Origin of the sequence: Pseudogemmobacter humi (assembly GCF_900609055.1) — a bacterium.
In the GTDB taxonomy this organism is placed as follows: domain Bacteria; phylum Pseudomonadota; class Alphaproteobacteria; order Rhodobacterales; family Rhodobacteraceae; genus Pseudogemmobacter; species Pseudogemmobacter humi.
Map to the genome: position 1 here is coordinate 1 of NZ_UXAW01000071.1, position 56,562 is coordinate 56,562.

The following is a 56,562-nucleotide window of genomic DNA, read 5'->3' on the forward strand; positions in this document are numbered from 1 at the left end:
CCGCCCGCCGTGGTCTACTTCAACAGCATCGAAACCGACCAGCAGGCGCAGGCAGTAGCTTAAACATCCTCGAAAACTGTCCAAGGATCGGGGAGTAGCTCAGCTATGCGACGATGATGGCGCATCTACCTCTCTCGATCCACGAAATTCCCGGTGAAACGGCTACCTCGGTTGCCTCGCGGCTTGCTCACTCCAACGGGGTTCAGTTTCGTGAGTTCCTTCAAGATATGGGCATTTCGGTAAGTGGCCTGCTCGGAGGCCAGGACGAGGATCTGGAAGTTCTGGCTGATATTTCCGGCATTGGTCTCGTTCAGTTGCGTCAGAACACGCCATTGATCGGACGCAATACGTCCTGGTTCAGACAGGAAGCGTTCCCATCCTCGGCAATGGATAGCAGTGTGGTTCGGGGCTGCCCGGAATGCCTGCAGATCGCTCCTGCGATCCAGGGGATCTGGATGCTTCCGTTCATATCCATATGCGCGCAGCACGGCCGGCCACTGGTCGAGCTTTGGTCAGGGCCGCGTTCGCTGGATATCTTCGATGTATCGATGCGAATCCAAGGGGTCGATCTCTCGGAGCTTTGTGCCGAAGAGACGAGGGAACCGACCAGTTTCGAACTATGGGTCGCGGCCAGGCTGGACGAGACCTCCGACCAGGACGTCTGGCTGGACGGGTTTGATCTCGTCTCTGTATCTTCGTTCTGCGCTGAACTCGGCCGGGCTGCAATCGCGACGCGGATTCCCAAATCCCGGAAGTTGCAGCCTGATCGTGCCTGGTGGCCACTCGACGTTGGTTTTTCGCTCTGTGTTCGGGGCGCGGAAGCCTTGTCGCGTTCTCTGTCCGAACTCCAGGGCCTGATGGGGTGCCCTGAGATGGGGCCCCGAAAAATCTTCGGTGGTCTGCATGACCTGTTGGCAAGCGACCCGTGTCCTGAGGGTTTGTGGGCATTCCGGGAGCACCTTCGGTCGCACATTCTTGCGACCTGGCCGCTCGCGCCCGGCGACGAGGTCCTTGGTGAGCCTGTCTTGCGGCGTTACCGGATGTCGCTCAGCTCGGCCGCGGCGCTTCTGGGGGTTCACAGGGAGCAGGTCCTTGAGGAGCTTCAGCGGGACGGGACAACGGTTTCGTTGGATCAGCCTGAGGGCTGGCAGATTTTTGGATTTGCGGATGTGAAAGAAGCGCTTGCTCGGCTCAACAACGGGCTGGAACGGGGCGCCTTCTGTGCGGCGCTGTCGTTGAGTGCGCGCCAGTTCGCTGAACTGGAGCACGATGGGCTGGTTGTGGTCGGTCAGAGTGGCCGCTTTGACCCGCTGGCGGCGCAGGACCTGGTGGACGGTCTGCTGGTCGGCGCCGAGCCTGTCTATGTCGCGATGCATGACTGGTGCAGCCTGAGCGAGGCGGCAAAGCGGCTAAGGCTGAGCTTGCCGCAATTGATCGGCGACATCCAACGTGGCCGGTTCCTGAGGATCGGAAAATATGTTCCGAAGACAGGCTTCGCTTCAGTTCTGGTCAACCTTGGGCATCTTGGCCAGGAGGATGAGGCGATTTCCATGGAGGCCTTCGCGGCGGGTCTGGGACTTCGCACAACGGAACTCGTAACGTTCTATCGTCGGAACGATTTGCCGCATCGCAGGGTCAAGGGGCCAAGAGGCGGTGCCCAGTCACGGCTCTCAACCGGGGACAGGAAAGCCTTTCTGGAGAACTATATCAGTTTTCGCAGTCTCGGGGTCAGGGCTGGCCTCGCTTGGGATGTGCTGACGGCAAGGCTGGAAGACGAAGGGATTGCTCCGGTCAAGGGGAGCGCCCGGATCTATGACCGGGCGGCGGTTGCCTATATTCTGGAATGAATTTGGGCAGGCAGCCCGATTTCACTTGACGGGCTTGCGCATGCTATTGCTTTCGTTTGCGCAGACTTCTCCTTTTTCTGGCAGCAACCCGGGCATCCGGGCTTGCCCCGCCCGCTTTCCTCCGATCCAGACCGCCTTCACCGCGCGGTCGTCGCCCATCATGATCGTCGGGAAAAGCTGCTGCCACAGGGTTTCCGCCCGCGCCGCCGCTTGCGCGATGGCCGGGGTCGAGGCGAGGTCGATCACCGCCAGATCGGCCTCCATCCCCGGGGCGATATTGCCGATCCGGTCTTCGGCCCGCAAAGCGCGGGCCGAGCCCTGGGTCGCCAGCCACCAGAGCTGCGCCGGATGCAGCGCCTGCCCCCGCAGCTGCGCCACCTCATAGGCGGCGGCCATGGTGCGCAGCATGGAAAACGACGAGCCGCCGCCGGTGTCGCTCGCCAGCCCCACCCGCACCTGCCGCGCCAGACCCATGTCGAACAGGCCCGAACCGATGAACGTGTTCGAGGTCGGACAATGCACCACCGCCGCCCCCGCCTCGGCCAGCCGGGCCTTCTCGCGGTCGGTCAGCCAGATCGCATGGCCATAGACCGCCCCCTCGCGCAAAAGGCCCTGGGCCTCGTAAGTGTCGAGATAGTCGCGCGATTGCGGGAACAGATCCTTCACCCAGGCGATTTCGTCGGTCTGTTCCGACAGATGGGTCTGCATCAGGCAATCGGGGTATTCGCGCCACAAGGCCCCGAGCGCGGCAAGCTGTTCGGGCGTCGAAGTCGGCGAGAACCGCGGCGTGATCACATAGGACAGCCGGTCCTGGCCATGCCATTTCTCGAGCAGGCGCTTCGAATCGTCATAGGCTGACCCGGCGGTATCCCGCAGCCCCTCGGGCGCGTTGCGGTCCATGCAGGTCTTGCCGGCGAAGACCCGCATCCCCCGCGCCCGCGCCGCCGAAAAGATCGCATCGACCGAGGCCGGATGGATCGTCGTATAGGAACATACCGTGGTGGTGCCGTTCGCGACCACCAGATCCAGGTAGCGCCCGGCGATCTCATCGGCATAGGCCGGGTCGGAAAACCTCATCTCCTCGGGGAAGGTATAAAGGTTCAGCCAGTCGATCAGCCGCTTCCCCCAGGAGGCGATGATCGCGGTCTGCGGGTAATGCGCATGGGCATCGACGAACCCGGCCGAGATCAGCGCCGAACCGTAGTCGTGAATCCGCGCCTGAGGGTGGCGCGCGCGCAGATCCGCCGCCTCGCCCACCTGGGTGATGCGGCCCGCATCCACCAGCACCGCGCCCCGGGTCAGATGGCGCGCAGCCGCCTCGCCCAGAGCGAAAGGATCGCCCGTGTAACTCAGCACCTGTCCCAGCAGAAGATCCATCGCCCGTCCTCTCGTCTCAGGGATGTTACAATAAACCCTGAAACGCGAAAGGAAATCCGCCGCTGCCCCCTGTTTGTCGCAAACGGCATCCGGTAAGCTCTGGCGAACCCCCGGAACATGGAGCCAGCATGAAGGAAACGGCCGCCGAACGGGACGAGGAAGACATCGCCGCCGAGCGCCTGACGGCGGTGCTGGCAGCGGTGGAGGCGCGCGATGCCGCGGCGCTGGATGTGCTGCTCGACCCTTTGCACGCAGCCGATATCGCTGACCTTCTGGAACAGATCTCCCCCTCCGAGCGCGCGGATCTGCTGGCGCTCTGGCATGGCGGGATCGACGGCGACGTGCTTTCCGAGATCGACGAATCGATCCGCGAACAGGTGATCGAATCGCTGCCGGACGAGGTGGTGGCCGAGGCGGTGCGCGAGCTCGACACCGACGACGTGGTCGACATCCTCGAAGACCTGGACGAGCCGGCGCAGGAAAAGATCCTCGATGCGCTGGAAGACGCCGACCGGGTGGCGGTGGAACAGGCGCTGGCCTATCCCGAATATTCCGCCGGCCGTCTGATGCAGCGCGAGGTGGTGGTGGCGCCCGAACACTGGAAGGTGGGCGAGGCGATCGACTTTCTGCGCGGCGCCGAATGGCTGCCCGACCAGTTCTACCATGTGATCCTGACCGATCCGCGGATGAAGCCGGTGGGCTATGTCACGCTTGGCCGCATCCTCTCGGCCGCGCGCGAGACGCCGCTGAAAGAGATCGTCGAGGACAGTTTCCGCACGGTGAAAGCCACCGACGAAGAGGCCAATGTGGCCTATATCTTCAACCAGTATCACCTGATCTCCTGCCCGGTGGTGGACGAGAACGGGCGCCTGGTCGGCGTCATCACCATCGACGATGCGATGAACGTGCTGGACGAGGAACACGAAGAGGACATGCTGCGCCTCGCCGGGGTGGGCGACGAAAGCTCGATCTCGGACGGGCCGGTGGCCACCGCGCGCCAGCGTCTGCCCTGGCTCGTGGTGAATCTGTTCACCGCCTCGCTCTCGGCGCTGGTGATCGGCCAGTTCGAGGCCACCATCGCCCAGATCGTGGTGCTGGCGGCGCTGATGCCGATCGTCGCCTCGACCGGCGGGATCGCGGGAACCCAGTCACTGGCGGTGGCGGTGCGCGCCCTTGCGACCCGCGACCTGACCCGATCCAACGCCGCGCGGGTGGTGCGGCGCGAGTTGTTCGCGGGCATTCTGAACGGCGTCGGCCTGGCGGCGATCCTCGGCCTCGCCGGAACGCTGATCTTCGGCGATTACCACATCGGTGTGGTGCTGGGCATGGCGATGATCGTGAACCAGATCGTCGCCGCGCTTGGCGGCGTGGTGGTGCCGCTCACGCTGGAGCGGTTCGGGCTGGACCCCGCGCTTGCGTCGGGGACCTTCGTGACGACACTGACCGATGTGATGGGCTTCTTCGCATTCCTGGGGCTGGCGACGGTGATCCTGCTATGAAAGACGTGAAATCGGCGGCACGGGCGGCGGCCTTCGCCGCGCGCGAGGCGGCCCATGCGAAGGGCCAGGGCCAGGCGGCGGAACTGCTGGCGGATTTCCTGGCGCCGCATCGCGGCAAGGTGCTGTCGGGCTATATGCCGATGCGCAGCGAGATCGACCCGCTGCCCGCCATGGCCGCGCATCAGGGGCCGGTAGGCGTGCCGGTGATCCCGGGCCGCGATCAGCCGCTTCGCTTCCGCGAATGGTCGCCGGGCTGCGCGCTGGTCGAGGGCACGTTCAAGGCGCTGGTCCCGGCCGAGGGCGCCTGGCTGGAGCCCGAGGTGGTGATCGTGCCGCTGCTGGCCTTCGACGGGCGCGGCTACCGGCTGGGCTATGGCGGCGGTTTCTACGACCGCACGCTGGAGCTGCTGCGCGCCCGCCGCCCCACCCTGGCCGTGGGCTTCGCCTTCGCCGCCCAGGAGATGGCGGGGGTCCCGATCGAGCCCACCGATCAGCGGCTGGATGCGGTGGTGACCGAACAGGGCGTGCGGCTGTTCTGACCGGGAGCCGTCCGGCCCCGGCGCGGCAGATCACCCCAGCCCTTGTCAGGAGTGCAGAGCCCCCCGCCCCGAGCGGCCGGGTCCGTCTTTCGCCATCTGCGGCCCTTCGGGCAGCATGCGGCTGGTCAAACGGCATTCAGCGCCCCGGCCGGAGATGCCACAGGAGGGCGGTTCCGGGATGACTTCCATCCGCACTGAACGGCGTGCCGTCGCAGCTGGCAGGCTGCGCGCGTGGGGATCGCTCCCGGAGGGCGGACGGCGCAGGCTGCCTGATCCCCGGCCAGAGATCCGCTGAAGGCGCATCGCACGGGCGGTCGCCGGGGCATGGTCAGCGCAAAGCCGCGCCCTGCCGCCGGCATAGCCTGCGAGGATGCGAACCCTCCCGAAACCACCCGGGGCCCGACCGGCAGATCGGGGCGGGGATGGCCGGTTTCGGGCAACCGCAGAGCCACGCCTCCGCAAAGCGCGGCCCCGGGGGCTGACCGCAAACGCGATTTCGGGGCGGGAGATCCCTCCCCCGCCGCCGGAACGCGGTTGCCTCAGAACAGGAAGTCGTTGGTGTCGAGCTGCGAGAGCAGCATGTTCTGCAAGGTCACGCTGCCATTGTCGGGCAGGAACAGCACGACATCCGCCCCGTCCTGCTGCGCCCCGGAGATGATCTGGCGGACCTGCGCGCGGCTCATGTCATCCAGTTCGATCCGGTCCTGGCCATCCTCGAAATCGAGGATGATGTCATGCCCGTCGCCGCGCTCGAAGCCGAAGATATCGGCGCCGCTGCCGCCCAGCAGGATGTCGTTGCCCCGGCCCCCTTCCAGCTGGTCGCGGCCCTCGCCGCCTTCCAGCCGGTCGTTGCCTGCGCCGCCGTCGAGTTCGTCGTTGCCCGCACCGCCGAGCAGCCGGTCATGGCCGCTGCCGCCATCCAGTTCGTCATTGCCCGCGCCGCCGTCCAGCAGATCGTTGCCGGCGCCGCCGTCGATCTCGTCATGGCCCGCCTCGCCGAACAGACGGTCGTCGCCGCTGCCGCCATCGAGTTCGTCGTTGCCCTCGCCGCCGCGCAGCAGATCGTTGCCCGCGCCGCCCTCCAGTTCATCCGCACCCGCGCCGCCGAAAAGCTGGTCGTCGCCGTTGCCGCCCCAGAGCGAGTCGTTGCCCTCGTCGCCCGACAGGGTGTCGCGCCCGTCGCCGCCGTAAAGCTGGTCGCGGCCCTCGCCGCCCGACAGGCTGTCGTCGCCGAGGAGACCGAAGATCCGGTCATCGCCGCCCAGACCCGCCAGCCAGTCGGCAAGCCCGGTGCCCTCAAGCGTTTCCGCCCTTTGTGTGCCATTCTTGCGGATCATACCCTTACTCCTTTGCTGCACATTCCATACCGAAGGTGATTCCACCCTTTCCGAAGAATGGAATCCTGCCGCTGACAGCAGGCTGACCGGCCCTGTCAGCGAAACGTCAGAAAGACCGGCCGGCGAGCAGATCGACCCGAAAGCCGATCGTCATCCCGAAATCGGTGCCGTCATAAGCCGCGATCGTCGAACGGCGGCGTTCGGCGAAGCCGCCCAGCTCCAGCCTGCCGACGGGCACCGAGAGGTTGAGCCGCGTCACCCGGTCCTCGCGCGGCTGGCCGAAGAAGGCGCCGCCGCCGGTCGTCTCGCGGCTGGCAGAAAGGCCGATGCGGTGCCCGCCGATCTGCCCGGCCCAGCCGATCCCGAACGAGCGGAGCACGAGGTTGCGGCCGGGAATTTCCTCTCCGCCCCCCGCGCGCAGCGTCCAGAGGCCACCCCCCGCCGCAAGCGTGGCGAGCGAGGCCTGCACGACGGCCCGCTGGTCGCCGTCCAGGCTTTCGCGCCCGGGCGCCAGCACCAGCCGGTGCAGGCCCAGACGGCTCGCGAACAGCATCCGGGGGCCGAGCGTCGCGCTCAGGTGGCGGCTGACAGACAGGCTGTCGTCCTCGCGCCCGGCCTGAAGGCACAGATCGAACCAGCTCCAGCGGGCGGCCGGCTGTTCGGCGCAGGCGCGCAGCGACAGGTCCAGCCGGTGGAAACCATAGGTCGGCTCGGCCTCGGCGGTGATGCTGCCCGCCAGCGTCAGCCGCGCGGCGGGCGCATAGGTGAAGGTCTGCCAGCGCGTGTAGCGCAGGCCGAACAGCACGGCATCCTTCGCCCGGGCGTCCTCGCTGACGCTGAATTCCAGCCCGCCAAGCACGAAACTGTCCGCGGGCAGGCCATCGTTGACGTTCGGCACATGGCGCAGCACCGGCACCAGCGACTGGCCCCGCGACAGAGGCTTTATCCCCGGCCCGGCAGGCACGTGCAGGAAGCCCTGTTCGCGCAACAGCGCATGGCCCCCGGGCGAGATCTCTCCCCCGGCCCGGCTGAGCGCGAACAGCGCGAGATCGGGAAACCCTTCCTGCAAGGCGAGGCCCGCGTCCTGCGCCTGCGCCGCCAGCGGCAGCCAGAGCGCAAGCGCGAGCCCCAGAAGACGCCTTTTAGTCGAAGTCACGGACCCCCCGGAAGATCAGGCCGAGCCTGCCCGCATCGCTGGTCGCGGTGCCGGTGCCCGCCAGCGCATCCGCCCCGGCGCCGAGGAAATCGCCGTCGATGGCGCCGCTGACATTGCCGGGGGCGCCCGCCGGGCCGGTCAGGCGGCCGTCGATATCGGCGGTGAACCCGGATCCGGCGATCTGACCGCCGCTCAGCCGCAGCGTGCCGTGCATTTCCTGGCCGGAGCTGGTGTTGAAATCGTCCAGCTCGCCGGTGATCGTGCCGCTGGCGAAATTGGCGCGCAGGTCGAGCTCGCCGATCATCTGCGCCGAGGCCAGCGAGGCGGGCGCAGCGCCAAAGGCCATACCGACGATGCCCTCATATTCGGCCGAGCCGCGCGCGGGCATCGCGCCCGCAGGCGTGGGGGCAAGCCTGTCGGTCTGGACGACCAGCCCGGCACCGCGCGCGGAATCGGCGGCATATTCGGCGGCGGGGCTGTCCGAGCCTCCGCCCGCGCAGGCGGAAAGCGCGGCGGCAGAGGCAATGAGCGTAAGAGATCTGAACAGAAGCATCCTGGTGTCTTTCCTTGTGATGGGGGGCGGCTCAGTCGTCGGCGCGTTCGCTGAGCACCTCGCCGGTCGCGGCCTCGATGATGGCCTCGACCCGCGCGCCCTGGGGCGAGATCGCCTCGACCTCATGGGTGCGGCCGTCGTCCTCGGCGCTGCGCACCACATAGCCGCGGCTTTCAAAATCCAGCACCGTGGCCGACAGGGCGCGGACCGGCTTTTGCTGCGCGAGGGCCGGTGCCGCGAGGCAGATCAGCGCGAGGGTCGCAGCGGGGATACGGATCATGGGGAACACTCCTTCCTGAATCGGGATGCGCCCTTATCGCGCCCCGGCCCTGACGTGGGACTGACGGCATTTGTCAGCGAAATGTCAGCGCCGCCGTGCTACCCACGGAACCATGACCGGCCCTGCCCGCCTTCTTTTCTGTCTTGCGCTGGCGGCGGCCCTGCCCCGGCCCGCCCCGGCCCAGGAGGCCGCGGCGCTTCCTCCGGTCGAGTTCGAGGACGGGCTGGACGCCGGTTTCGCCCGCGCCGCCGTGCTGCGGGGCGAGATCCTGCCGCTCGATCAGGTGCTGGACGTGCTGCGCGCCCATGTCACGGGCGAGCTGATCGAAATACAGCTTGAGATCGAGGAGGGCGTTCTGATCTACGAAATCGACCTGATCTCGCCCGACGGGCGGCTGATCGAGGTCGAGATCGACGCCGCCACCGGCCGGCTGTTGCAGCTTGAGGAAGACGAGGATGACTGACCCGGGCCGGGGGCGCCGATGCGCTGCCTGATCGTCGAGGACGATCCCCGTATCGCGGCCGATCTGGCCGCGGCGCTGACCCGTGCCGGCTTTCTCCCAGAACAGGTGGCGGACGGCGACGAGGCCTGGTTTCGCGGCGGCACCGAGGATTACGACCTGGTGATCCTGGATCTCGGCCTGCCGCGGCTCGACGGGCTGACGGTGCTGAAACGCTGGCGGGCCGAGGGGCGCGACATGCCGGTGCTGATCCTGACCGCGCGCGGAAGCTGGACCGAGCGGGTCGAGGGCATCGACGCCGGGGCCGACGACTACCTGCCCAAACCGTTTCGCATGGAGGAACTGGTCGCCCGCGCCCGCGCGCTGATCCGCCGCGCCTCGGGGCGCATCAATCCGGTGCAGAAGCTCGACCGGCTGGTCCTTGACATGAACCGCCAGACCGCCTCGGTCGACGGGCGACTGCTCAACCTGACGCCGCTGGAATGGCGGGTGCTGATGTGCCTCGCCCATGCCGGGGCGCGGGTGGTGACGCCCCCGGAACTGCTGGAACAGCTTTACGGCGACGACGATGCGCGCGAGGCCAACGCGCTTGAGGCGGTGATCGCCCGGCTGCGCCGCAAGACCGGCCCCGGCATCATCGGCACGAGGCGCGGCTTCGGCTATTATTTGGAAACCGCATCGTGAAAGAGCGCGGCGGCTCGATCCGGCTCCGGCTGCTGCTGGCGGCGCTGGCCACCATCGTGCCGGTGCTGGCGCTCTCGGCGCTTGGGCTGACGCTGCTGTTCGAGCGCCAGGCCATCCGTCTGGCCACCCAGGACCTGGAAACCCGCGCCGGTGCGCTGATCGCAGGGTTCACCAGCCGCGCGGCCCCCGCCCCGCCGGCCGAAACCGCCGGGGGCGATCCCGGCTATCAGAAGGCCTATTCCGGCCAATACTGGCAGATCGGCTTCGGCGGCCGGATCTGGCGCTCGCAATCCTTGTGGGATCAGATCCTCGCCGTTCCCGAAACTCCGCCCGCGGGCGCAGAGGTCAGGATCCTGGAGGCCCCGGGCCCCGACGGGCAGCAGTTGCTGATCCTCGACCGGGTGATCCTTGTCGGGCCGGGCGACGCGCCGGTCAGGATCACCGTCGCCACCAGCCTTGCCCGGTTCAAAGAGGCGCGCGGGCTGTTTGTGCGCGACGTGCTGCCGTTCATGGTCGCGCTCGGGCTGTTCCTGATCCTCGCCTCGGTGGTGCAGGTGGCGCTCGGGCTGCGCACTTTCGCCCGCATCGGCCGCGACATCGAGGCGCTGGAAAGCGGGCGGCGCAGCCGGCTGGGGCACGACATGCCGCGCGAGCTGCGCCCGCTGGCCACCGCGGTCGACCGGCTGATGGACGAGCGCGACCGCCGCATCGCCCGCGCCCGCAACCGTGCCGCCGATCTGGCGCATACGCTGAAGACGCCGATACAGGCGCTGCTCGGGGTGACAGCGGGGCTGCGCGCGCGCGGCGAGGTCGGAGCCGCCGATGCGGTCGAAGAGATCGCAGGCGCGATCACCGGCCAGCTTGACCGCGAGCTTGGCCGCGCGCGGATCGGCGCCGAGGGCACCGCCGCGCTGGCCCGGGTGGTGGCGAGGATCGTCTCGGTCCTGCGCCGCACCGCCCGCGGCGAAGAGATCGCGATCACCGTCGATGTGCCCGAGGACCTGCTGGCGCGGATCGACCCGCAGGATCTGACCGAGGCCGTCGGCAGCGTGGCCGAGAACGCCATGCGCCACGCGCGGACCCGGGTCTGGTTCCGCGCCGTGGCCGAGGGCGCCCGCCTGCGGCTTGAAATCCGCGACGACGGCCCCGGCGTGCCCGCGGACATGATCGAGGCGCTGCTGCTTCGCGGGGTGCGGCTGGACAGCGGCGGCACCGGCCTCGGCCTCGCGCTGGCGCAGGACATCATGGATGCGGCGGGCGGAGAACTGCGGCTGACCAACCTGAACCCCGGCTTCGCCGCAACGCTTGAACTGCCGCGCGGGTAAGAGCCTGAGCGTCCCACCGGGTCAAAAGAGGCGGACCAGCACAGGCCACAGACGCCCTCCCCCGTTCAGCGCGAGGAACCGGCGCAGCAGGGGCCCGCATGATCGCGTCCCCGCCCCGGTCACAGCGGCATCTCACCCCGGACGGGAGAGCGGGGACGCACGAGGCCCCCCGGGAAAGCTGCCGCCCGAAGCCGGGCGGAAACCGATGCCACCGGACGCATCGGGAATGCGGCCCACCTGGGACGGCAGACCCCGACGCTCAGTTGTCCATCTTCAGCGCGTTGATGAAGGCGGTCTGCGGGATTTCCACCTTGCCGAACTGGCGCATCTTCTTCTTGCCTTCCTTCTGCTTCTCCAGAAGTTTGCGCTTCCTGGTCGCGTCGCCGCCGTAGCATTTCGCGGTCACGTCCTTGCGCATGGCGGAAAGCGTCTCGCGCGCGATCACCCGGGCACCGATGGCGGCCTGGATCGGGATCTTGAACATATGGCGCGGGATCAGCTCTTTCAGCTTTTCGACCATCACCCGGCCGCGCGCCTCGGCACGGTCGCGATGCACCATGATGGAAAGCGCATCCACCGGCTCATCATTGACGAGGATCGACATTTTCACGAGGAAATCCTCGCGGTATTCCGACAGCTGGTAGTCGAAGGACGCATAGCCCTTGGTCACCGATTTCAGCCGGTCGTAGAAGTCGAACACGACTTCCGCCAGCGGCAGATCGTATTCCACCATCGCGCGCGGCCCGGCATAGGTCAGGTTCAGCTGAATGCCGCGCCGGTCCTGGCAGAGTTTCAGGATATCGCCGAGGTATTCGTCCGGCACCATGATCGTCGCCTTGATGCGCGGCTCCTCGATATGGTCGACGTAAGTGAGGTCGGGCATATCGGCGGGGTTGTGCAGATCGCGCACCTCGCCGTCTTTCATATGCAGCTTGAACACGACCGAGGGCGCGGTGGTGATCAGGTCGAGGTCGAACTCGCGCTCCAGCCGCTCGCGGATCACTTCCAGATGCAGAAGGCCGAGGAAGCCGCAGCGGAAGCCAAACCCAAGCGCCGCCGAGGTCTCCATCTCGTAGCTGAACGAGGCGTCATTCAGCGCCAGTTTCTCGATCGCGTCGCGCAGCGCCTCGAAATCATTGGCATCCACCGGGAACAACCCGCAGAACACCACCGGCTGGGCGGGTTTGAACCCCGGCAGCGGCTGCTCGCAGGGTTTGCGCTCATGGGTGACGGTATCGCCGACCCGGGTGTCGCGCACCTGTTTGATCGAGGCGGTGAAGACGCCGATCTCGCCCGGGCCAAGCTCGGCGATGTCGGTCATCTTGGGTTTCAGCACCGCCAGCCGGTCGATCGGATAGACCGCGCCGGTCTGCATCATACGGATGCGCTCGCCCTTTTTGATCACGCCGTCCATCACGCGGATCATCACCACCACGCCGAGGTAGCTGTCATACCATGAATCGACCAGCATCGCCTTCAAGGGCGCGTCACGCTCGCCTTTCGGGGCGGGCAGGCGGGTGACGATGGCCTCCAGCACATCGGGGATGCCCATCCCCGACTTGGCCGAGATCGGGATCGCATCGGATGCGTCCAGCCCGATCACATCCTCGATATTCGCCTTCACCCGCTCGGGGTCGGCGGCGGGCAGGTCGATCTTGTTCAGCACCGGCACGATCTCATGCCCGGCGTCCAGCGCCTGATAGACATTGGCAAGGGTCTGGGCCTCGACGCCCTGACTTGCATCCACCACCAGGAGCGATCCCTCGACCGCGCGCATCGAGCGCGACACCTCATAGGCGAAATCGACATGGCCGGGGGTGTCGATCAGGTTCAGGACATAGGTCTGCCCGTCCTTCGCCGGATATTCGATCCTGACCGAGTTGGCCTTGATCGTGATCCCCCTCTCGCGCTCGATATCCATCGAGTCGAGCAGCTGCGATTTCATATCGCGCTCGGCCACGGTGCCGGTCATCTGGATGAGCCGGTCGGCGAGGGTGGATTTCCCGTGGTCGATATGGGCGACGATCGAGAAGTTGCGGATCAGGTCAAGCTGGGTCATGGGCAGCGGATATAGCCGGAAGCGGGGTTGCCGGGAAGAGGGGGCCGCAGGGTGGCGGAGCGGATTTTCGTGGTTTAGCCTTGGCCGCAGCCAGAGGGCCGGCGACAAGGCGGCAAGATCGGGACGGCTGCGGAGAAAACATGCCGAAATCGCAGGTGAAAATGCTGCTCGCGCTTCTGGGCGCAATCCTGATCGGAGGCGCGATCACGGCGGCGGTGAATCTCTGGCTGGCGGGCCGGCTGGTTCATGGCGCGGTCGATTTCGCGCGGCTGGTCTTCGTCGGCGAAACGGTGGCGGGGCGGGTCGACATGCTGGAAGGTGCCGATCCGGCGGAGGGGGGCTATGCCCTGATCCTCGGCGATCTGGTCACCGGACGGGGGCCGCGCCTCGTGACCGACCCCACCGCAATCCGCGCCATCGCCCCCGACCTCTGGTATATGCAGGAGGGGCGCGAGGGAGGGATCTTCGCCGCCGCCCCCGACCCGGCAAAGCCGCAGATCGAGGTGGGCGCCCTGTTGCGCGACGGGGTGACGCTGCGGCAGTTCTACTGCCCCGAGGAAAGCTGCCGGGGCGGGTTCGCGGGAACCGAAAGCGGCCTCGGCAGGCTTTACGGGATTGATCCGCCGCCCGGAATCGCCGTCGAACATGTCACCGGCCATTACCAGAACCACGACAGCTATCTGGCCGCCCATGCCGCGATTGCCGCCGATCCCGACCGCTGGTTCGCGGTTCCCGGCGCCGAAACCCCGCTGCCGCGCGACGACAGCCCGGCGCAGATCTCTGTCACCCTGCCCGCCGAACTGTTGCCCTACGACTCTGGCGCTGCATCCTACGAGGCCGAACGCGAGGCCGAAGCGGCGCTGCAACGGATCGGGCTCGGCTGGCTCGGGGATGCCGGGGGCGAGGTCCGGGTGCAGAAATCCTGGCCGATGGATCTGCCGGTCGAGGCGCCGCCCCCCACCGAGGGTCAGGCAGAGCTGGACCGGCTGCCGGGCCTGAGCTACCGCGAGCGCCGGATCATCCTCGACGTGGCGCCGGCCGGGCTCGATGCGGTGCTGGAGAGGATCGACCTCTCCGGGTTTGCCGCGCCCGATCTGCTCGGGCTGGACGATGCGCTGTATCACGCCTTCGGAGCGGCGGGCTACGACACCGCCTGCCTGCCGGGCTGCGCCCGGGTGCGCTCCGGGCGAATCAACCACCCCGCCGGGATCGAGATCCGCCCCGCCCCGGCCTGGCGGATCGAAAGCTGGCGGCCGCTGCCCGACGCGTGATCCGCGCCCATCCAGGGGGTGCGGCCCCGCGGCTCCCCTGGCCGTTGTGGCCCCGGCGATTCCCTGCCTGGCCGCGGTGCGGCATTGAAAAAACCGGCGATTTCTGGAAGAATTGTTGCCACAAAAATGACCGCAAGGCGGAGGGTAACCCCGCCCCGGCACAAGAGGCAGATCATGAAGAAATCTTTCGTTTCCGCGGCATTGGCCGCCGCTGTGCTGTTTTCCACCGCTTCGATGACTTTTGCGGGCCCGATAGAATCGGCCTGCATGCGCTCGGGCCGCGAGGCGGCGAGCCGCGCGCTCTGCGGCTGCATCCAGCAGGTGGCCGACATGACGCTGAAGGGCGGCGACCAGCGCCGCGCCGCCAAATTCTTCCGCGACCCCGATCTGGCGCATACGGTCTGGATCTCGCAAAAGCCCGCCGATGACGCTTTCTGGGACCGCTACAAGCAGTTCGGCGCCATGGCCGAGGCCTATTGCGGCGGCTGATCACCGCTTCGGCCGGGCGCAGCGCCCGGCCTGCCTTCTGCGCAACGGCTCTGATCCGCCCGCGCGGAGGCGGAGAACAGCCCTGATCCTTCGCGGCGACGGGGGCCCATGGGGTCTGGAAACCACCCTTTCCTGGACGATGAAAGGCCATCCTGACCGGCGTCCTCCCCTGCCCCGGGGGGTGGACCTTTACCCTGGTTCGGGCGCGGGCAAACAGCGGCGACGGGATATCGTCACGGAGCTTTCCCCGCAAGCGCACGGCGCTTCCTCTTCCAGCCCCCCACACGCATGATCTGGCTAAACCGCGCCGGTTGTGCCAGTTCTGGGGCCGGATTTTCCTTACCCGCGCGAGTATCATGGCCCCCGCATCCGCCCCTTCCGATCCTGGCGCTCCTGGCGGGCTGCGGATCGGCGCGGCCACCGGCCACGGGCTTCCCGAGGCCGCCCTCTCGCTTAATCTGAAAGCGGGTTTCACCTTCCCCGCCCATATCCCGCGCATCTTCATCGCCGATTTCGCGGCCCTCACCCGCTTCGCCCCCGCCTCCGGCGCGGCTTTGGGGCTGACCGGCCGCCGGACGCGCGCCCGGCATGAGAGCCGCCGGCCATATGCGCGCGCCCGTCCCTCGGCAGGCGGATTTCTCCGGCCAGACCGGCTGGCAGTTGCGGCATTCCGGCAGGATCTCTCCCGCCGCTTTGCCATCGGCAGGCGGTCTCACCGCCCTGTCGGGGATGACCTGGCCGGTTTCGCCCTTGCGCACCGGCTATGCCCCCCCCGTTGCGACACGCCCGGAGGCCGGGCATGAGCGCGCCGAAAGGCTGGCAGTTGCGGCTCTGGCTGGGGCTGCGTCCGCTGCTCCAGCCCGTGATGCGCCGGGTCCTCGAACGCCGTCTCGCGCGCGGCAAGGAGGACCCCGCCCGCGTCGGCGAGAAGCGAGGCGAGGCGACGCTGCCCCGCCCGCCCGGCCGTCTGGTCTGGCTGCATGCCGTAGGTCTGGGCGAGGTGCTGGCGCTGCGCCCGCTGATCGCTCAGATGCGGGCCGAGGCGCCGGATCTGCATTTCCTGATCACCTCGACCGCGCGGTCCTCGGCCCGGGTGATCGGCGCCAATCTGCCGCCGGGCTGCGTACATCAGTTTCTGCCGCTCGACGGGCCGGATTTCGTGGCGCGCTTCCTCGACCACTGGCGGCCCGCGCTGTCGGTCTGGTCCGAGCAGGATCTCTGGCCCGGGGTGATCCACGACACCGCCCTGCGCGGCATCCCGCTGGCCTGGGTGAACGCGCGGATGAACGCGGAAAGCCACCGCAAGCGCGCCCGCGCCCGCGGGCTTTATCGCGACACGCTGGCGCGGTTTGCGCTGATCTCGGCCCAGGACGAGGCCACCGCGCGGCATCTGCGCGACCTTGGCGCGCGCGCGGTGCAGGTGGATGGTTCGCTGAAACCCGCCGCCGAGCCTCTGGGCGCCGATCCCGCCGAACTGGCGCGGGCGCGCGCGGCGCTGGCGGGGCGGAAGGTCTGGGTCGCCGCCTCGACCCATGCGGCGGACGAGGCGGTGGTGATCCAGGCGCAGGCCGCGCTCGCGCAAGACGACCCCGCGCGGCTGATGATCCTTGCCCCCCGCCTGCCCGACCGCGCCGATCAGATCGCCGCCGCGCTGACCGCCGCCGGGCTGCGTTTCGCCCGCCGCAGCCGGGGCGAGTTCCCGGGGCCGGACGCCCAGGTCTGGCTGGCGGACAGTTTCGGCGAACTCGGCCTCTGGTATCGGCTGGGCGAGACCGCCTTCATCGGCGGCTCTTTCGGGTCCCTGGGCGGCCACAACCCCTGGGAGGCGGTCTGCCTCGGCCTGCCGGTGCTGCACGGCCCCGACACCCGGAATTTCGCCGCCGATTACGCCGGGTTGCACGAGGCTGGCCTCGCCCGGCTCATCACCCCCGGCGAGGCGGCCAACGCCCTGCGCGCGCCCGCCACCGACATCCGCACCCGCGCCCGGGCCCTGGTCGAGGCCGCCCGCGCCCGGCTGCGCCCGCTTGCCCGCGACCTTCTGGCCCTGACGACATGATCCTGACCCTGTTCCTTCTCGCCTGGCGGCTGCTCTGGATACCGCTCCTGCCGGTGGTGCTGATCTACCTGTGGCGCCGGGGCGCAAAGGATCCGCTCTACCGCGCCTCTCTGGCCGAGCGCTTCGGCTTTTACCGCCGCCCGCTGCCGATGGGCGCGATCTGGTTCCATGCCGTCAGCCTTGGCGAGACGCGCTCGGCCACGGCGCTGATCCGGCTGTGCCTCGATCGCGGCGACAAGGTGGTGCTCACGCATTTCACCCCCGCCGGGCGGCGCGAATCCGCGCGGCTCTTCGCGGCCGAGATCGCCTCGGGCCAGCTGGCCGCGGTCTGGGTGCCCTTCGACATGCGCTGGTGCTGGCGCCGCTTCTTCCGCGCCTGCCGCCCGGTGATCGGCCTGACGCTGGAGGTCGAGATCTGGCCCGCGATGATCTTCGGCGCCCGCGCCGCCGGTGTGCCGCTCTACATGTGCAACGCGCAATACCCGGCCCCTTCGCTGGCGCGCGACAGCCGGGGGCTGCGGCTGCGCCAGCGGGTGATCCGGGGCTTTGCCGGGGCGTTCGTCAAATCCGGCCTCCAGGCGCGGCGCTTTGCGTCGGTCGGGCTGGAAAACATCACCGTCACCGGCGAGTTGCGCTTCGACCAGCCGGTGCCGCCCGGACAGCCCGAGGCCGCGGCGCGGCTGCGCCCGCGGCTTGCGGGGACGCGCGAGGTGATCGCCATTGCAAGCGGCGTCGAGGCCGAGGAGGCGCTCTATCTCGACACCATCCGCGCGCTCTGCCGCCCCGGCGGCCCGCTTTTCGTCTATGTCCCGCGCGCGCCCGAGCGTTTCGATGCCGTCGCCGCCGGGCTGGAGGCCGCGGGGCTGAAGGTCCTCCGCCGCAGCACAGCACTCGGCCCGGGGCCGGAGGGCCTTGCGGACCTCAGGATCGCCCCGGCGGGCGATGAGGACGTGCTGCTCGGCGACAGCCTTGGCGAGATGTTCTTCTACCTCGCGCTGGCCGACCGGGTGGTGGTGGGCGGCGGGTTCAACCCGCGCGGCGCGCATAACGTGATCGAGCCGCTGATGATGGGAAAGCCGGTGCTGACCGGCTCCTGGACCTGGACCATCGAATATCCCTTCACCGAGGCCGAGGCCGCCGGAGTCGCCCGCAGCCTGCCCGACAGCGCCGCGCTGGCCGGAGCCCTGGCGCAGCCGGCCGACGGCACAGGCGACCGGATCGCCGCCTTCCTGAGCGAGCATGCAGGCGGCAGCCGCCGCACCCTCGCCGCCATCGACCGTGTGATCGGGCGCAGCGGCTGAGAAGATATTCCTATATCCGGCGCTCAACAAAACATCGTTCCACAAGGGCGATGCCGGGGCGCACCCTGTTCCACGGCTGCGCCCCTGGGCAGGCGGCTATCCTTGATCGACAAATCTGGTCGTAATTTCCTTGCCCGACCCCGGCGGGATTGCAAAAATCCGCCTGTCGGGCGCCGCAAACGCCGCCTGCCCCCCAAGCCTGTTCAGCCAGGAGGACGAATCCCGTGACACCCCGCCACAAGATCCCGCCGCGCCGGCTTTTGCCCGCCCTGGCGCTGGCGCTGCTGCCTGCCGCTGCTTTCGCCGATGCCCCCGATCTCGCCGATGCCGTGCTGGCCGCGCCCTGCGCAAGCTGCCACGGGCCGGACGGGCGCTCACCCGGCGCGATCCCCTCGCTGAGCGGATTGTCCGAGGCGCGGCTGGTCGAAAAGCTGACCGCCTTTCGCGATGCGCCGCCGCCCGGCACCACGGTGATGACGCGGCATATGAAAGGCTATGACGACGCGCAGATCGCGGCACTCGCCCGCTATTTCTCGGAGGCCGGCCAATGAACAGGATCACTCGCAGAACGGCTCTGACCGGGATCGGCGCCGGCCTCACGCTGGCGCTGCCGGGCCTCGTTAAGGCGCAAGGCGCCGCGGCCCATGTGGTGGTGGTCGGCGGCGGCTTCGGCGGCGCGACGGCCGCGCGCTACCTGCGCCGCTACAACCCCGGACTGCGCATCACCCTGGTGGAACCCGCGACGCAGTTCGTCACCTGCCCGTTCTCGAACCTTTACCTTGGGGGGCTGAGAACCTGGGAGAGCATCACCCACGGCTATGACGCCATCCGATCCGAGGGGATCGGGGTCGTCCATGCCAGCGCCGAAGACATCGACGCCACCGCGCGCAAGGTGACGCTTTCGGACGGGGCGGTGCTGGAGTACGACCGGCTGGTGCTGTCGCCGGGCATCGACATCCGCTGGGGCGCGCTGGAAGGCTATGACGAGGCGGCGGCGGAGCTTGCCCCCCATGCCTGGAAGGCCGGGCCGCAAACCCAGCTTCTGAAGGCGCAGCTTGAGGCGATGGCGGACGGCGGCACTTTCGTCATGTCGATCACCGATGGCGCCTTCCGCTGCCCGCCGGGGCCTTACGAGCGCGCCTCGATGGTCGCCCATTACCTGAAGACCAACAAGCCGAAGTCGAAAATCCTGCTGCTCGACAGCAAGGAGACCTTCTCGAAACAGGGCCTGTTCCGCCAGGGCTGGGAGGCGCTTTACGGCGATATGATCGAATGGATCAGCGCCGACAACGACGGCAAGGTGGCCCGGGTCGACGCCGGCGCGCTGACCGTCGAGAGCGCCTTCGGCGTGACCCACAAGGCCGATGTCCTGAACGTGGTGCCGCCGCAAAAGGCGGGCTGGATCGCCGACCGCGCGGGCGTCACCAATGAGACCGGCTGGGTGCCGGTCAACGGGAACACCTTTGAATCGGCCCAGGTCGGGGGCATCTATGTGGTGGGCGACGCCACCATCGCCGCCCCAATGCCGAAATCGGGCTTCTGCGCCAATGCGCAGGGCAAGGTCGCCGCCGCCGCGATCACCGCGGACCTGGCGGGGCAAGAGCCGCCGCCTGCCAGTTTCGTCAACACCTGCTACAGCCTGATCGGCCCGGATTACGGGATCTCGGTCGCCGGGGTCTATTACTTCGACGGCGAGAAACTGGCCGAGCGCGAGGGCTCGGGCGGGGTCAGCCCGCTGGAAGCCGATGAGGCCTTCCGCCGGGCCGAGGCGACCTATGGCGCGGGCTGGTATGCCTCGATCAGCGCCGATACATGGGGGACGGTGTAACGGCGGGGTAAGAAGATGAGCGCAGTCTTTCTGGGCCTGATCCTCGGCGCGGTGTTCGGCGCCGCGGCACGGGCGGGGCGGTTCTGCCTGCTGCGCGGCATGAAAGGGGTGATGGGCGGGGGCGATCTCTCTGCCCTTCGCGCCTTCGCGCTGGCGCTCGCGGTGGCGATCCCGGGCACCCAGATCCTGAACCTCGCGGGGCTCACGGATCTGTCGGCCTCGCTGCCTTTGCGAGGGCAGTTCCCTGTGCTCGGCCTCGCGCTCGGGGGGGCGATCTTCGGGCTCGGCATGGTGATGGCCAATGCCTGCGGCGCCCGCTCGCTGGTGCTGTTCGCGGGCGGCAATCTGCGCTCGCTGCTGGTGCTTTTGTGCCTTGGGCTCGCGGCCCAGGCCAGCCTCACCGGCGTGCTGCTCCCCTTGCGTCAGGCGCTGCAACTGGGGGTGATCACGCCGCAATGGCTGACGCTGACCGACGCTTTCGCCTCGGTATTGCCGCGCGGGGCGGCGCTGGCGATTGCGGCGGGGGTGCCCGCGCTGGCGCTCTCGGCTTTCGCCTGGCCGCTGATCCGCCGCGCCCCCGTCGAGGCGCTGGCAGCCACGGTTGTCGGGCTTTGCGTGATCGCGGGCTGGTGGATCGTCTTTGCCACCGACGACCCGTTCGACCCGAAACTGCTGAATTCGCTCAGCTTCATCGCCCCCGTTGGCGAGGGGCTCTTGTGGCTGATGCTGGCCACCGGGCGCGAGGCGGGCTTTGCGCTGGCGGTGGTCGGCGGCACCATCGCCGGGGCTTTCGCGGTCGCCCTGATCACCCGCAGCTTCACGCTGGAAACCTTCGGCTCGGGACGACATTCTCTTTTTGCCGCCATTGGCGGAATATTCATGGGGTTCGGCGGCGTTCTTGCAATGGGATGTTCCATCGGGCAAGGTTTGACGGGTGTCTCGACACTCTCGCTGGCCAGTCTGGTCGCATTCCTCGGCATTCTCGCCGGTCTTGCACTCGGGCTGGTCATTTTACGCCAACCGAACACCGGAAGGTAAATCCCATGATCCGTCGCCGCAGCCTTCTTGTCGGAGCCCCGTCTCTGGCCCTGCTCGCCACCGGAGCCCTTGCCGCCCCTTCGGCCCTCACCCCGGAAACCATCCTTCTGCCGCGCGCGGGCAAGGGCCCGCGGATCGTGATCTGCGGCGGAGGCTGGGGCGGGCTTTCCGCCGCGCGCCATCTGCGCGAGGAACTGCCCGAGGCCGATATCGTCGTGCTGGAGCGCAATCCGGTGTTCTGGTCCTGCCCGATGTCGAACAAATGGCTGATCGACGTGGTGGACACTGCCTTCCTGACCCAGGACCTGCTGCATCCGGCGGCGAAATGGGGCTACCATCTGGTGCAATGCGAAGTCACCGCCATCGAGCGCGACAAAAAGCTGGTGCGCACCTCGAAAGGCGCGGTGGATTACGATTTCCTGATCCTCGCCGGGGGTATCCGCAACGCCTATGACGCCTGGTTCGGCGACGATGCGGCGGCGGCGGAATACACCCGGACGCATTTCCCCTCGGCCTATATCCCCAATGCCGAACATCTGGCGCTGAAGAACAAGCTGAAGAATTTCAAGGGCGGCACCGTGGTGATGACCCTGCCGCCGCCGCCGCACCGCTGCCCGCCCTCGCCCTATGAGCGCGCCTGCCTGATGGCCTGGCATTTCAAGGTGAACAACATCCCGGCGAAGATCCTGATCCTCGATCCGAAGCCGAAGATCGCCCCGATCGGCGCGGGCTACAAGGCGGCCTTCGACGAGCTTTACCCCGACATCATCACCCATGTGCCGAATGCGAAGGTGAAGGAATTCGATCCCTGGAACAAACGGATCATGACCGAGGCCGGGGATTTCGACTTCGACGATGCGGTGATCATGCCGCCGCACCAGGCCTCGGAAATGGTGTTCTACGCCGATCTGATCGGCACGACCGAGGACGGCAAATCCACCGGCTGGGCCGATATGAACCCCCGGCTGTTCCACGCGAACGCAGACGAAGACGTGTATATCGTCGGCGATTCCATGGGGGCAATCTCGCCGCATTTCGGGCATTATCCGAAATCGGGCCATGTCGCGAACTACATCGCGAAGATCGTGGCGGCGAATATCGGCCAGAGGGTGCGCGGCCAGGAGGTGGTGGCGGAACTGCCCGACAACCTGTGCTACATGCTGGTGAACGGCGATCCGCGCGAGGCGATCTCGGTCGAGTTCACCTATTCGGTGGGCTCGGACGGGCTGGTGCATCAGAACCAGATCGACATCGACGTGCGCACCCCCGATCTGCTGGAGGAAGATTTTGTCTGGGTCGATGGCATGTTCAATGACTTCCTGCGCTGACCTGACCCGGCGCAGGGTGCTGGTGGCGGGGGCCGCGCTTGGCGCGGGCCTCGTTTTGGGCCGCGCGCAGGCGCAGACCAGCAGCGCATCCGCGCAGCCCGACAGCAGGGAATCCGACCGGATCGCGGCGGATTTCCTCGGGGAGGCCACGGCCTTGCCGGAGGGCCTCGCGCTCGACCTGCCCGCGCTCGGCGACAACCCCGCGGCGGTGCCGGTGCGGGTGCATGTGACCGAGGCGATCACCGATGAGTTGTGGTGCGAGGAGCTGATCGTGCTGGCCGAGCGCAATCCGATGCCGCTGGCCTGCCGCTTCCGTTTCACCGCGGCAAGCGGTTCGGCGGATGTGGCGGTGCGGCTGCGGCTGATCGAGACGATGCACGTCCGGGCGCTGGCGCGGATGAGCGACGGGCGGATCCTTGAGGCCCGCCAGCAGATCACCGTCGCCGCCGGCGGCTGCGGATTGTAAGGCGAGGCGAGAATGGCAAATCCCCCCCGGATCTGGATCAGCAACGAGGCCCCCGCGAAAGACGAGATCGTCCGCGTCCGCGCCCAGGTCGTCCATGTGATGGAAAGCGGGTTGCGGCAGGACGAGGCCGGCAATCCGATCCCGCGCGACACGCTGGAGCGGTTCGAGGCCCGGCTGAACGAGGCGCTGCTGCTCGACTGGCAGCCCGAGACCGCGGTGGCGCAGAACCCCTATATCGAGTTCACCTTCAGGGCCCGCGAAAGCGGGGTGCTGAAGATGGTCTGGTCCGACGCAAGCGGCATCTTCGCCGAGGCCGAAAAGACCATCACCCTTTCCTGACGCCGCCGCAGGGCGCCGGTTTCTTCAAAGAAACCGGCCCGGAATTTTGCAAAATTCCGGCGCGTCTCACGCCTTTTCGACCAGACGCCCCAGCACCCGGCCGCCGAGGATATGCAGGTGATAATGCGGCACCTCCTGCATGCCATGCGCGCCCGCATTGGTGATCGCGCGATAGCCGTCAGAACCCGAAAGCCCCAGATCCGCGATCACCCCCGCCACGGTGCGGTGAAAGTCGACGATCTCGGCCTCGCTCGCCTCGGCGGCGAAATGGTCGAAATTGACATAAGCCCCTTTCGGGATCGCCAGCACATGCACCGGCGCATGGGGCGCGATATCGTGAAACACCAGCGTATGCGCGCTTTCGGCCACGGTCTTGTTGGGGATCTCGCCGCGCAGGATGCGGGCGAAGATGTTCTGCGGGTCGTAGCTCCAGGCCATGTCTTGCTCCGGTCAGGCAGGGGGACGGTCAGTCCACGAAAAGATAGGAGGTGGCGGCGATCTCGTGCGCCTGCGCCTCGGGCACGCCGAGAAAGGCGGCGAGCGGTTTCGCATTTTCTTCCGGCGTGGCGCTCTGGCGGATGCGGCAGAAGCCGGGGAAATTGTTCTCCCGCAGCCGGTCGCTCTCGAATTTCACGTCGTAGCGGATGGTGGGCAGCAGCCGCGCCAGCGTCTCGGGCGGGCTGCCCTCGCCCGCCAGCCCCACCCGTTTCGCATGGCCGATCAGATAATCGTCGGTAAACTCGCAGTCGATCTCCAGGAGACGCACCTGCGCCTTGTCGTTGTAGAAATCCTGCATCAGGTCGATCGAGGCCGGGTCGATGCAGAACACCAGCCGGTCGGTGTTCCAGTAGTCGTAAAGCATCCTGACCAGCGCCCGGCGGTGGCGGGTGCGCTTTTCCAGGGTGGACTGGATGCCGCCGAGGTCCGGGAGCGGCGTCCCCGCCTCGTTGAACAGGTAGTCCACCGCCGGCAGGCCGGTCACGTTGCGCACCCGCTCCACAAGGCGCTTGGCGACGTGCCATTTCTTGCAGGTGACCATCATCAGCGTGCGTTCGCGCCCGAGGCTGGTCTCGGTTTCCCAGAACCTGGGCGCGAAGCGCCGCCCCACCCGGCCGCGGCCCGAGAGGAAGCGAAACAGGCTGCGCCCCTCGTCCGAGATGCGGAACCGCCGCCCGCGCACCGCGTAAAGGTCGCCGAGCCGCTGTTTCAGTTCCGCCGCATCGGGGCTGATCTTGCGCGCGAACAGATAATCCTGGCTTAAAAGCAGGTCGTAATGGTCGTTGTAGAAGGTCACCGGCATGCCGTAATCGGTGAACATCAGGAAGGTCAGCGTCCGGCTGCGGATCTCGTTTTCCGGCACCAGATGGCGGGTGATGGTCTGGAAGAAGGTCTCGTCCGGAATCCAGGTGGTGCGGAAGAAGCGCATCACGTCGCGGCGGCGGCGGATGAAATCGAGAATCGCCTCCACCGTGCGGCGGCGCAGGCACCACCACTGGCTGCCGATCTGCATCGCCAGATCGGCGGGGATCCTGCGATCCAGCCCCAGCCTGCGCTGCCATTCCATCGAGCGGTAGAACCAAGCCTTGTTGCTGCGTTCGTTGAACCAGTGGCGGTAGATCAGCCGCTCTTCCCTGATCCCGGTCTTGATCCAGTCGGAACGGAAGAAATCGAAGCTCTCGATGTAATCGACATCCTCGCGCTCAAGAAAGGCATGGGCGTATTCGGCCGATTTGATCGGCATGCAGTCGCCCGAGAGCATGTAGAAATGCGTGGCGCGCGGGAAGGCATCGACCGCGGCGCGCACCGCCTGAAGCGTGGCGCCGACGAGGCTCCATTCCCCCCATCCGCATTTCAGCCGCTTTTTCGCGAAGACGACCGACGGATTGTCCTTCAGCGCGCTGCGGATCTGGTCGTAATCGCTGGTCTTCGCGCGGGCGTCGAAATGGATCGCGATGCAGTCTCCGGCGGCCGTCAGCCGCTCGGCCTGGGCGATGATCCCGGCCGGGTCCTTGTGACACAGAAGGATATAGGCAATCTTCGCCATATTGCTCCGCACCCGGGGGGGCCTGCGGCCCCGGGATCCCGCTCAAGCTATGTCAGAACCCGAAGGGTCAGGCCAGCGCCCCGTGCCCCGATAACCCGCCCTCTGTGATAAATCGCATCATGCTTCCTTGAAAAGGCCGGATTTCTTTGCTCTTTTCGCCGGGTCGGATAAGAGGGGCGGCGAACGCTCCGGTTCAGAGGCAAGGGTGAGTGGTATGGGATTTCCGGGCACCTGGATGACGGAAAGTGAAAGCGTGGTCTACCGCGTGGTGCCAAAATGCGCCTGCTCGACCATCGGCCAGATCATGTTCTTTTCCGATCACGGCAGGTTCTTCGACGGCGACATCCACGACGCCACCGCCGGCATGCACAAATGGGCGATCGAGGCCAGCCAGCCGGTGATCGAGAAGAACGTCAAGTCCCACAAATCCTATGCCTTCACCTGCGTGAGGAACCCCTACACTAGGATCCTGTCGTCGTTCTTCGACAAGATCTGCGGCATCCAGCGCAACGGCAAACGCTACCGCGGCAATCTGGTGCCGCTTCTGATCCAGAAATACGGGATCGAGGTCGGCGGCGAGGACGGCAAGCAGGAGTTCGACCAGATCAAGTCGTTCCGCCGCTTCCTTCTGTTCGCCCGCGACACCATCCGCTGGCGCAAACCGATGGAGCCCGACATCCACTGGTCGGCGATGGCCGGTCATATCTCGACCTTCATCGTCAACGGCGGGCGCTACGACCACATCTTCTTCACCGAGAAGTTCAACGAGGGGATGCAGGTGGTGCTCGATAACATACAGTCGCGCCACAAGGTGGATCTGGCCACGATCCCGCGCTTCAACGAAAGCGAGGGCCACGGGCCGAAACGCCTCCACCCGGTCGAGGATTATTTCGACGACCTGTCGATGCATCTGATGTGGGAAATCTACAAACGCGATTTCCAGCTGTTCCGCTATGATTTCGACAATCCGGCGAACAAGATGCCGAAAGGCCCGGTCGACCTGGCCGAGATCCACGCCAAGCTGGGCGACTGACGACCGGCGGATTTCCGTCGTCTCCCCCCTGCCGCCGCGCAGGGACCGGCCATTTCTGCTACCCTTTCGCGACCCGATTGCGCGAAAGGACAAGCCATGACCAGTCCGAAGGCCACCATCTGCCTGTGGTTCGACAAAGAGGCCGAAGAGGCCGCGCGCTTCTATGCCTCGGTCTTTCCCGACAGCAGGGTCGGTGCGGTGTTCCGCGCGCCGTCGGATTTCCCCTCGGGCCGGGCGGGCGATGTGCTGACGGTGCATTTCACCGTGGCGGGCATCCCCTGCATCGGGCTGAACGGCGGGCCGGCGTTCCGCCACAGCGAGGCGTTCTCGTTCCAGATCGCCACCGACAGCCAGGAGGAAACCGACCGTTACTGGAACGCGATCATCGGAAACGGCGGTCAGGCCAGCGACTGCGGCTGGTGCAGGGACCGCTGGGGCCTGTCCTGGCAGATCACGCCCCGGGTGCTGACCGAGGCGCTTGCCGTGGGCGGCGAGGAAGCGAAGCGCGCCTTCGCCGCCATGATGACCATGCAGAAGATCGACCTGGCCGCCATCGAAGCCGCCCGGCGCGGCTGAGGCGCCGGGCGAAAGGAGCTCAAGCTTTGCGGCCGATGCTGAGGATCTGGTAGAGCACCAGCGCCGCCAGCGTCGAGGTGCCGATCCCGCCGAGCGCGAAATCGCCGATGTTCAGCGTGAAGTCGCCCGCGCCGAAGATCAGCGACACGCCGACGGTGAACAGGTTGCGCGGGTCGGTGAAATCGACCTGGTTGACCACCCAGATCCGCGCCATCGCCGAGGCGATCAGCCCGAAGACCGAAACCGCCAGCCCGGCCAGCACCGGCGCCGGGATGGTTTGCAGGATCGCGCCGAATTTGGGCGACAGGCCCAGCCCCATGGCGACCAGCGCCGCGATCACGAAGATCAGCGTCGAATAGACCCGGGTCATCGCCATCACGCCGATGTTCTCGGCATAGGTGGTCACACCCGTGCCGCCGCCCGATCCGGCGATCATGGTGGCGATGCCGTCACCAAGGAAGCCGCGGCCGATGTAGCGGTCCATGCTCTGGCCGGTGATCGAGCCGAGCGCCTTGATATGGCCGAGGTTCTCGGCCACCAGCACGATGGCGACGGGGGCGATCAGGCTGACGGCGGGCCAGCTGAACTCGGGTGTGGTGAAATTGGGCATGCCGAACCAGGGCGCGTCGGCCACGGCCTGGAAACCGATCCCCGGCACCAGCGCCAGCCCGTTCCCGAGCACCAGCACGAGGCCGTAGCCGAACACCAGCGCCAGCAGCACCGAGACCCGGCGCAGGGCCTGCGGCCCGTGGCACGAGATCAGCGCCATGCACAGAACCGTGGCGAGCGCGATGGAGATATGCGCCCCGCTTCCCTTGAGCTGCCCCACCGCCACGGGGGCAAGGTTCAGCCCGATCGCCACCCCGATGGCGCCGGTCACCGCGGGCGGCATCAGCTTTTCGACCCAGCCCGAGCCGATTGCCATCACCACCAGCCCGATCAGCGCATAGATCAGCCCGCAGGCGATGATGCCGCCAAGCGCGAGGCCGATGTTCGGGTTCGGCCCCGATCCGGCATAGCCCGTGACTGCCATCACCACCGCGATGAAGGCGAAGGAGGAGCCCAGATAGCTCGGCACCCGCCCGCCGGTGATCAGGAAGAAGAGCAGCGTGCCCACCCCCGAGAAGAACACCGCGACATTGGGATCGAACCCCATGATCAGCGGCGCCACGATGGTCGAGCCGGACATGGCCAGGAGGTGCTGGACCCCCATCGCCAGCGAGGCCCCGGCCGGCAGCCTCTCGTCCGGCAGGACGGTGGCGCCGGAAGCCGCGCGCCATTTCGGGAAATAAGACATGGATTCCTCGGGTTTGTCTTTGCGCATCAGGCCATAGCGGAAAACCGCCCATGCCCGCCAGCCCCTCTCTGCCGCCGGAAAGCGGGCCAAAATCCTTCAAAGGATTTTGCAAATTTCTTCGAAGAAATTTGACCGGAATTTTGGAAAATTCCGGGCGCTCAGCCCGCACCCGCGCGGAACCAGGCGGCGATCAGGCGGCGCTCGTCCTCTTCCATGAAGCTGAGGTTCCCCGGCGGCATCGCATGGCTGACCCCGGCCTGAAGGAAGATCCGCCGCGCCGCATGGGCGATCTGGCTATCCGTCTCCAGCACCACGCCTTTCGGGGGCCAGTGCAGCCCCTCCCACAGGGGCTCGGCCGCATGGCACATGGCACAGCGGCCCTGGACGATGGTGACGACATCATCGAAGCCCGGCGCTGCGGCGAAGCGCAGGGCCTCGCCCTTCAGCGCGGCCTCGCCGGGCTCCGTGCGCAGGGGCGCGGTCGAAAGCCAGGCGATCAGCAGGAACAGCACCACGGTGACGCCCCAGGTCCAGTGCGGATTGCCGCGGCCCGCGTGGCGGGTGTTGAACCAGTGCCGGATCGTCACTCCGATCAGGAAGATCAGGCTGGCCATGATCCAGTTGTATTCGGTGGCGAAGACCAGCGGGTAATGGTTCGACAGCATCAGAAACAGCACCGGCAGCGTCAGGTAATTATTATGCGTGCTGCGCTGCTTGGCGATGCGGCCGTATTTCGGATCGGGCGTGCGGCCCGCCCGCAGATCCGCCACCACGATCTTCTGATTGGGAATGATGATGAAGAAGACATTCGCGCTCATGATCGTCGCGGTGAAGGCGCCGAGGTGCAACAGCGCCGCGCGGCTCGAGAACATCTGCGTGTAGAAATACGCCATGCCCACCAGCACCGCGAACAGGGCCAGCATCACCAGCGTCTGGTTCGCGTTGACGAAGGTCTTGCAGATCCGGTCGTAGACCAGCCAGCCGAAGGCCAGCGAGGCCAGCGAAACCGCCACCGCCTGCCAGATCTCCAACGCGCGCACCTGCGGGTCGATCAGGAACATCTCCGCCCCGAGGTAATAGACCAGCACCAGCATCGCGAAACCCGAAAGCCAGGTGGCGTAGCTTTCCCATTTGAACCAGATCAGATGTTCGGGCAGCCGGGCGGGGGCGACCAGATATTTCCGGATGTGATAGAATCCGCCGCCGTGAACCTGCCATTCCTCGCCATGCGCGCCCGCGGGCAGGTCGGGCGCGGGCCTGAGCCCCAGGTCGAGCGCGACGAAATAGAAGGACGATCCGATCCAGGCGATGGCGGTGATCACATGCAGCCAGCGGACGGCGATCTCCACCCATTCCCACAGCACCACCCAGTCATACATCGCTGTCCTCCCCGGATCGCTGCGCACAAGGCTATACCGGCCGGGCGGGGGCTGTGAATCCCGATAATGCCGCGGGCTTCCTCCGCCTGGGCCGGGGGACAGCCGCCCCGGCGATGTCCCGGCCCCGGAGCCTTCGAAGGCTCCGGCCCGGATTTTTCGAAAAATCCGGGGTAGCGCGCGCAGCCCGGGGCCAGAAAGCAAGACGCGGCCCCCGGAAGGAGGCCGCGTGCCCTGCATCCGTATCGGAAGGTTACTGGATCTGCTGGCCGTTGGCGAAGATCTGGAAGCCCTCTTTGAACTCGACCTTCGAGGTCAGCGTGTCGGGCTCGCTGCCCGGAACCATGAAGCCGCCCATCATCATCCGGGCCATCATCGCATCATCCTCGCTGAGGATGCCGGTGGCGATCAGCCCGTTGATCAGCTGATCGGCGCCCGAGATGTTCACGGTGGCCTCGCCCAGGGGCGCCGGGAAGCCCGCGGTATTGTCGAAGGTCAGCGCGCCGGTCGCGTCGAGCGCCGCCCCGGCGAGTTTCAGCGCCATCTGATTGATGTTGAGCGATTCCGGCTCGGGCACCACTGCGGGCCCGCCGGTCTCGTCGGCGACCATCATGGCGATCCAGTCGACCTTCGCCTTGCCGGCAAGATCCACCGCCAGGTCGAAGGGCTCGCGCTTCAGCGCGGCGCCGGGGTCGAACATGCCCCAGACCTCGTCGTTCAGCACCAGCTGGCCCAGTTTCAGCACCATGCCGTAATCCCCGGCAGTCTCGCCCGACATGACCGGCGACAGCAGGTTCATCTCGATCGTGTCCATGCTGATCTTCACCGGCGCCGGCGAGGCCGGGGTGGTGATGTCCATGGTGAAGCCGCCGTCGCCTTTCGAGGTCAGGCTGAACACATCCTTGTTGAACAGCAGATCTGCGGTGCCGGCGCCGGCCTCCATCACCATGTCGTAGGGCAGGAACATGTCCTGCTGGCTGGCCGTGCCTTTCGACACGCCCTGGGTGGAGTTGAGCTTCACCGACAGGCCCTGTTGCAGCGCCTCGCCGAATTCAGCGGCCGAATCGATCTCGCCGAGCGCGATGCCCGAGGGCAGCACGAATTCGCCGCCGATGGTGATGCTGTCGGTCTCGCTGGTCTGGGCGGTCTTCATGCCGAAAGCGGGCTGATCCGACGAGATATCGTAGATCAGCTTCGCCGCCGCCAGGGTCAGGCCGAAGGTGCGGTTGTCGCCGGGGGTGTCGCTGTACTGGCCGCTCAGATCCTGAAACCCGATGGTGCCGTTTTCCTTGCCCGGCTCGGCGGGCTGGCTTTCGTCGAAGGAATAGCCCGGGGCGGTGAAATCATAGGTCAGGTCCAGCTTCGCGGCGCTGTAGTCGTAGACGATGCCGCCATTGCCGCCTTCCTTCGCGACAAGGCTCAGCCCGTCATGGGTCACGGCGATCTTGCCGCCCTCTTCGGCGGTGCCGAAATCGGCGCCGATCGCATCGCCCGGCGCGATCGCCACGGTGCCGTCGGCGTTCTCGGTCAGCGTCAGGTCAGAGATGGTGAAGGCCCTGGTCTCGCCCGCGGGGGCGATGCTGATCCCGTTCAGCGTCAGCACACCGCCCGAATTGGATTCGGTGGCGGCGGTGATGTTCAGCCCGACCAGCGTCGCGCCATCCTTCCAGGATTGCCAGATCTGATCCGCGGTAAGCGCCGCATGCGCGCTGCCGCCCATCAGAACAACAATTACGGGAACGGCGGCAAAATGCCTGAGATGGGCCATGGAACCTCTCCTGACGGATGATAAAACTCGCGCGACACATGGACCAGTTTGCCGGCGCTCTGCAAGTCGGGCTTTTGTTACCGGCGCATTACCGCGGGCTCAGCTGCCGCGATAGGTCGAATAGGCCCAGGGGCTGAGAAGCAGCGGCACATGATAGTGCTGCGCGGGATCGCTGACACCGAACCGGATCGGGATCTGGTCGAGGAACAGGATCTCCGCCCCCGCCCCGTTCGCCCGCAGATAATCGCCCGCGAAGAACACCAGCTCATAGACGCCCGCTTTCAGCGCGGCACCGCTCAGCAGCGGCGCGTCGGTGCGGCCATCGGCATTGGTCGCGGTTTCCGCGATCCTGCGATGCGAATGTCCGCTCAGCCGGTAAAGCGCGATCTTCACGCCCGCCGCCGGGCAGCCGCGCGCAGTATCCAGCACATGGGTCGTCAGCCTGCCGCTCATCCGCTTCCCCTCCGCTCTGTTCCAAGCAAAACACGAAACGCCGCCGCTGGCGAGAGGCGGGCGAGATTGCAAGACGGCGCGGGACGTGCACTCTATGCCCGAGAGACGAAACGGAGGACCAGGGATGCAGCGCTACCCCCGCGACACCCGCGGATACGGGGCAGAGCCACCCGATGCCGCCTGGCCCGGCGGCGCCAGAATCGCCGTCTCGCTGGTCCTGAACTACGAAGAGGGCGGCGAGAACTGCCTGTTGCACGGCGATGCCCAGTCCGAGGCCTTTCTGTCCGACATCGCCGGGGCCGCGCCCTGGCCCGGCCAGCGCCATCACAATATGGAATCGCTTTACGATTACGGCGCCAGGGCCGGGTTCTGGCGGCTGCACCGCCTGTTCACTTCGCGCGGCGTGCCGGTCACCGTCTTCGGCGTGGCCTCGGCGCTGGCGCGCAGCCCGTCGCAGGTGGCCGCGATGAAGCAGGCCGGATGGGAGATCGCCAGCCACGGGCTGAAATGGGTCGAGCATCGCGACATGTCCGAGGCGGACGAGCGCCGCCAGATCGAAGACGCCTTCCGCCTGCATGAGGAAGTCACCGGCGCGCCCCCCCGCGGCTGGTACACCGGGCGCTGCTCGGCCAATACGCTGAGGCTGACGGCGGAAACCCGGCGGCTCGACTGGATTTCCGACGCCTATGACGACGACTTGCCGTATTGGCTGGAGGTTGGCGATCACGACCAGCTGGTGATCCCTTACACGCTGGAGGCGAACGACATGCGCTTCGCCACTGCGCCGGGCTATGTCACCGGCGAGGAATTCTTCACCTATCTGAAAGACACGTTCGATGTGCTCTACGCCGAAGGGCGCGAAGGCCGGGCGAAGATGTTCTCGGTCGGGCTGCACAACCGGCTGATCGGCCGCCCCGGCAAATGCGCGGGCCTGCAACGCTTCCTCGACTATGCGCTCGGGCATGAGGGCGTCTGGTTCCCCCGCCGCCTCGACATCGCCGGTCACTGGCGCCGCACGCATCCGCCGCGCCGGTTTGAACGCCCCTCGCAAATGACGAAAGCGCGGTTCATAGAACGCTTCGGCGGCATTTTCGAGCATTCGCCCTGGATCGCCGAACGGGCCTGGGATCTGGAACTCGGCCCCGCCCATGACTGCGCCGCGGGGCTGCACAATGCGCTGGCGCGGGTGTTCCGCACCGCGAGCCCCGAGGAACGGCTGGGCGTATTGCGCGCCCATCCCGATCTCGCCGGCAAACTGGCGCAGGCGAAACGGCTGACGGCGGATTCGACCGCCGAGCAGGCCAGCGCCGCGCTCGACGCGCTGACCGACGGAGAACGCGGCACCTTCCAGAGCCTCAACGCCGACTATACCCGACGCCACGGATTCCCCTTCATCATCGCGGTGCGCGATCACGACAAGGCCTCCATCCTCGCCGCCTTCCGCACCCGCATCGCCCATGACAGCGCCACCGAATGCGCCACCGCCTGCGCCCAGGTGGAGCGGATCGCGGAACTCCGCCTGAAGGATCTCCTGCCATGACCCCCCGCAGCTATCACATCCCCCAGGGCGGCCTGCCGCCGCAGACGCAGCTGATGACGCAACGCGCGGTCTTTACCGAATCTTACGCGGTGATCCCGAAAGGCTGCTTCTCCGACATCGTGACCAGCTTCCTGCCGGGCTGGACGAAAACCCGGCTCTGGATCATCGCAAGGCCGATGACAGGCTTCGCCGAAACCTTCAGCCAATATGTGATGGAGGTGGAACCCGGCGGCGGCTCGGACACGCCCGAGCCCGAGGCGGGTGCCGAAGCCTGGCTGTTCTTCACCGCCGGCCTCGCCACGCTGACCATCGGCGGGGAAGGCTATGAGACCGGCCCCGGCAGCTTCGCCTATATCCCGCCCGGCACGTCCTGGAGCCTTTACGCCGAGGGCCGCGCGCCCGCCCGTTTCCACTGGATCCGCAAGCTCTGGGAGCCCGCCCCCGGCCTCACGCCGCCAGATCCGGTGGTGATCAGCGAAGACGACATCCCGCCCACACCGATGCCCGATACCGAAGGGGCCTGGGCCACCACCCGCTTCGTGGACCCAACTGACCTGCGCCACGACGGCCATGTCACCATCGTCACCTTCCAGCCCGGAGGCACCATCCCCTTCGAGGAAACCCATGTCATGGAACACGGGCTCTACGTTCTGGAAGGCAAGGCGGTCTACAGGCTCAACCGCGACTGGGTCGAGGTCGAGGCCGGCGATTTCATGTGGCTGCGCGCCTTCTGCCCGCAGGCCTGCTACGCCGGCGGCCCCGGCCCGTTCCGCTACCTGCTCTACAAGGACGTGAACCGCCACGCGAAACTGCGCGGCCCCGGCGGCTTCGGTCGCTGATCCCTCTGCACTACCCCCGCCCCTCATTTTCTGTCTCTAAATATCCCGGGTATGCTGCCGGATCCGCCACCGGTTCAAGGAACCGGCGGCATGGGGGCAGAGCCCCGGCGCTTTCCACCATCCAACAGGCCCGACCATGCGCGACATCCGCCCCGAACCGCTGAGCGCCGCCGCCTTCGCCCCTTTCGGCGAGGTGCTCGAAGCCGCGGGCGAGTACCGCCTCATCAATGAGGGGCTCTGCCGTCGCCACCACGACCTCGCCCGGCTCGAACTCACGGACGGCCGCGCCGGGATCTCGGTCTTCCAGGCCGAGCCGCGCAGCCTGCCCTATGTCTTCGATCTGATCGAGCGCCACCCACAGGGCAGCCAGGCCTTCCTGCCGCTCTCGCAGCAGCCCTTCCTCGTGATCGTCGCGGAAGCCCCCGGCGCGGTGCCGCGCGCGTTCCTGACCAACGGCGCGCAGGGCATCAACCTGCGCCGCGGCACCTGGCACGGCGTGCTGGCGCCGCTCGCGCCCCCCGGCCTCTTCGCCGTGGTGGACCGGATCGGACCCGGACCGAATCTGGAGGAATACCGTTATCCCGCGCCCTGGCGGGTACCAGGCTGAAGCGAAAGCCGGGGGTTTCACACCCCCGGGCCCCCGTGGGGTATTTGGATCAAGGTGAAAGTCAGAAGACCGGGAGCGGAAGGCCGAGGCTTGCCGCCAATCCTGCGAGCGCGGAGCGTTCCGGCCCGCCCCACTCCGCATTGTGCGCGGCGTAAAGCGTGGCCTGGCTCTGATGGATCGGGCCGTCGGACAGGATCTTCAGGTGGTTCGCCCGCAAAGTCTCGCCGGTCGAGGTGATATCGGCGATGGCTTCGGCGGTCAGGTTCTTCACCGTGCCCTCGGTCGCGCCCTGGCTGTCCACCAAAGCGTAATCCGCCACCCCGTTGCGGGTCAGGTGGTCGCGCACCAGCCGGTGGTATTTGGTGGCGATCCGCAGCCGGAAGCCGTGACGCGCGCGGAAGGCGGCGGCGGCGGCATCCAGATCGTCGAGCGTGTCCACGTCGATCCAGGCCGCCGGCACCGCGATCACCAGATCGGCATGGCCGAAGCCAAGCCGCGCCCATTCGCTCACCTGATTCTGCCAGCCCGCCAGCTTGTCGCGCACGAGGTCCGAGCCGGTCACGCCGAGATGGATCCGCCCCGCCGCCAGTTCGCGCGGGATCTCACCCGCCGACAAGAGCACCAGTTCGACCCCCCCGACCCCTTCGACCGCGCCGGAATATTCGCGCTCGTTGCCGGTGCGCGCCATGGCCACGCCGCGCGCGCCGAACCAGTCGAAGGTCTTCTCCATCAGCCGGCCCTTTGAGGGCACCCCGATCTTGAGCATCACGCGCCCCCCCGCAGCCTGGCCACAAGCTCCGGCCGGACGATCCCCCCCACCGCCGGGATCGAGCGGCCCTGGCCCAGAACGGCGGTCAGCGCGTCATAGCGCCCGCCCGAGGCGACCGGGGGCAGATGCGGGTCGCCCGCCAGCAGCGAAAAGACGAAACCGTCGTAATATTCCAGCGTGGTGCGGCCGTGGCTGGCCTCGAACGGCAGATGTTCGACATCCACGCCGCGCGCCTTCAGCGCGTCGAGCCGGGCGGCGAAGGCCGAGATCGCGGGTTCGATCGCCGGCAGCATCGGCGCGATGCCGCGCAGATGCGCCAGCGCGGCATTGGCCGGGGCCTGGAGCGTCAGCAGATCGTAGATGAGCGCGGCCTCGGTCGCCGCAATCGGCGGTGTCTTCGCATCCTCAAGCAGTGCCGCGGCGCGCTCAGCGATGTCCTCGGCCGAGCGCAGCCCCACCAGCGGCCCGGCCTGGACGATCAGCGCCGGGGCGGCGTCGGAAGCCAGCCGCTCCAGCAGGCTCGCCCGCGCCGCGGCTTGCGGCGCGCGGCCCGCGAAACGGTCGAGCAGCGCCCGGAAGCGTTTCGGGCGCCAGATATGACGCAACAGCGCCGCCTTGCGCCGCTCAGAGGTGGAAAGCCCCCGCACCGCCGCCATCAGGATGCCGATATCCCCGGTCGCCGGGCGCAGGTTCAGATCAGCCAGCGTGTCGGAGATAAGCGCGAAGACCTCGGCATCGGCCTCGGGCGCGGCGCGGTCGAACACCTCGAACCCGACCTGGAGATATTCCCGCGCCCGGGCGTCCAGGCTTTCCTGGCGGCGGAACACCTCGCCCATATAGGCATAGCGCGCGGGCTCGGCGCCGTCGGCCATATGCGCCTGCACCACCGGCACGGTGAAGTCGGGGCGCAGCATCATCTCGCCCATCAGCGGATCGGCGGTGACATAGGCACGCGCCCGGATGTCCTCGCCGTAAAGGTCGAGCAGAACCTCGGCGGGTTGCAGGATGTCGGTCTCGACCGGCACCGCGCCCGCGCTCAGGAAGGCGGCGAAAAGCCGTTCGGCCTCAAGGCGGATCGCGGCGCGGTCGGTCATTGCGCCAGCATCTTGCGCACGGCGCTCACCAGATCTTTGCGCGCGACTTCGATCTGGGCGGGGCGGTCCTTCCATTCCTCAAGCGTGGCGCTGGCGGCGATCTTCGCGCCGAGCACCAGGTCTTTCAGCACCACGACGCCCCGCGCGGCCTCGTCCGAGCCCTGGATCACCGCGACCGGAGAGGCGCGTTTGTCGGCGTATTTCAACTGGTTGCCGAAGTTCTTCGGATTGCCGAGATAGACCTCGGCCCGGATCCCCGCCTGGCGCAGATCGCCCACCATCGCCATGTAATCGGCCATCCGGTCGCGGTCCATCACCGTCACCACCACCGGGCCGGCGCTGTCCGCCGCGACCCTGCCTTTGGCGCGAAGCGCGGCGAGCAGCCGGTCCACCCCGATGGACACCCCGGTCGCGGGCACCGCCTGGCCGGTGAAGCGTTTGACCAGATCGTCATAGCGCCCGCCACCGGCGACCGAGCCGAACTGCCGCTTGCGGCCCTTCTCGTCGAGGATCTCGAAGGTCAGCTCGGCCTCGAACACCGGGCCGGTGTAATAGCCGAGGCCGCGCACGACGCCGGGGTCAATGACGATCCGGTCCGGCCCATACCCCTGGGCGCCAAGAAGCGAAGCGATGGTTTCCAGCTCATCCACGCCCTCGGCGCCAAGCACCGAGCCGCCGACCAGTTCGCGCAGCCGCGCGACGGTGGCCGCGCCGCTCTCGCGCTTTGCCGAGACGAAACCCATCACCACTTCGGCCTGCCCGGGGCCGAGCCCCGCGCCTTTGGTGAAATCGCCCGACTCGTCCTTGCGCCCCTCGCCCAAAAGCGCGCGCACCCCGGCCTCACCCAGCCGGTCGATCTTGTCGATGGCGCGCAGCACGATGCCGCGTTCGGCGGCCTTGTCGTCACCGGCAAGGCCCGCGACCTCCATCACCCCGTTCAGCACCTTGCGGTTGTTGACCTTCACCACATAATCGCCGCGCGGAATGCCGACGACCTCCAGCGCATCCGAGAGCATCGCGCAGATCTCGGCGTCGGCGGCGACCGAAGCCGCGCCCACGGTATCGGCATCGCATTGATAGAACTGGCGAAACCGCCCCGGCCCCGGCTTTTCATTGCGCCAGACCGGCCCCATGGCGTAGCGCCGGTAGGGCGCGGGCAGATCGTTGCGGTATTGCGCGGCGACACGGGCCAGAGGCGCGGTCAGGTCGTAGCGCAGCGCCATCCAGGCCTCGTCCTCGTCCTGCCAGGCGAAGACGCCCTCGTTCGGACGGTCGACATCGGGGAGGAACTTGCCCAGAGCCTCGACCGTCTCCACCGCCGAAGTTTCCAGCGCATCGAAGCCGTAGCGGTGATAGACCCCGGCGATGGCGTCGAGCATCGCCTTGCGCTCAGTCACCTCGGCGCCGAAATAGTCGCGGAACCCCTTGGGCGTCTCGGCCTTCGGGCGGCGGGTCTTGCCTTCGGACATGGGTGATCCCCGGTCATTGCAGTCTGGAAGCGGTCAGCGCATCCTCTAGCGGATGGGGCAAAGCGCGGCAAGCGGGGGCAGAAGATGGACCGGACGACGGAACTCGAAGAAAAGATCGCGCATCTGATCCGCGCGGTGGACGATATGTCCGGGGTGGTGGCCCGCCAGGACCGCGAGCTCGCGGTGCTGACCCGGCGGGTGCAGATGCTGCTGGAACGCGAGGCCGAGCGCGAGTCGATGGCGGGCGAGGCGCCCGAGGCCAACAAACCGCCGCCGCATTGGTGAATCCCGTATCCCCAGGGGCATAACATCAGGAGTTTCGCAGGTGTCCTTCCCGTCTTTACGCCGCGGCCCGGGCATCGCCCCTGGCCTGCTGAGCGCCATCCTTCTTTGCCTCGCGCTCCTGTTTCCCGGCCATGCGCGGGCCGAGGTGCCGCAGCCCGCCGATCGGCATGAGACGCTCGGCCTGATGCAACAGGCGCTGAGGGAAAGCGTGCCGGAGCTTCCGGTCACGCGCAACGACCAGGATGTCAGCCTCACGCTGACCCTGCCCGATGGCGCCATCATCAACATATATCCCGACAATCTCGACCTCGCGCTTCGCGCCGCACCCGACGCCACCCGCCGACAGGAGATTCTCGACAGCCATATCGGCAGCGTGCTCGTCTCTGTCCGCTCGGCCATCGCCAGTCCCGAGGGCGAGGCCGCCCCCGATCCCGGCGCGCTGCTGCCGGTGATCCGAAGCGCGGACCTGCTTGAGGCGGCGGGGTCGGAAATGCTTCCGCACGACGCCTTTCCCGGCGGGCTGATCACTTACTGGGTGGCGGATGGGCCGCAGATCACCGCTTCGCTGACCCGGACGCAGATGGAGGAGATGGGACTGGAGAAAGCGGCCGTGGCGCGGATCGCGCTGGAAAACCTGGAAAAGCGCCTGCCGGAGGTCCAGGAGATGCAGGAAGGCGCGGTTCGGGTGCTCTGGCTGAACGGCTATTACGAATCCTCGCTGATGCTGCTGACCGGCTTCTGGCAGCAAAAGGCCGCAGGGACCGACACGCTGATCGCCGCGGTGCCGAGCCGCAACATGCTGCTCTGGCTTGCCGATCCCGACCCGGGTGAGACGGCCAGGTTTCGCAGCATCGTGGAGCTGCTTTTCGCCAGCGAGCCTTATCCGGTCAGCGCCGGATTGTTCCGCTGGACCGGCACCGGCTGGGAGGTGCTGGCGCCCTGAGCCCTGCCCGGTCAGGGGCGCGGGCGTCAGACCTCCTCGACCATCACCACGCCCTGCATCGCCTTGATCGCGCCGCGGATCTGCGGAGTGACCGGCCACTTTTCGGGCAGTAGCAGATCAATCTCGCGGCCCTCGTCGTCGGGAACGCAAAGCGTGACACTGGCGCGGGCGCGGCCCTCGGCCCTCGCGAGGAGCGAAGCGACCGAGCCGACCGCCTCGGGCCGGTTGAGGTGGATGCGCAGATCGGCCGCCTCGGCGCGGGCGGCCACGCTGTCGATCGGCGCGACGGCATTCGCCAGCAGCTTCACCCCCTCGCCTTCGGGATCGGCGCGCACGGTCAGCACCACATTGCTGCCGGGTTCGAGAAATTCGCGCGAAGCCTCCAGCACATCCGAGAAACAGGTGACCTCGTAAAGCCCGGTCGGATCCGAGAGCGCGACGAAGGCGAAGCGGTTGCCTTTCGCGGATTTCCGCTCCTGGCGCGCGCTGACCGAACCGGCGATCTTCGCCACGATCGGACCCTTCGCGAGGGCCTCCTGGGTGATCTCGGCCAGCGTCTTCACCTTCTGCCGCTTCAGCGCCGACATGTAATCGTCGAGCGGATGGCCCGAGAGGTAGAAGCCCACCGCCTGATGTTCGTGCCCCAGCCGCTCGACCGGCAGCCAGTCGTCGCGGAACGGCAGCCGCGGCTCGGGGATGTCGGAGCCGCCCTCGCCGAACAGCGAGACCTGGGCCGATCCCTGGGCCTCATGCACCGCCTGAGAATAAGCGACCAGCGAATCCAGCCCGTCGAACACCCGGGCGCGGTTCGGATCGAGCATGTCGAAAGCGCCGGCCCGCGCCAGCATCTCCAGCGGGCGCTTGCCGATCCGTTTCAGATCCACCCGGCGGGCGAAATCGAACAGCGAGGCGAAGGGCCGCTCTTCCGTCCTGACGGACGTCATCGCTTCGTTCAGCGACGACGCCGGTGACGGCGGAGGAGCGGCCCCGCGCGCCGCGACGATCATCCGCATCGCCTCGACGCCGACGTTCTTCAGCGCGCCGAGACCATAGACCAGCTTCTGGTCCTTCACCGAGAACACCGCCTGCGAGCGGTTCACGCAGGGCGCGATAACCCCCACCCCCATCCGGTCCAGCTCGCGTTTGTAGATCGCCAGCTTATCGGTCAGATGGATATCGCAGTTCATCACCCCGGACATGAATTCGACCGGGTGGTTCGCCTTCATCCAGCCGGTCTGGTAGCTGACCACCGCATAGGCGGCGGCATGCGACTTGTTGAAACCGTAATTCGCGAATTTCTCCAGCAGATCGAAGACCTCGCCGGATTTCTTCGCGTCGATGCCGTGGGTCTTCGTGCAGCCCTCGATGAATTTGGGGCGTTCCTTCGCCATTTCCTCGGCGATCTTCTTGCCCATCGCCCGGCGCAGAAGGTCGGCGCCGCCGAGCGAATAGCCCGCCATGACCTGGGCGATCTGCATCACCTGTTCCTGGTAGACGATGATGCCTTGCGTCTCTTTCAGGATGAAATCGATGGTCGGATGGATCGATTCCAGCGGCCGGACGCCGTTCTTCACCTCGCAATAGGTCGGGATGTTCTCCATCGGCCCGGGGCGATACAGCGCCACCAGCGCGACGATATCCTCGATACAGGTCGGCTTCATGCGCCGGAGCGCATCCATCATCCCCGAGCTTTCCACCTGGAAGACCGCGACCGTGCGCGCCGCGGCGTAAAGCTCGTAAGTCGCGGGATCGTCCAGCGGGATATGGCCGATGTCGTTCTCGGCCCCCGGCGGCGGATCGTAGAGTTTGCGCCCGTCCGGGGCGATATGCAGCGGGCGGCCCGCCTCCAGCACCTGGCGGATCGCATCCTTGATCACCGTCAGCGTCTTGAGGCCGAGGAAGTCAAATTTCACCAGCCCTGCGGCCTCGACCCATTTCATATTGAACTGGGTGGCCGGCGTTTCGGAGCGCGGATCCTGGTAAAGCGGCACCAGCTCGTCCAGCGGCCGGTCGCCGATCACCACCCCGGCGGCATGGGTCCCGGCGGAACGGTAAAGCCCTTCCACCTGTTCGGCATAATTCAGAAGCCGCCCGACCACCTCTTCCTTCGCCGCCTCGCGCAGCCGCGGCTCGTCGGCCAAAGCCTTGGTGATCGAGACCGGCTTCACGCCCTCGACCGGGATCATCTTGGCCAGCCGGTCGACCTGGCCGTAAGACATCTGCAACACCCGGCCCACGTCGCGCACCGCCATTTTCGACAGAAGCGCGCCGAAGGTGATGATCTGCGCCACCTTCTCGCGGCCGTATTTCTCCTGCACGTAGCGGATCACCTCTTCGCGGCGGTCCATGCAGAAGTCGATGTCGAAGTCGGGCATCGAGACCCGCTCGGGGTTGAGAAACCGCTCGAACAGCAAAGCGTAGCGCAAAGGATCGAGGTCGGTGATGGTCAGAACGTAAGCCACGAGGCTCCCGGCGCCCGAGCCCCGCCCCGGCCCGACCGGGATGTCGTTCTTCTTGGCCCATTTGATGAAATCGGCCACGATCAGGAAATAGCCGGGGAAGCCCATCTTCTCGATGATGCCGAGTTCGAACCTGAGGCGTTCCTCATATTCCTCGCGCGGGGCTGCCAGCGGGATCACCGCGAGCCGGGCCTCAAGCCCCTCCCAGGCCTGACGGCGCAATTCCTCCACCTCGTCCTCGGCGAAGACCGGCAGGATCGGCGCGCGCTTGCTGGCCATGAAGGCGCAGCGTTTCGCGATCTCGGTGGTGTTTTCCAGCGCCTCGGGCAGATCGGCGAACAGGGCGCACATCTCGGCTTCGGACTTCAGATAGTGCTGCGGCGTCAGGCGGCGGCGCGGCTCCAGCTGATCGACATAGGCGCCCTCGGCGATGCAGATCAGCGCGTCATGCGCCTCATACATCTGAGGCTTCGGGAAATAGACGTCGTTGGTGGCGACCAGCGGCAGGCCAAGCTCATAGGCCAGTTCCACCAGCCCGCGCTCGGACCCGGATTCCGACGGCGGCAGCTTCCCGCCCTCGCCGGGGTGGCGCTGCAATTCGACGTAAAGCCGGTCGCCGTAGATCGCCGCCAGTCTTTCCGCCAAAGCCCGGGCCTTCGGCCCCTGCCCGCCCTGGAAGAACTTGCCCAAAGGCCCCTCGGGCCCGCCGGTCAGGCAGATCACCCCTCCCGCATGCGCGGCCAGTTCCTCTACCGTCACCTGGGTCAGTTGCCCCCCCTTGCCCAGATAGAGGCAGGAGTTCAGCTTCATCAGGTTCATGTAGCCCGCTTCGGACTGCGCCAGCAGCACGACCGGCGCGGGCATCCTGGGCTTCTCGCCCGGCGCGGCGGGATCATAGGCCAGCGCAATCTGGCAGCCGATGATCGGTTGCAGCCCGGCGTCCTTCGCATGGCTGGAAAATTCCAGCGCGCAGAACATGTTGTTGGTGTCAGTGACGGCTATGGCGGGCATCCCGGCCTCGGCCGCCAGCCTGACCAGTTTCTTGACCGGGATCGCCCCTTCCAGCAACGAATGCTCGGTATGGGTGCGAAGATGGATGAATCGCGGCGCGCCTGACATGGGGTCAGCCTATCAGGGGGGCGCGGCGGCGGAAAGACGGGCGGGAAAAGACCGGGCCGGATTTTCCTTGCCAGAAGGCGCTGCACCCGGCTTGATAGGGGAAACCAAAGGGGCGCGTCGCCAGCTTTACGCCGCATCGGGCGGGCACGCAGGACGCCTCGAACCAGGAGACCGCGGCGGACTGATCCATGACCGGCATCGCGTTTCTGCTGAACGGAACGCCGGTTCGCGCGGAGGGCGAAAGCCCGGTGCGGACCCTGCTCGACTGGCTGCGCGAGACCCGCGGCCTGAAAGGCACCAAAGAGGGCTGCAACGAAGGCGACTGCGGCGCCTGCACCGTGATGGTGACGGACGAACAGGGGACGCGTGCGCTGAACGCCTGCATCCTGTTCCTGCCGCAGATCCACGGCAAGGCGGTGCGCACGGTCGAGGGGCTGTCCGGTCCCACGGGGGCGCTCCACCCGGTGCAGGAGGCGATGATCACCCATCACGCCAGCCAGTGCGGCTTCTGCACCCCGGGGATCGCGGTCTCGCTGGCGGTGGCGCATCTTAACGGCGAGAATGCGTATGACGACACGCTCGCCGGCAATCTCTGCCGCTGCACCGGCTATGCCCCGATCATCCGCGCCGCCGGGGCCGCGGCCCGGGCCCCGGTGCCCGACTGGCTCGGCTCATCCGCCCTTACGGGCGTCTTCGCCAGCGATGAGCGCCCGCAAGGGAGCGAAGAGCACGGCTTCCACCCCCGCACCGCCGACGAACTGGCCGGGCTTTACGCGCAGCACCCGAAGGCCACGCTGATCGCCGGGGCGACGGATATCGGCCTCTGGGTGACCAAACAATTCCGCGACATTCCGGTGCCGATTTTCCTCAATTCCATCGCTGAGTTTCAGAAAATCGAACATTCCGGCGAAACCATCCGCATCGGCGCCGGTGTCACCATCGCCCGGCTGCGCGCGGCCCTGACCGGGCCGCATCCGGCCTTCGCGGAACTCTTGCGCCGCTTCGCTTCGGCCCAGGTCCGCGCCGCGGCGACCATCGGCGGCAATATCGCCAACGGCTCCCCGATCGGCGACGGCCCGCCCGCGCTGATCGCGCTCGGGGCGCGGCTGCATCTGCGCCGCGGCGCGACCCGGCGCGAGATACCGCTGGAGGATTTCTTCATTGAGTACCGCAAGCAGGACCGCCACCCCGGCGAATTCGTCGAGGCGGTGACGATCCCCGCCGCCGCCCCTGCCCTGCGCTGCTACAAGCTGTCGAAACGTTTTGATCAGGACATCTCGGCGGTCTGCGGCTGTTTCAACCTGACCCTGCGGGACGGGCATATAGTGACCGCCCGCATCGCCTTCGGCGGCATGGCCGGGATCCCGAAACGCGCAAGCCATACCGAAGCCGCGCTGACGGGCCAGGCCTGGAGCGAGCCGACGATCCGCGCCGCCATGGCAGCACTGGCAGAGGAGTTCGCCCCACTCTCGGACATGCGCGCCAGCGCCTCTTACCGGCTGCGGGCAGCGCAGAACATGCTCCTGCGCTGTTTCCACGATCTGAACGGCGTGCCGGTCTCGGTGCTGGAGGTGGCGCCATGAGCATCGGCAAGCCCCTGCCCCACGACAGCGCGCCGCTGCATGTGACGGGCGCGGCGCGCTATCTCGACGACATCCCGCTGCCGCAGGGCACATTGCACCTGGCTTTCGGGCTGGCCCGCGTGGCGCATGGCGAGATCCTGGCGATGGACCTCGCCCCGGTGCGCGCGGCGCCCGGCGTGGTCGCGGTGCTGAGCGCGGCGGATCTGATCCGCGATCTCGGTGCGGTGCCGGATTGCTCGCCCTCGGTCGGTGACGAGCCGCTTCTGTCCCCCGGCCTTGTGCAGTTCCACGGCCAGCCGGTCTTCCTCATCGCCGCCGAAAGCCATCTCGCCGCCCGGCACGCGGCGCGGCTGGCGCAGGTGAAGTATCGCGAGCTCCCCGCGATCCTGACCATTGAAGAGGCCCTTGCCGCGAACAGCCGGTTCGAGGACGGGCCGGTGATCTGGAGCCGCGGCGACCCGGACGGCGCGCTTGCAACCGCACCGCACCGCATCGAAGGAGAGCTTCCGGTCGGCGGCCAGGAGCATTTCTATCTGGAAGGCCAGATCGCCGCCGCGATCCCGCAGGAGGACGGCATTCATATCCTCGCCTCGACCCAGCACCCGAGCGAGGTGCAGCACAAGGTCGCCCATGCTTTGCACCTGCCGATGGCGGCGGTGCGGGTCGAGACGCGCCGCATGGGCGGCGGCTTCGGCGGCAAGGAGAGCCAGGGCAACTGGCTGGCGCTGGCCTGCGCGGTGATGGCGCGGGCGACCGGGCGGCCCTGCAAGATGCGCTACGACCGCGACGACGATATGGTCATCACCGGCAAGCGCCACGACCTCGTGATCCGCTACCAGGCTGGCTTCGACGATCAGGGCCGGGTGATGGGCCTCGACTTCACCCATCTGATGCGCTGCGGCTGGAGCCAGGACCTGTCGCTCGCCGTCGCCGACCGCGCCATGCTGCATGCCGACAACTGCTACTGGCTGCCGCATGTCCGCATCGGAAGCCACCGGCTGAAGACCCATACCGCCTCGGCCACCGCGTTTCGCGGCTTCGGCGGGCCGCAGGGGATGATCGGTATCGAGCGGGTGATGGATCACATAGCCTTTGCGCTGAGGCGGGATCCGCTGGAGGTGCGGCGGGTGAATTTCTATCGCGGCGCCAGGGGGCTGGCCGAGGAACCGGGGGTTTCACACCCCCGGGCCCCCGTGGGGTATTTTCATCAAGGTGAAGATGCAAAGCCCGGTGTGCAGACCACGCCCTATCATATGCCGGTCGAGGATTTCATCGCCGACCGGATGGTGGCGGAACTTGTGGAGCGCTGTGATTACCATGCGCGGCGGGCGGAGATCGCGCGCTGGAACGCGGGATCGCCGGTGATAAAGCGCGGGATCGCACTTTCGCCGGTGAAATTCGGGATTTCCTTCACGCTCACCTGGCTCAACCAGGCCGGGGCTTTGGTGCATGTCTATCACGACGGCTCGATCCATCTGAACCATGGCGGCACCGAGATGGGCCAGGGGCTGAACCAGAAAGTGGCCCAGGTGGTGGCGGATGTGTTCGGGGTGGACACCGGGGCGGTGAAGATCACCGCGACCGATACCGGCAAGGTGCCCAATACCTCGGCCACGGCGGCAAGCTCGGGATCGGATCTGAACGGGATGGCCGCGCAACGGGCGGCAGAGACGATCCGCGCCCGGATCGCCGATTTCATCGCCGGGAAATACCAGCAGCCGCCCGGCAAGGTGGTGTTCCGGGGCGGCATGGTGCGGGTCGGGGGCGAGGAACATCCCTTCGCCCGCGTCGCCGCCTGGGCGCATCAGGGCCGGGTGGCGCTGTCGGCCACCGGCTTCTACGCCACGCCGAAGATCACCTGGGACAGGGTGAAGGGTGTGGGCCGGCCGTTCCTTTACTTCGCTTACGGCGTTGCGGTCAGCGAGGTGGCAATCGACACGCTGACCGGCGAGAACCGCATTTTGCGCGCCGATATCCTGCATGACACCGGCTCGCCGCTCAATCCGGCGATCGACATCGGCCAGATCGAGGGCGGCTATGTCCAGGGCGCGGGCTGGCTGACCACCGAAGAGCTGGTCTGGGACGACAGCGGACGACTGGCGACCCATGCGCCCTCGACCTACAAGATCCCGGCCTGTTCCGACCGGCCACGGGTGTTCAACGTCTCGCTCTGGGACCGGCCCAACCGCGAGGATACCGTGGGGCGATCAAAGGCGGTGGGGGAGCCGCCTCTGATGCTGGGGATCTCGGCCTGGGCGGCGCTGGCGGATGCGGTGGCCTCTTGCGGCGACGGCTCGGTCTGGCCCGATCTGCGCGCCCCCGCGACGCCCGAGGCGGTGCTGGATGCGGTGGAAAGGCTGCGCCATGGCTGACATCGGCGCAATGCGGGCGGCTGTTCTGGCGCAGGGGCGGGTCGTGCGGGTGCTGCTGGCGGCGCATGACGGGTCGAGCCCGCGCGAGGCAGGCGCCGGGATGCTGGTCTGGCGTGAGGGGCAGTCGGGCACCATCGGCGGCGGCGCGCTGGAATGGGCGGCCCTGGCGCGGGCGCGGGAGATGCTGGCGGGCGGGCCGGAGGTGCGGCTGGAGCGGGTGCCGCTCGGGCCGGGCCTCGGGCAATGCTGCGGCGGGGCGGTCACGCTGGTCAGCGAGATCTGGGATGCGGCGCGGCTGGACGCGCTGGCCGGGCGGCAGGTGTTCGCGCGGCCGGTGGCGCCGGGCGCGGGCGAGGCGCCGCTGGCGGTGCGGCGGATCATGGCGGCGGCACGGGCCGGGGGGCGGCTGCCGAAGGGGCCGGCGCTGGCGGGCGGCTGGCTGGTCGAGCCGCTCTCGGTGCCCCGGCGCGAGGTCTGGCTCTGGGGCGCGGGCCATGTCGGGCGGGCTTTGGCAGAGGTGCTGGCGCCGCTGCCCGAGTTGCGCCTGACCTGGATCGACACCGCGCCCGCGCGGTTCCCCGACATCATCCCCGAGGGCGTGACGGTGCTGCACAGCCCCGCGCCGCAGGACCTGGTCGCCCATGCGCCGCGCGGGGCCTGGCATCTGATCGTGACCTTTTCCCATGCTCTGGACCTGGAACTGTGCCACCGTCTGTTGCGCCACGGATTCGGCGAGGCCGGGCTGATCGGCTCGGCCACCAAATGGGCGCGGTTCCGGTCGCGGCTGGCGGTCCTTGGCCATATGCCCGCGCAAATCGCGCGCATTCGCTGTCCGATCGGGGACACTGCGCTTGGAAAACACCCGCAGGCCATTGCCCTGGGCGTGGCGGTGCAACTATTGAGATTGAATAAGGAAACCCGAGGGGAGGTCGCGGATGACGGCAGGAACGGGCGAACTCCTGCGGCTGGAGGGCCTGACCCGGGCCTGGCCGGGGGTGATCGCCAATAGCGACGTTTCCTTCACCATCGCCCCGGGCGAGATCCACGCGCTTCTGGGCGAGAACGGCGCGGGGAAATCGACGCTGGTCAAGATGATCTACGGCCTCGTGCGCCCCGATCAGGGCCGCATGTTCCTGCATGGCGAGCCCTACCTGCCCGCGAAACCCGCCGAGGCCCGCCGGCTGGGCGTGGCGATGGTGTTCCAGCATTTCAGCCTGTTCGAGGCGCTGTCCGTGGCCGAGAACGTCGCGCTCGGGATGGAAAATCCGCCCAAGCTGCGCGATCTGGCGGCGCGGATCCGGGCGGTCTCGGCCGAATACGGCCTGCCGCTGGACCCGGGGCGCCGCGTCGGCGATCTCTCGGCCGGAGAGCGCCAGCGGGTCGAGATCGTGCGCTGCCTGCTTCAGGATCCGAACCTTCTGATCATGGACGAGCCGACCTCGGTGCTGACGCCGCAGGAGGTGGAGATCCTGTTCCATACCCTGCGCAAGCTGGCGCAGCAGGGCACCGCGATCCTTTACATCAGCCACAAGCTGGAGGAGATCCGCGCGCTTTGCGACACCGCCACCATCCTGCGCCGCGGAAGGGTGGTCGCCACCTGCACGCCGCGCGAACGCTCGGCCCGCGAGATGGCGGAGCTGATGGTCGGCGCCTCGCTGAGCGCGCCGGAACGCACATCCGCGCCGCGGGGCGAGGTGGCGCTGGCGGTGACGGATCTGTCGCTCGCCTCGCCGATCCCCTTTGGCACGCCGCTGCGGGGCGTGAGTTTCACGCTGTCCGAAGGCGAGGTGCTGGGTGTGGCGGGCGTCGCGGGCAACGGCCAGGATGAACTCTTGCTGGCGCTGTCGGGCGAGTTGCGCAGCCCGGCCGGCGCGATCCGGCTGATGGGCCGGCCGGTCGGCGCGCTCGGGCCGCAGGCGCGGCGCGCGGCGGGTCTGGTGGCCGCGCCCGAGGACCGCTACGGCCATGCGGCGGCGCCGGATATGAGCCTGATCGAAAACGCTTATCTGACGGCCGGAGTGCGGATGGGCCTGACGCGGCGCGGCTTCATCGACTGGCCGAAGACGCGGGCCTTCACCGAGGCGGTGATCCGCGATTACGACGTGCGCACCCCCGGCCCGGATGTGGCGGCCCGCGCGCTGTCGGGCGGCAATCTGCAAAAGTTCCTGATGGGGCGCGAGCTGGATCAGGGCGCGAAGGTGATCGTGATCAACCAGCCCACCTGGGGGGTGGATGCCGCGGCCGCCGGCGCGATCCGGCAAAAGATCCTCGACTGTGCGGCACGGGGCGCCGCCGTCCTGGTGATCAGCCAGGATCTGGACGAGCTGCTGGAGATCGCCGACAGTTTCACCGTCCTGAACGAGGGCAGGCTCTCGGCGCCGCGCCCGGTCCGGGGGCTGCAACGCGACGAGATCGGTCTGATGATGGGCGGTGCCCACGGGATGGAGGAGGCCACGATTGCGACCTGACCCTGCCGCCGGGCCCCGACAGCTTTCCGGGCAATTTTCTTCAAAGAAAATTGCAAATTCCTTTGAAGGAATTTGGCTGCCGCACCGGAAGCCGCCATGCTGAGGCTGGAGAAACGCCCCAATCCCTCGGTCTTCTGGCTCTGGGCCACGCCGGTGCTGGCGGTGGCGCTGACCATGGTCGTGGGGGGCCTGTTGTTCGCGGCTCTCGGCTCGAATCCGGTCACGGTGATCCGCACCATCTTCTGGGATCCGCTGTTCGGCGCCAATGCGGGCTATTTCCGCGCCCAGCTTCTGATCAAGGCGGCGCCGCTGATCCTGATCGCGATCGGGCTCGCCATGGGCTTTCGCGCCGGGATCTGGAACATCGGCGCCGAGGGCCAGTATATCATCGGCGCGGTGGTGGGGGCCTCGGTCGGTCTTGCGGTCTATCCCACGGAAAACCGGCTGATCTTCCCCGCGATGGTGCTGGCCGGCGCTTTCGGGGGCTGGGCCTGGGCGATGATCCCGGCGATTCTGAAGACCCGGTTCAACACCAACGAGATCCTCGTCTCGCTGATGCTGGTCTATGTCGCCGAGGCGATCCTCGCCAAAGCCGCGCTCGGCTTTCTGCGCAACCCCGAGGGGATGGGCTTTCCGGGCAGCCGCAATTTCAGCTCTTACCCGGCGGCGCGCAATTTCGACCTGATCGAGCGCACCGGCCTGCACTGGGGCGGCGTCACCGCGCTGGCGGTGGCGGTGGCGGCCTATGTGCTGCTGACGCGCCACGGCATCGGCTTTCAGATCCGGCTGGCGGGCCAGGCGCCGCGCGCGGCGCGGTTCCACGGCGTCAGCCCCACCCGGCTGGTGGTGTTCTGCCTTGGCCTGACCGGGGCGTTGGCGGGGATGGCGGGCCTGTTCGAGGCCACCGGCCCCGGCGGCCAGATCACCGAGAATTTCGCCTCCGGCTACGGATTCACCGCGATCATCGTCGCCTTCCTCGGCCGTCTGAACCCGCTCGGGATCGTGCTGGCCGGTTTCATGATGGCGCTGACCTATGTCGGCGGCAGCCTCGCGGAATCGACGATGAACCTGCCCGCGGCCTCGATCCAGGTGTTTCAGGGAATGCTGCTGTTCTTCCTGCTGGGGGTCGACGTGCTGACCAATTACCGCGTGAGGCGCCCGAGCGGCGCGGCGAAAGGAGCGGAGGCATGATCATCGGCGGTATCGACATCGCGGTCCTCTTCGCCTCGCTGATGGTCGGCTCGGTGCCGATCCTGCTGGCCGCCCTCGGCGAGACGGTGGTCGAGCGGTCGGGCGTGCTGAACCTGGGCGTCGAGGGGATGATGATCATCGGCGCGGTATCCGGCTTCATCGCCGCGGTGCAACTGGACAACCCGGTCGCCGGGTTCCTCGCCGGAGCCGTCTGCGGCGCGCTGTTCTCGCTGATCTTCGCGGCGCTGACCCAGGGGCTCCTGGCCAATCAGGTGGCGACGGGGCTGGCGCTTACGCTGTTCGGGATCGGGATCTCCTCGCTTGCGGGCCAGGGCTACAACGGGATCAAGCCGCCCGCGACCTTCGCGCTGCCGATGGGGCCTTTGCGCGACATCCCCTTCCTCGGGCCGATGCTGTTCCGCCACGACTGGGTGGTGTGGTTCTCGCTGTTCATGGTGGCGGCGGTCTGGTTCGTGCTGAACCGCACCCGCGCCGGGCTGATCATCCGCGCCGTCGGCGAAAGCCACGAGGCCGCCCATGCCCTCGGCTACAAGGTCAACCGGATCCGCCTGCTCTGCATCCTGTTCGGCGGCGCGATGGCGGGCATGGGCGGCGCCTATATCAGCCTGGTCAGGGTGCCGCAGTGGACCGACAACATGACCAACGGCGTGGGCTGGATCGCGCTTGCCATCGTGGTCTTCGCCTCGTGGCGGCCGGGGCGGGTGCTGGTCGGTGCCTGGCTTTTCGGCGGGCTGATGGTGCTGGGGCCGAACCTCCAGGCGGCGGGCTACAGGATCCCGGTCGAATACTTGTCGATGGCGCCCTATCTGATAACCATCGTGGTGCTGGTCGTCATGTCTTCGGGGCGGCGCGGCCGGGCCACGGGCGCCCCCGCCGCGCTCGGGCAGAATTTTCACGCCTCGCGCTGAGGCAGGTCTCGCGGGGGCCTCGCCTCCGCCACAACGGGGAGAAATCTTGCATGAAACGCAGAACGCTGCTGGCCTCAGTCGCCATCGGTCTTGGGCTGGCCCTCGGCCCCGCCGCCATGGCCCAGGACTCCGGGGCGGGTCTGGAGAAGGTGAAGGCCTGCTTCATCTATGTCGGCCCGATCGGCGACGGAGGCTGGACCTTCCAGCACCATCAGGGCGCGCTGGCGCTGAAAGAGGAATTCGGCGACCGCGTCGAGATCGCCTGGCAGGAATCGGTCCCCGAAGGCGCGGATGCCGAACGCTCGATCACCCAGTTCGCGCTTCAGGGCTGCAATATCATCTTCACCACCTCGTTCGGCTTCATGGACCCGACCAACACCGTCGCCGCCCAGTTCCCCGACGTGAAATTCGAACACGCCACCGGCTACAAGCGCGAGCATCCGAACGTCTCGACCTATGACGCGCGTTTCTACGAGGGCCGCGCCGTGATGGGCACCATCGCCGGTCATATGACCAAATCCGGGAAGATCGGCTATATCGGCTCGTATCCGATCCCCGAGGTGATCCAGGGCATCAACTCCTCGTTCCTCCATGCGCGCAAGGTGAACCCCGAGGTCACGCTCTCGGTGGTCTGGGCCTATACCTGGTTCGACCCGGCGAAAGAGGCCGATGCCGCGAAGGCGCTGATCGACCAGGGCGTGGACGTGATCCTGCAACACACCGATTCCACCGCGCCGCTGGCCGAGGCCGCCAAGACCCCGGGCGTGATCGGCTTCGGCCAGGCCTCGGACATGGCGGCCTACAAGCCGGCGCCCCGGGTCTCGTCGATCATCGACAACTGGGCGCCCTATTACATCAAGCGCGTCGGCGCGCTGCTGGACGGCAGCTATGAGCAATCGGCGGCCTGGGAGGGTATCGCCGGCGGCGAGGTCGAGATCGGCGAGATCACCGAGGCCGTGCCGCCCGAGGTGAAAGCCGCCGCCGAGAAGGTGCGCGACGACATCGCCGCAGGCACCTATCACCCGTTCACCGGCCCGCTGAACAAGCAGGACGGCACCCCCTGGCTGGCCGAGGGCGAGACCGCCGACGACGGCACCCTGGCGGGGATGAACTTCTACGTCGAGGGCATCACCGGCGAGATCCCGAAGCAATAAGACCCCTGAAAGGCCCGCCGGTGAGGCGGGCCTTTTTCGGTGGGACTTTGCGGGACATAGCGGTCACTGGCGCTAACTGAGCGGGGGGTCGTCTGACCAAATTATTGCGATCAGGAGCATTCACTGTGAGGAAGAACACATGCTGGTTTTGCGGCGATCCCATTGAATTGACCGATGCGCATGCAGTGAAGATTACTCTACATAATCTCTTTCGAGACACGGGTGCATCTCAAGGCTTAACCTCTCATGCCGAGTGCGCCAGACTGCGATTGACGGGAGCAACTATGGAGTTTGACCCTGAAGTACTCTCTGACTAACCGGCGGCTTTGGGCTCAAACCGGCCCCTGCGGCGCGCAACAGGGGCCAGCGCCCGACCGCGGGTGGGCGCCGGGACGGCGCGATGCTGGCGCTTTATGGGGCGTTCTCTCGTAAGGGCCGAACCAGAAGATCCTGGCGCAGGAGCGCCCGCCCTCCGGGGCGGTCGGGCACTGGCCGGGGCCGCTTGCGCGGCTGTTAACCCGGCCGGAGTTCTGATCAGACCGTGGGGATAAAAGCGGCTCTTCTCCACGGCAAGCCTTGATTCCAAGCCGTTTTCCCCGCCGCGTAACACAGGCCGGTGCTCGGCCCGGGGCGGGCGCTGCTTCGGGGCGATGCGGGCGCTTTTTGGCGCGCTCCCTCCCGTCCGTGGAGCAACGCACGAGCCCCACCCGCGGTATGGACCGTCGCGCCAGTCTCGCGGCGTAAGCCTGCCGAATGGGGCAGGCCGCTGGCCGGGGCCGTTAACCAGACCGGCGGATCCGTTCAGACCCCGGGAAGGCGCTTCTGCCCCAGGCGCCGCACGAGACGTTCGTTGCCCGGACTGCCGCGGGATCGCCATCTGCACCGACGGCCGGGCGCATCCTCCCCACCCCCGCAGATACTTGCACGCCAGATATACATTTTGCGCCGCCCCCGCCTCTGCTACTCCTGAACCCTGTCCGCTGCCGGAGTTCCTCATGCTCATCGCCGTTCTCAGCGACATCCATGGCAACCGCGAGGCCTTTGCCGCCGCGCTGGAAGATTGCGCGGAACGCGGCGCCGGGCGGATCGTACTGCTCGGCGATATCGTCGGCTACGGGCCGGACCCGGAATGGTGCACCGACAAGGCGCGCGAACTGGCCGGAGCCGGCGCGATCCTCGTGAAAGGCAACCACGACAGCGCCATCGACACGCCCGGCGAGAGCATGAACCCCGTCGCCCGCGCCGCCATCGACTGGACGCGGCCACGCCTCTCGGCCGGGAGCCGCAGGTTTCTCGCGGATCTGCCGCTGACGGCGACGCTCGGCGAGACGCTCTTCGTCCATGCCTCGGCCCACAGCCCCGCCGACTGGATCTATGTCACCGGCGAACGTCAGGCGATGGCGAGCTTCCGCACCAGCGAGGCGCGGGCGATCTTCTGCGGCCATGTCCATGTTCCCGCGCTCTACAGTTGCGATCTGGCCGGAAGGGTGCACGGCCATGAGGTGACGATGGCGGCGAGCCTGCCGCTGATCACCTCGCGGCGCTGGCTGATGGTGGCGGGATCGGTGGGCCAGCCGAGGGATGGCGTGCCCCAGGCGGGCTATGTGCTCTACGACACCGACCGCAAGGAGATCAGCTTCCGCCGGGTGGCCTATGATCTCGCCACGACCCTGCGCAAGCTGCGCGCGGCAGGCCTGCCCGAGGCGCTGGCCACCCGGCTGATGGCGGGAAAATGATCGCGAAAAAGGACAGGCGATGAAGACACGTCCGAAAACCGGGCTGGAGATCGACGGCTTCACCCTCGGCGACATGCTGCACCGCGGCGGCTTCGCCACCATCTGGGAGGTCACCCACCCCGACCACCCCGGCAAGATGGTGATGAAGGTGCCCACCATCCTCGACGGCGACGACGGGCCGACCATCGTCGGCTTCGAGACCGAGCAGATGATCCTGCCGCGCCTGAGCGGCCCGCATGTGCCCAAAGTGATCGCGGCCGGCGATTTCAGCGACATGCCTTACCTCGTGACCGAGAAACTGCCCGGCGGTCCGCTCCAGGACCTGATCCGCGAGGCGCCACTGCCCATCGAGCGGGTGGTGGAACTGGGCCGCGGGATGGCCGCCATGCTGCACGAGCTGCACCGCCAGCATGTGATCCATCTCGACCTGAAGCCCGGCAATGTGATGTGGCGCGAGACCGGCGAGATGGTCGCCATCGACTACGGTCTTGCCCGCCACGACCAGTTGCCGGATCTGCTGGCCGAGGAATTCACCATTCCGATGGGCACCTTCCCCTATATCGCGCCCGAACAGTTCCTGCGGCAGCGAAACGACCTGCGCTCGGACATTTTCGCGCTCGGGGTGATGCTTTACGAACTGGCGACCGGCAAACTGCCCTTCGGCCATCCCCAGACCCTGCGCGGGGTGCGCAAACGGCTCTGGCGCGACCCCGAGCCGCCGCGCGCGCTGAACCCGGACCTGCCGCCCTGGTTCCAGGAGATCGTCCTGCGCGCGACAGAAATCGACCCGGCGGTGCGCACCCGGTCGGCGGCGCAGATCCTGTTCGATCTGGAGCATCCCGACCAGGTGGAACTGACGGCGCGCGCCAGCCGCGAGAGGCGGGACGGATTCTGGGCCGTGCAGCGCCGGCGCTGGAAGATGCGCCGCCTGAGGCGCTTCGCCGCGCCGCCGCCGCTGGTCGCCGAGCAGACCGCGCGGGCGCCGGTGCTGATGGCGGCGGTGGATCTGTCGCCGGCGATGGAGCCTCTGTCCGGGCGCGTCCTCCAGGCGGTGCGCGATATCCTGATCATCCGCCCCGAGGCCCGTGTGGCCTGCGTCAACGTGATCCGCACCCACCGGATCGGCCTCGACCAGGCCACCGACGACGAGGGCAACCATATCCACATCTCGCGCCTTGTGGCGCTGAAGGCCTGGGGCCAGCGGCTCGGCCTGCCCGAGGGCCGCGTCACCTTCACCGTGCTGGAAGGCCCGGACCCGGGGGCCGAACTGATCGACCACGCCGGACGGATCATGGCCGACCATGTGGTGATGGGGGCGCGCGCGAATTCGGCGGCGCGGCGCTACCTCGGCTCGGTCTCCAGCCAGGTCGTGGCCCAGGCCCCCTGCTCGGTGACCATCGTGCGCATCCCGCAACCGCGCGAGGGGTGAAAGCCGCTTTCATCCCTGGCCTTCCGCGGCCCCCGCCCCTGCCATTTCCGGTCCCTGACCATCCCCGCCGGTGGCCGTCCGCTATCCATCCATGCAGGCCGGATCGACGGCTCCCTGCCCGTCCGCCTGGCGTTGGCGAAGGGCCGCGCAGGCAGCCGCCACGCGCCATTGCGGCAAGAGACGAAACCCGCGATGCTCAGCCGATGCGGGCGCGGGGTCATGCGCCGGATCGCCGCCGCGAAACGGCAGGCCGATGCCGCCAGCCTGCCGGGCCTGCCGGGGCGCATCGCCGCAAACCACCTGCGCCGCATCCGGCACCGGCCGGGCGATCCGTATTGCCGCCAGCAGCGGCGGCAGCAGGGCATGAAAGGACAGACCATGACGAAAACCATCCTTATCACCGGCGCGGGATCGGGTTTTGGCCGCGGCGTGGCGCTTGGCCTTGCGCGCGCGGGCCATGACGTGATCGCGGGCTGCCATATCTGGCCGCAGGTGACCGATCTGCGCAGTGAGGCCGCGCGCGAGGGGCTGAGCTTGCGCGTCATCAAACTGGATGTGCTGTCGGAGATCGACCGCAGCCATGCGCTCTCGCTGGAGTTCGACACGCTCTTCAACAATGCCGGAATCATGGAATCCGGCCCGGTGGCCGAACTGCCGATGGCGGTGGTCCGCGCCAGTTTCGAGACCAATGTCTTTGCCGCCCTGGCCATGGCGCAAGGCGCCGCGCGCAAGTTCATCACCGCGGGCAAGGGCCGCATCGTCTGGACCTCCTCGGTCGCGGGGCTGGTCGGGGTCAG

49 protein-coding genes (1 of these 49 only partly in view) are annotated in these 56,562 nt (G+C 67.6%); 33 read left to right on the top strand and 16 right to left on the bottom strand.

Going from position 1 to position 56,562, the window contains the following annotated elements:
* The first annotated feature begins 113 nt into the window (after positions 1-113).
* Entirely contained in the window at positions 114-1,847 is a 1,734-nt protein-coding gene (locus tag XINFAN_RS11425) for a TniQ family protein (protein WP_124086994.1), read from the top strand.
* Between the two features lie 21 nt (positions 1,848-1,868).
* Here the strand turns inward: XINFAN_RS11425 and guaD are convergent, their stop codons facing one another.
* Positions 1,869-3,224, bottom strand: coding sequence for a guanine deaminase (gene guaD / locus XINFAN_RS11430; RefSeq protein WP_124086995.1), 1,356 nt, complete (start codon positions 3,222-3,224; stop codon positions 1,869-1,871).
* Positions 3,225-3,352: 128 nt separating this feature from the next.
* On the opposite strand from guaD, the gene mgtE reads away from it, so the two are divergent.
* The gene (gene mgtE / locus XINFAN_RS11435) at positions 3,353-4,723 is read left to right on the top strand and encodes a magnesium transporter (RefSeq protein ID WP_124086996.1); all 1,371 of its coding nucleotides are present in this window, start codon (positions 3,353-3,355) and stop codon (positions 4,721-4,723) included.
* A complete protein-coding gene (locus XINFAN_RS11440) occupies positions 4,720-5,262 on the top strand; it encodes a 5-formyltetrahydrofolate cyclo-ligase (protein ID WP_124086997.1) in 543 nt (180 codons plus the stop codon). The genes mgtE and XINFAN_RS11440 overlap by 4 nt, the downstream gene beginning before the upstream one ends.
* 539 nt (positions 5,263-5,801) lie before the next feature.
* Here the strand turns inward: XINFAN_RS11440 and XINFAN_RS11445 are convergent.
* The 4 genes from XINFAN_RS11445 to XINFAN_RS11460 all read right to left on the bottom strand — a co-directional run bounded on the left by XINFAN_RS11445 (position 5,802) and on the right by XINFAN_RS11460 (position 8,588).
* Positions 5,802-6,599, bottom strand: a complete 798-nt coding sequence (locus XINFAN_RS11445) for a calcium-binding protein (protein ID WP_124086998.1) — start codon at positions 6,597-6,599, stop codon at positions 5,802-5,804.
* Positions 6,600-6,705: 106 nt separating this feature from the next.
* On the bottom strand, positions 6,706-7,755 hold the full coding sequence (locus XINFAN_RS11450; protein ID WP_124086999.1) for a hypothetical protein: 1,050 nt from the start codon (positions 7,753-7,755) through the stop codon (positions 6,706-6,708).
* The gene (locus XINFAN_RS11455; RefSeq protein WP_124087000.1) at positions 7,742-8,308 is read right to left on the bottom strand and encodes a transferrin-binding protein-like solute binding protein; all 567 of its coding nucleotides are present in this window, start codon (positions 8,306-8,308) and stop codon (positions 7,742-7,744) included. The genes XINFAN_RS11450 and XINFAN_RS11455 overlap by 14 nt, the downstream gene beginning before the upstream one ends.
* 31 nt (positions 8,309-8,339) lie before the next feature.
* Positions 8,340-8,588 carry a PepSY domain-containing protein gene (locus XINFAN_RS11460; protein ID WP_124087001.1) on the bottom strand — a complete coding sequence of 83 codons (249 nt, stop codon included), beginning with the start codon at positions 8,586-8,588 and terminating at the stop codon, positions 8,340-8,342.
* Positions 8,589-8,700: 112 nt separating this feature from the next.
* Between XINFAN_RS11460 and XINFAN_RS11465 the strand changes: the two genes are divergently transcribed.
* Genes XINFAN_RS11465 through XINFAN_RS11475 form a run of 3 tightly spaced genes read left to right on the top strand, consistent with a single transcriptional unit; the run spans position 8,701 to position 11,057 of the window.
* Positions 8,701-9,051: a PepSY domain-containing protein gene (locus XINFAN_RS11465; RefSeq protein ID WP_124087002.1), complete on the top strand. Its 351-nt coding sequence runs from the start codon at positions 8,701-8,703 to the stop codon at positions 9,049-9,051.
* Between the two features lie 18 nt (positions 9,052-9,069).
* On the top strand, positions 9,070-9,732 hold the full coding sequence (locus XINFAN_RS11470; protein WP_124087003.1) for a response regulator transcription factor: 663 nt from the start codon (positions 9,070-9,072) through the stop codon (positions 9,730-9,732).
* On the top strand, positions 9,729-11,057 hold the full coding sequence (locus XINFAN_RS11475) for a sensor histidine kinase (RefSeq protein WP_124087004.1): 1,329 nt from the start codon (positions 9,729-9,731) through the stop codon (positions 11,055-11,057). Before XINFAN_RS11470 ends, XINFAN_RS11475 begins: the two co-directional genes overlap by 4 nt.
* 259 nt (positions 11,058-11,316) lie before the next feature.
* On the opposite strand, the gene lepA is transcribed toward XINFAN_RS11475, so the two are convergent.
* The gene (lepA, locus tag XINFAN_RS11480) at positions 11,317-13,116 is read right to left on the bottom strand and encodes a translation elongation factor 4 (RefSeq protein ID WP_199286409.1); all 1,800 of its coding nucleotides are present in this window, start codon (positions 13,114-13,116) and stop codon (positions 11,317-11,319) included.
* Positions 13,117-13,256: 140 nt separating this feature from the next.
* Between lepA and XINFAN_RS11485 the strand changes: the two genes are divergently transcribed.
* The 10 genes from XINFAN_RS11485 to XINFAN_RS11530 all read left to right on the top strand — a co-directional run bounded on the left by XINFAN_RS11485 (position 13,257) and on the right by XINFAN_RS11530 (position 23,232).
* Complete coding sequence (locus XINFAN_RS11485) at positions 13,257-14,387, top strand: hypothetical protein (RefSeq protein WP_124087005.1); 1,131 nt, start codon at positions 13,257-13,259, stop codon at positions 14,385-14,387.
* Between the two features lie 174 nt (positions 14,388-14,561).
* Complete coding sequence (locus tag XINFAN_RS11490; RefSeq protein ID WP_124087006.1) at positions 14,562-14,876, top strand: hypothetical protein; 315 nt, start codon at positions 14,562-14,564, stop codon at positions 14,874-14,876.
* 799 nt (positions 14,877-15,675) lie between these two features.
* A complete protein-coding gene (locus XINFAN_RS11495; protein ID WP_160144603.1) occupies positions 15,676-16,932 on the top strand; it encodes a 3-deoxy-D-manno-octulosonic acid transferase in 1,257 nt (418 codons plus the stop codon).
* The gene (locus XINFAN_RS11500; protein ID WP_124087008.1) at positions 16,929-18,233 is read left to right on the top strand and encodes a 3-deoxy-D-manno-octulosonic acid transferase; all 1,305 of its coding nucleotides are present in this window, start codon (positions 16,929-16,931) and stop codon (positions 18,231-18,233) included. The genes XINFAN_RS11495 and XINFAN_RS11500 overlap by 4 nt, the downstream gene beginning before the upstream one ends.
* Before the next feature lie 224 nt (positions 18,234-18,457).
* Positions 18,458-18,784 (top strand): c-type cytochrome, encoded by a 327-nt coding sequence (locus XINFAN_RS11505; RefSeq protein ID WP_124087009.1) that lies wholly within the window; start codon positions 18,458-18,460, stop codon positions 18,782-18,784.
* Positions 18,781-20,061, top strand: a complete 1,281-nt coding sequence (locus XINFAN_RS11510; protein WP_124087010.1) for an NAD(P)/FAD-dependent oxidoreductase — start codon at positions 18,781-18,783, stop codon at positions 20,059-20,061. Before XINFAN_RS11505 ends, XINFAN_RS11510 begins: the two co-directional genes overlap by 4 nt.
* A 15-nt stretch (positions 20,062-20,076) precedes the next feature.
* Entirely contained in the window at positions 20,077-21,099 is a 1,023-nt protein-coding gene (locus XINFAN_RS11515) for a YeeE/YedE thiosulfate transporter family protein (protein ID WP_124087011.1), read from the top strand.
* Positions 21,100-21,104: 5 nt separating this feature from the next.
* Positions 21,105-22,427, top strand: a complete 1,323-nt coding sequence (locus XINFAN_RS11520) for an FAD-dependent oxidoreductase (protein WP_199286410.1) — start codon at positions 21,105-21,107, stop codon at positions 22,425-22,427.
* Positions 22,411-22,893: a thiosulfate oxidation carrier protein SoxY gene (locus tag XINFAN_RS11525; RefSeq protein WP_124087012.1), complete on the top strand. Its 483-nt coding sequence runs from the start codon at positions 22,411-22,413 to the stop codon at positions 22,891-22,893. The genes XINFAN_RS11520 and XINFAN_RS11525 overlap by 17 nt, the downstream gene beginning before the upstream one ends.
* A gap of 12 nt (positions 22,894-22,905) precedes the next feature.
* Positions 22,906-23,232: a thiosulfate oxidation carrier complex protein SoxZ gene (locus XINFAN_RS11530; RefSeq protein WP_124087013.1), complete on the top strand. Its 327-nt coding sequence runs from the start codon at positions 22,906-22,908 to the stop codon at positions 23,230-23,232.
* 66 nt (positions 23,233-23,298) lie between these two features.
* On the opposite strand, the gene XINFAN_RS11535 is transcribed toward XINFAN_RS11530, so the two are convergent.
* Both XINFAN_RS11535 and XINFAN_RS11540 read right to left on the bottom strand, forming a co-directional pair.
* Positions 23,299-23,670 carry an HIT domain-containing protein gene (locus XINFAN_RS11535; protein WP_124087014.1) on the bottom strand — a complete coding sequence of 124 codons (372 nt, stop codon included), beginning with the start codon at positions 23,668-23,670 and terminating at the stop codon, positions 23,299-23,301.
* A gap of 28 nt (positions 23,671-23,698) precedes the next feature.
* Entirely contained in the window at positions 23,699-25,276 is a 1,578-nt protein-coding gene (locus XINFAN_RS11540; RefSeq protein WP_124087015.1) for a DUF5928 domain-containing protein, read from the bottom strand.
* A 214-nt stretch (positions 25,277-25,490) separates the two neighbouring features.
* Between XINFAN_RS11540 and XINFAN_RS11545 the strand changes: the two genes are divergently transcribed.
* Together XINFAN_RS11545 and XINFAN_RS11550 are read left to right on the top strand one after the other, a co-directional pair.
* Positions 25,491-26,309 carry a sulfotransferase family protein gene (locus XINFAN_RS11545; RefSeq protein WP_124087016.1) on the top strand — a complete coding sequence of 273 codons (819 nt, stop codon included), beginning with the start codon at positions 25,491-25,493 and terminating at the stop codon, positions 26,307-26,309.
* A 96-nt stretch (positions 26,310-26,405) separates the two neighbouring features.
* Positions 26,406-26,885 (top strand): VOC family protein, encoded by a 480-nt coding sequence (locus XINFAN_RS11550; RefSeq protein WP_124087017.1) that lies wholly within the window; start codon positions 26,406-26,408, stop codon positions 26,883-26,885.
* A 19-nt stretch (positions 26,886-26,904) separates the two neighbouring features.
* Here the strand turns inward: XINFAN_RS11550 and XINFAN_RS11555 are convergent, their stop codons facing one another.
* From XINFAN_RS11555 to uraH, 4 genes are all read right to left on the bottom strand, one after another.
* Entirely contained in the window at positions 26,905-28,182 is a 1,278-nt protein-coding gene (locus XINFAN_RS11555) for a solute carrier family 23 protein (RefSeq protein WP_124087018.1), read from the bottom strand.
* Positions 28,183-28,340: 158 nt separating this feature from the next.
* Positions 28,341-29,561, bottom strand: coding sequence for a urate hydroxylase PuuD (locus XINFAN_RS11560; protein WP_124087019.1), 1,221 nt, complete (start codon positions 29,559-29,561; stop codon positions 28,341-28,343).
* A gap of 250 nt (positions 29,562-29,811) precedes the next feature.
* Entirely contained in the window at positions 29,812-31,326 is a 1,515-nt protein-coding gene (locus XINFAN_RS11565; protein WP_124087020.1) for a DUF2125 domain-containing protein, read from the bottom strand.
* A 99-nt stretch (positions 31,327-31,425) separates the two neighbouring features.
* On the bottom strand, positions 31,426-31,779 hold the full coding sequence (gene uraH / locus XINFAN_RS11570; RefSeq protein WP_124087021.1) for a hydroxyisourate hydrolase: 354 nt from the start codon (positions 31,777-31,779) through the stop codon (positions 31,426-31,428).
* 124 nt (positions 31,780-31,903) lie between these two features.
* Here uraH and puuE point away from each other — a divergent pair, with 124 nt between their 5' ends.
* The 3 genes from puuE (at position 31,904) to XINFAN_RS11585 (ending at position 34,765) form a co-directional block, all read left to right on the top strand.
* Complete coding sequence (puuE, locus tag XINFAN_RS11575) at positions 31,904-33,319, top strand: allantoinase PuuE (RefSeq protein ID WP_124087022.1); 1,416 nt, start codon at positions 31,904-31,906, stop codon at positions 33,317-33,319.
* On the top strand, positions 33,316-34,158 hold the full coding sequence (locus XINFAN_RS11580) for a bifunctional allantoicase/(S)-ureidoglycine aminohydrolase (protein ID WP_124087023.1): 843 nt from the start codon (positions 33,316-33,318) through the stop codon (positions 34,156-34,158). Before puuE ends, XINFAN_RS11580 begins: the two co-directional genes overlap by 4 nt.
* 136 nt (positions 34,159-34,294) lie before the next feature.
* Positions 34,295-34,765: an ureidoglycolate lyase gene (locus XINFAN_RS11585; protein ID WP_124087024.1), complete on the top strand. Its 471-nt coding sequence runs from the start codon at positions 34,295-34,297 to the stop codon at positions 34,763-34,765.
* A 61-nt stretch (positions 34,766-34,826) separates the two neighbouring features.
* Here the strand turns inward: XINFAN_RS11585 and hisG are convergent, their stop codons facing one another.
* Genes hisG through hisS form a run of 3 tightly spaced genes read right to left on the bottom strand, consistent with a single transcriptional unit; the run spans position 34,827 to position 38,097 of the window.
* Positions 34,827-35,534 carry an ATP phosphoribosyltransferase gene (gene hisG, locus XINFAN_RS11590; RefSeq protein ID WP_124087025.1) on the bottom strand — a complete coding sequence of 236 codons (708 nt, stop codon included), beginning with the start codon at positions 35,532-35,534 and terminating at the stop codon, positions 34,827-34,829.
* Complete coding sequence (locus XINFAN_RS11595) at positions 35,531-36,628, bottom strand: ATP phosphoribosyltransferase regulatory subunit (RefSeq protein ID WP_124087026.1); 1,098 nt, start codon at positions 36,626-36,628, stop codon at positions 35,531-35,533. Before XINFAN_RS11595 ends, hisG begins: the two co-directional genes overlap by 4 nt.
* Complete coding sequence (gene hisS, locus XINFAN_RS11600; RefSeq protein ID WP_124087027.1) at positions 36,625-38,097, bottom strand: histidine--tRNA ligase; 1,473 nt, start codon at positions 38,095-38,097, stop codon at positions 36,625-36,627. The genes XINFAN_RS11595 and hisS overlap by 4 nt, the downstream gene beginning before the upstream one ends.
* Positions 38,098-38,181: 84 nt before the next feature.
* Here hisS and XINFAN_RS11605 point away from each other — a divergent pair, with 84 nt between their 5' ends.
* Both XINFAN_RS11605 and XINFAN_RS11610 read left to right on the top strand, forming a co-directional pair.
* Entirely contained in the window at positions 38,182-38,382 is a 201-nt protein-coding gene (locus XINFAN_RS11605) for a SlyX family protein (protein ID WP_124087028.1), read from the top strand.
* Between the two features lie 40 nt (positions 38,383-38,422).
* Positions 38,423-39,325: a DUF1444 domain-containing protein gene (locus XINFAN_RS11610; protein WP_124087029.1), complete on the top strand. Its 903-nt coding sequence runs from the start codon at positions 38,423-38,425 to the stop codon at positions 39,323-39,325.
* Positions 39,326-39,351: 26 nt separating this feature from the next.
* Here the strand turns inward: XINFAN_RS11610 and dnaE are convergent, their stop codons facing one another.
* Positions 39,352-42,903, bottom strand: a complete 3,552-nt coding sequence (dnaE, locus tag XINFAN_RS11615) for a DNA polymerase III subunit alpha (protein ID WP_124087030.1) — start codon at positions 42,901-42,903, stop codon at positions 39,352-39,354.
* 188 nt (positions 42,904-43,091) lie between these two features.
* Between dnaE and xdhA the strand changes: the two genes are divergently transcribed.
* The 10 genes from xdhA to XINFAN_RS11665 all read left to right on the top strand — a co-directional run.
* Entirely contained in the window at positions 43,092-44,486 is a 1,395-nt protein-coding gene (gene xdhA / locus XINFAN_RS11620) for a xanthine dehydrogenase small subunit (protein ID WP_124087031.1), read from the top strand.
* Positions 44,483-46,858: a xanthine dehydrogenase molybdopterin binding subunit gene (xdhB, locus tag XINFAN_RS11625; protein ID WP_124087032.1), complete on the top strand. Its 2,376-nt coding sequence runs from the start codon at positions 44,483-44,485 to the stop codon at positions 46,856-46,858. The genes xdhA and xdhB overlap by 4 nt, the downstream gene beginning before the upstream one ends.
* Entirely contained in the window at positions 46,851-47,867 is a 1,017-nt protein-coding gene (xdhC, locus tag XINFAN_RS11630) for a xanthine dehydrogenase accessory protein XdhC (RefSeq protein WP_124087033.1), read from the top strand. Before xdhB ends, xdhC begins: the two co-directional genes overlap by 8 nt.
* Positions 47,794-49,326, top strand: a complete 1,533-nt coding sequence (locus tag XINFAN_RS11635; protein WP_124087034.1) for an ABC transporter ATP-binding protein — start codon at positions 47,794-47,796, stop codon at positions 49,324-49,326. Before xdhC ends, XINFAN_RS11635 begins: the two co-directional genes overlap by 74 nt.
* Before the next feature lie 96 nt (positions 49,327-49,422).
* Entirely contained in the window at positions 49,423-50,517 is a 1,095-nt protein-coding gene (locus XINFAN_RS11640; RefSeq protein WP_124087035.1) for an ABC transporter permease, read from the top strand.
* Complete coding sequence (locus tag XINFAN_RS11645) at positions 50,514-51,446, top strand: ABC transporter permease (protein ID WP_124087036.1); 933 nt, start codon at positions 50,514-50,516, stop codon at positions 51,444-51,446. The genes XINFAN_RS11640 and XINFAN_RS11645 overlap by 4 nt, the downstream gene beginning before the upstream one ends.
* Before the next feature lie 50 nt (positions 51,447-51,496).
* The gene (locus XINFAN_RS11650) at positions 51,497-52,600 is read left to right on the top strand and encodes a BMP family ABC transporter substrate-binding protein (RefSeq protein ID WP_124087037.1); all 1,104 of its coding nucleotides are present in this window, start codon (positions 51,497-51,499) and stop codon (positions 52,598-52,600) included.
* Positions 52,601-53,595: 995 nt separating this feature from the next.
* The gene (locus XINFAN_RS11655) at positions 53,596-54,336 is read left to right on the top strand and encodes a metallophosphoesterase family protein (protein ID WP_124087038.1); all 741 of its coding nucleotides are present in this window, start codon (positions 53,596-53,598) and stop codon (positions 54,334-54,336) included.
* Positions 54,337-54,355: 19 nt separating this feature from the next.
* Positions 54,356-55,765 carry a serine/threonine protein kinase gene (locus XINFAN_RS11660; RefSeq protein ID WP_124087039.1) on the top strand — a complete coding sequence of 470 codons (1,410 nt, stop codon included), beginning with the start codon at positions 54,356-54,358 and terminating at the stop codon, positions 55,763-55,765.
* Between the two features lie 219 nt (positions 55,766-55,984).
* Positions 55,985-56,562 carry the 5' portion of an SDR family oxidoreductase gene (locus tag XINFAN_RS11665; RefSeq protein ID WP_199286411.1) on the top strand. 355 nt of this gene lie beyond the right edge of the window, so only the first 578 of its 933 coding nucleotides appear in the window; its start codon is at positions 55,985-55,987; its stop codon lies beyond the right edge, outside the window.

Bases quoted from the DNA above. Each gene is read 5' to 3' on its own strand.
- XINFAN_RS11425 (WP_124086994.1), top strand. From the start codon at position 114: ATGATGGCGCATCTACCTCTCTCGATCCACGAAATTCCCGGTGAAACG.
- guaD (WP_124086995.1), bottom strand. From the start codon at position 3,224: ATGGATCTTCTGCTGGGACAGGTGCTGAGTTACACGGGCGATCCTTTC.
- mgtE (WP_124086996.1), top strand. From the start codon at position 3,353: ATGAAGGAAACGGCCGCCGAACGGGACGAGGAAGACATCGCCGCCGAG.
- XINFAN_RS11440 (WP_124086997.1), top strand. From the start codon at position 4,720: ATGAAAGACGTGAAATCGGCGGCACGGGCGGCGGCCTTCGCCGCGCGC.
- XINFAN_RS11445 (WP_124086998.1), bottom strand. From the start codon at position 6,599: ATGATCCGCAAGAATGGCACACAAAGGGCGGAAACGCTTGAGGGCACC.
- XINFAN_RS11455 (WP_124087000.1), bottom strand. From the start codon at position 8,308: ATGCTTCTGTTCAGATCTCTTACGCTCATTGCCTCTGCCGCCGCGCTT.
- XINFAN_RS11460 (WP_124087001.1), bottom strand. From the start codon at position 8,588: ATGATCCGTATCCCCGCTGCGACCCTCGCGCTGATCTGCCTCGCGGCA.
- XINFAN_RS11465 (WP_124087002.1), top strand. From the start codon at position 8,701: ATGACCGGCCCTGCCCGCCTTCTTTTCTGTCTTGCGCTGGCGGCGGCC.
- XINFAN_RS11470 (WP_124087003.1), top strand. From the start codon at position 9,070: ATGCGCTGCCTGATCGTCGAGGACGATCCCCGTATCGCGGCCGATCTG.
- lepA (WP_199286409.1), bottom strand. From the start codon at position 13,116: ATGACCCAGCTTGACCTGATCCGCAACTTCTCGATCGTCGCCCATATC.
- XINFAN_RS11485 (WP_124087005.1), top strand. From the start codon at position 13,257: ATGCCGAAATCGCAGGTGAAAATGCTGCTCGCGCTTCTGGGCGCAATC.
- XINFAN_RS11490 (WP_124087006.1), top strand. From the start codon at position 14,562: ATGAAGAAATCTTTCGTTTCCGCGGCATTGGCCGCCGCTGTGCTGTTT.
- XINFAN_RS11495 (WP_160144603.1), top strand. From the start codon at position 15,676: ATGAGCGCGCCGAAAGGCTGGCAGTTGCGGCTCTGGCTGGGGCTGCGT.
- XINFAN_RS11500 (WP_124087008.1), top strand. From the start codon at position 16,929: ATGATCCTGACCCTGTTCCTTCTCGCCTGGCGGCTGCTCTGGATACCG.
- XINFAN_RS11510 (WP_124087010.1), top strand. From the start codon at position 18,781: ATGAACAGGATCACTCGCAGAACGGCTCTGACCGGGATCGGCGCCGGC.
- XINFAN_RS11515 (WP_124087011.1), top strand. From the start codon at position 20,077: ATGAGCGCAGTCTTTCTGGGCCTGATCCTCGGCGCGGTGTTCGGCGCC.
- XINFAN_RS11520 (WP_199286410.1), top strand. From the start codon at position 21,105: ATGATCCGTCGCCGCAGCCTTCTTGTCGGAGCCCCGTCTCTGGCCCTG.
- XINFAN_RS11525 (WP_124087012.1), top strand. From the start codon at position 22,411: ATGACTTCCTGCGCTGACCTGACCCGGCGCAGGGTGCTGGTGGCGGGG.
- XINFAN_RS11530 (WP_124087013.1), top strand. From the start codon at position 22,906: ATGGCAAATCCCCCCCGGATCTGGATCAGCAACGAGGCCCCCGCGAAA.
- XINFAN_RS11535 (WP_124087014.1), bottom strand. From the start codon at position 23,670: ATGGCCTGGAGCTACGACCCGCAGAACATCTTCGCCCGCATCCTGCGC.
- XINFAN_RS11540 (WP_124087015.1), bottom strand. From the start codon at position 25,276: ATGGCGAAGATTGCCTATATCCTTCTGTGTCACAAGGACCCGGCCGGG.
- XINFAN_RS11545 (WP_124087016.1), top strand. From the start codon at position 25,491: ATGGGATTTCCGGGCACCTGGATGACGGAAAGTGAAAGCGTGGTCTAC.
- XINFAN_RS11550 (WP_124087017.1), top strand. From the start codon at position 26,406: ATGACCAGTCCGAAGGCCACCATCTGCCTGTGGTTCGACAAAGAGGCC.
- XINFAN_RS11555 (WP_124087018.1), bottom strand. From the start codon at position 28,182: ATGTCTTATTTCCCGAAATGGCGCGCGGCTTCCGGCGCCACCGTCCTG.
- XINFAN_RS11560 (WP_124087019.1), bottom strand. From the start codon at position 29,561: ATGTATGACTGGGTGGTGCTGTGGGAATGGGTGGAGATCGCCGTCCGC.
- XINFAN_RS11565 (WP_124087020.1), bottom strand. From the start codon at position 31,326: ATGGCCCATCTCAGGCATTTTGCCGCCGTTCCCGTAATTGTTGTTCTG.
- uraH (WP_124087021.1), bottom strand. From the start codon at position 31,779: ATGAGCGGCAGGCTGACGACCCATGTGCTGGATACTGCGCGCGGCTGC.
- puuE (WP_124087022.1), top strand. From the start codon at position 31,904: ATGCAGCGCTACCCCCGCGACACCCGCGGATACGGGGCAGAGCCACCC.
- XINFAN_RS11580 (WP_124087023.1), top strand. From the start codon at position 33,316: ATGACCCCCCGCAGCTATCACATCCCCCAGGGCGGCCTGCCGCCGCAG.
- XINFAN_RS11585 (WP_124087024.1), top strand. From the start codon at position 34,295: ATGCGCGACATCCGCCCCGAACCGCTGAGCGCCGCCGCCTTCGCCCCT.
- XINFAN_RS11595 (WP_124087026.1), bottom strand. From the start codon at position 36,628: ATGACCGACCGCGCCGCGATCCGCCTTGAGGCCGAACGGCTTTTCGCC.
- hisS (WP_124087027.1), bottom strand. From the start codon at position 38,097: ATGTCCGAAGGCAAGACCCGCCGCCCGAAGGCCGAGACGCCCAAGGGG.
- XINFAN_RS11605 (WP_124087028.1), top strand. From the start codon at position 38,182: ATGGACCGGACGACGGAACTCGAAGAAAAGATCGCGCATCTGATCCGC.
- dnaE (WP_124087030.1), bottom strand. From the start codon at position 42,903: ATGTCAGGCGCGCCGCGATTCATCCATCTTCGCACCCATACCGAGCAT.
- xdhA (WP_124087031.1), top strand. From the start codon at position 43,092: ATGACCGGCATCGCGTTTCTGCTGAACGGAACGCCGGTTCGCGCGGAG.
- xdhB (WP_124087032.1), top strand. From the start codon at position 44,483: ATGAGCATCGGCAAGCCCCTGCCCCACGACAGCGCGCCGCTGCATGTG.
- xdhC (WP_124087033.1), top strand. From the start codon at position 46,851: ATGGCTGACATCGGCGCAATGCGGGCGGCTGTTCTGGCGCAGGGGCGG.
- XINFAN_RS11635 (WP_124087034.1), top strand. From the start codon at position 47,794: ATGACGGCAGGAACGGGCGAACTCCTGCGGCTGGAGGGCCTGACCCGG.
- XINFAN_RS11640 (WP_124087035.1), top strand. From the start codon at position 49,423: ATGCTGAGGCTGGAGAAACGCCCCAATCCCTCGGTCTTCTGGCTCTGG.
- XINFAN_RS11645 (WP_124087036.1), top strand. From the start codon at position 50,514: ATGATCATCGGCGGTATCGACATCGCGGTCCTCTTCGCCTCGCTGATG.
- XINFAN_RS11650 (WP_124087037.1), top strand. From the start codon at position 51,497: ATGAAACGCAGAACGCTGCTGGCCTCAGTCGCCATCGGTCTTGGGCTG.
- XINFAN_RS11655 (WP_124087038.1), top strand. From the start codon at position 53,596: ATGCTCATCGCCGTTCTCAGCGACATCCATGGCAACCGCGAGGCCTTT.
- XINFAN_RS11660 (WP_124087039.1), top strand. From the start codon at position 54,356: ATGAAGACACGTCCGAAAACCGGGCTGGAGATCGACGGCTTCACCCTC.